The sequence below is a fragment of the Leptospira brenneri genome (assembly GCF_002812125.1).
Classification (GTDB): Bacteria; Spirochaetota; Leptospiria; order Leptospirales; family Leptospiraceae; genus Leptospira_A; species Leptospira_A brenneri.
Genome location: NZ_NPDQ01000007.1, coordinates 173014 through 230684, shown reverse-complemented (window position 1 = coordinate 230684; position 57671 = coordinate 173014). Strand labels below are relative to the sequence as shown.

Sequence of the window (57671 nt, the reverse complement as noted above, 5' to 3'; positions counted from 1 at the left end):
AAATTCGGAATTTAAAAATCAGATTTCTACTCTCTGCTTTTTTTTCCTTACCTTTGTTTTATGGGATGGTCACTCATTTTAGTTTTTTAAGTTTTATGCCCATGCCACACTTTTTAATGGATCGATGGGTGCAGATGGCAATTGCCTTCCCGGTTCAATTCATCATCGGGTTTCCATTTTATCAGTCTGCTTATCGTGCTCTACGGAATGGATCTGCAAATATGGATGTTCTTGTTGTGATAGGAACCAGTGCAGCATTTGGATACAGTGTGTTTGGTCGGGATCTTTATTTCGAAACTTCTGCGGTTCTCATTACTTTTATTTTAGGAGGGAAGTGGATAGAACATTTTGCAAAAGGTAAAAGTAGCGATGGAATTAATGCTTTACTCAAACTTCGTCCTGAAACTGCAACAGTTAGATCTGATGGAGTTTGGACGGAAGTGCCAAATGAATATCTCAAACTAGGAGATCTTGTTTTGGTGAAGGCAGGAGAGAGATTCCCGATGGATGGAATTGTTTCTGAAGGAGAAAGTTTTGCCGATGAATCGATGTTAACTGGTGAGAGTATGCCTGTAGAGAAAAAAACAGGTGATCAGATTTTAGGTGGGACTGTGAATGGGAGTGGATCTTTGGTTGTCAAAGCAAACAAAGTTGGAAATGATACAACGTTATCGCATATCATACGTTCTGTAGAAGAATCCCTTGGAACCAAAGCTCCGATCCAAAGGATTGCTGATCAAATTTCTGCTTATTTTGTTCCAGTTGTGGTTTCGATTAGTATCATTGATTTTTTGGTATGGTATTTTGTTATTTCTCCAGGAGTTGTTAGTTCTGCGATTGAAACAAGTATTGCCATTTTAGTCATTGCCTGTCCTTGTGCTCTCGGTCTTGCCACTCCCATCTCTTTACTTGTAGGTACTGGTCGTGCAGCCAAACGTGGAGTATTGTTTAGAAGTGCGGAATCTTTGGAATCAGTATCTAAAATCAATTGGATTGCTTTTGACAAAACAGGTACACTTACCGAAGGAAAACCAAAAGTCACTGCGGTTTCTCATTCAGGTTTTGATTCTAGTGAATTGAATCGAATACTTGAGGAAATAGTAAAGATGGAACAAACTTCTGACCATCCACTTGCCAAAGCCATTGTTTCTTATGGAAAAGAAAATCATCTGGTACAAGAAAGTGCTGACATACTTTCTACAAAAACATATCCGGGTGGAGGAATCCAATCGGAACAAAAAGGTGTAGTTTATTTTGCAGGCAAACAAACGTTTGTTGAAGAAAATGGATTTTCGATTTCTGATTCGATCCAAGAATCGATCACACCATGGACAGTTGATGGATCTAGTTTGGTTTTTGTCGGTGTTCGAGGGAATCTGAATGGAATGGTTGTTTTTCGTATCGAGGATAGTCTTCGAGCAGATGCAAAGTCGGCTATTTCCGAATTGAAATCAATTGGAGTCGAGCCAGTCCTTCTCACTGGCGACAATCATAGTTCTGCAGAAAAAGTAGCCCGACTTGTGGGAATCACTTTTGTTCATTCTGGACTTCTCCCTGAAGAAAAGGCAAAAATAATCACGAAGTTTAAAACAGATAAAATTCATTCGGCAATGGTCGGAGATGGAATCAATGACGCACCAGCATTGGCCTCTGCTGATGTAGGAATTGCGATGGGAACGGGATCTGATGTGGCCATAAGCACCGCTGATGTTGTGCTCGTAAATGGAGACATTCAAAGAATAGTAGATCTGATTCGGATTGGTAAAGACACTGTCCTTAATATCAGGCAAAACTTTGGCTGGGCTCTTGGATACAATTTGTTAGGAATTCCCATTGCTGCTTCTGGATTACTAGCTCCTTGGGTGAGTGGGGCTGCGATGGCGTTTAGTTCCTTGTCTGTTGTGTTCAATGCTTTGCGAATGAGTCGTTGGAAATAGAATTCAAGAGTATGAGATGGTAAAGATTTGGACATTTCTTTTTTAAAACCTCCTACAAATTTGGAATCTTTTGTAAAAGAATTCTGGATTTGGAAGGATGTAAATGCAAGAGAACTTCCTTGGATATTGCCATCTTACGAGTGTGAGGTTGTATTTCATTTAGGAGATCCTCCATTAGTAGAAACTGAAAATAGAGAATTGATTCGGTTGCCAAGGATCCATATTGTTGGTCCGCAGACAAGAAGGTGGAGGATTTTATCGGAGTCAGATCTTTCTTTGTTTTCGATTCGCTTTTATGTCGGTGGTATGTATTCTTTATTTTCCAAACGAGGAGACTCATTACAAAACCAATTTCCTGAAATTGAGAATAAACAAATGTTAGGTGTATTTTCTGTCCCCGAGTTCCCATCAGAGGAATGGGTTTCTGATTTTTTATCTTCTTTTTTGAAGAGTCTTCCTGGAAAACCTTCCGAGATTCCCGCTTATGTTCGGTTTGCTCTTTTGGAGCTCACTCGTCCGGCCACACCAATCGAAAATTTATGTAAAAAATTAGGAATTTCTAGAAAACAATTGGATCGGAAATTCAAAGAGATTGTGGGAATGAATCCTTCTGAATACAGAACAGTGCACAGGTTACTGGAAATGGTGCGAAACCCGGATCACTACCGAAAGAACAATCCTGATCTGCGTTTTACCGATTTAGCTCATGAATTTGATTATTCAGACCAATCACATTTCAATCGCGATTTTAAACGAATTTCTGGAAGTATTCCCAACGATTGGTTCGCGGAGTATAAAAAAATGTCCCATTTTTACAATCAGGATTCGTCTCATGAATGATAGGATAAGAACATGATCCAAAACATAATTGATTTCGTTGGTAAAACCAGATCCAATCTTAGGCTCCGCACATTCTGTTCTGCCATCACTAGAGAAGACAAAGAAACATTTGATCTATTATTGTCAGATCCCGATTTGAAAGAAGTATTGGTTTTGGAATCAGCTCTACTTCTCGGAATTGCTGTTACAGAAGTATCCGATATTTATTATTTAAAAAAATTATTAGCCCTTGGTTTGGATCCCAATCAACCAGATAACATGGGTTTGTATCCTATTCATAAGGCAACGGAAACGGGAAATGTAGAAGCTGTAGAAGTTTTGCTTCATTCTGCGGCCGATCCGAACGCTGCTGATCCGAGTGGGGTCACAGCTCTTCACATCGCTAATAGTTTTGATGGTCTGAGCGAAATCTCGGATTTACTCATTCGAATGGGTGCTAATATTTACCAAAGAGATAAACTCGGTAAACGATATCTTATGTAATTCAGAATCTTAATTCAGATAGGAAAAGGTTATATCTTTCTTGTCTGAATGGGCCTCTTCCCGATCTATGTGAATATGATCGGAACAGCTTTTACTCCCAATGCTACTAAACTTTTACTCCTCGGTTCAGGGGAACTTGGCAAAGAGGTTGCTATTGAAGCGAACCGCTTAGGTGTTCATGTCATTGCAGTGGATCGTTATCCAAATGCTCCGGCCATGTTAGTAGCCCAAGAATCTCGTGTCATCAATATGCTCGACCCAGTAGAGTTAGAATCCACCATACGAGAGTTAAAACCTGATTTTGTTGTTCCTGAAATTGAAGCCATCCATACAGAAACTTTAGTGCGACTAGAAAAGGAAGGATTTCGAATCATTCCCAGTGCAAAAGCTGTAAATCTTACCATGAACCGAGAAGGAATCCGGAACTTTGCATCAAAAGAACTCGGTTTAAAAACTTCCAAATACTTATTTGCAGATACCGAAGCAGATTTTCAAAAAGCAGTAAAGGAAATTGGTTTTCCTTGTGTTGTGAAACCCATTATGAGTTCTTCCGGGAAAGGCCAAAGTTTGGTTCGGACCGAAGCAGATGTATTAAAAGCATGGGAGTACGGCCAAACCGGTGGACGAACGGGAAAGGGTAAAATGATTATCGAAGAGTTTGTACCTTTTGATTTTGAAATCACTCTTCTTACCATTCGCCATATTGATGGAACTACATTTTTACCTCCCATTGGACATAGACAGGTAAACGGGGATTATGTGGAATCATGGATGCCACAACCGATGACTGAAACCGCACTCCAGGCTGCTAAACACATTGCAGAAACTGTAACCACAGGTCTTGGAGGGATGGGAATTTTTGGAGTCGAACTATTTGTTAAAGGGGACGAAGTGTACTTTAGTGAAGTTTCTCCAAGACCACATGATACAGGACTTGTGACTCTTATCTCACAAAATATTTCTGAATTTTCTCTTCATGCCAGAGCACTTCTGGGCCTTCCCATTCCAGATCTCATCTTTCATATTCCAGCGGCGAGTTCTGCAATCCTTTTGGAAGGAAAAACAAATTCACCAGTTTACGTAGGTGTAGAAGAGGCTTTAAAACTTCGTGGAGTCGATCTTCGTATTTTTGGGAAACCTGAGATTGATGGGAAGAGGCGAATGGGTGTTAGTTTGGCAATGGGGAATACAGTCGAGGAAGCAAAAGAAAAGGCAAATCGTGCACGCGATTGTATCCACTTAAAGAAATAATGAATAATGAACTAAATTTAAATAAAAGTAAGTAAATAACCCAATCAATGAATCGATCACTAGTTTGATTTGATTCTATGAGATTAATCTTTTTTGATTTCTGGCGACTTGTAATTTGTCATCATACTTTCATAGATACTTTCTTCGCCGTAAGGAAGAAAGGAATTATCATAATGCAAAGCGAGTAGTTTGTTGTTCCCTTTTCCGAATCCACGAATTACTTCAGACTCAATGGAATCAAAATCTGAAAACTCGATAGAATCCATAAATTTACCATCATGTAGTAAATTGAGAAAAATTACGAACTTCCCTGCATGTTTTAATATTTTTAAAGCAAATAACATCTCACGTAATTTTAAAAGGTAAAGTAGGGGACGAGTATTCCTTGCCATCACTAACTTTTGTTCGGCTTCACTTACATCTCTGAGTGCGAGTCTTAAAAATGCCCTTGTTTGTGTTTTTTCCTGATCGCGAGATTTTCCACCAAGTAATACCAATTCAGAACGAACCAGTTCTAAATTTTTACTTAGAATTTTATCATAGAGTTGGATGAGTTTGAATTGAGTGGATCGAACTGCTAAATAAGCATCACCATATCTCCCTTGGATGTGGAGGCTTTTGAATCTCAAATATTCATCTATAATTTCTTTGTACTCGGCTTTTTCTTCCGCATTACCTAAGTGAATGACACTAGAATCTAACGAACGAACCAAAAGATAATTTTCTTCCGCTCCAAAGGCTACTTGTAAGTTGCCGTTGGCATAGGTTCCACTTCCGATAGTTAGGAAGAGGAGATATGGGATACGAAAAAGAAAAGTTCGCACAGTACAGTTTCGGAATCTAGAGTCCCCAAAAAAAGTCCATAATCTAAGTCGTGGTGATTCCTACTCATTATGTCCTTCGGGGGGTCGTTTCTTTCGGAAAACGGGCAGATTTTCTTTTGATTCTACTCGTCGTATCCGGTTCTTTTTCGATTCTGGTTGAATACGGAAGGGGAAAAACCTTCAGAAATTATATGATCAAAATATCTGGTTTAAACAAACAATTCAACGGTAATGTTCTATTCGATGACTTACAATTCAGCGTCAATCGTGGGGAAAGAGTGGGTCTTGTGGGCCGCAATGGACATGGTAAGTCAACTCTTGTCCAAGTCATTTTAGGTAAAACGGAACCGGACTCTGGAAACATCACCATCCCCAAAGGATACCGCATTGGACACTTAGAGCAACACTTGGTGTTTACCAAACCCACTGTCTTAGAAGAATGTGCTCTTGGACTTCCCGAGGGAGATGAATACGAAACTTGGAAAGTAGAACGAATTCTTTTTGGTCTTGGATTTTCTGAAAAAGATATGGAACGAAGTCCAAATGAGTTTTCCGGTGGATACCAAATTCGAATGAACTTGGCTAAACTTCTTGTTTCGGCTCCAGACATGCTCATCTTAGATGAACCAAACAACTATTTGGATATTGTCACCATACGTTGGTTAGAGGAATTTCTAAGAGAATGGGAAGGTGAAATCATTCTCATCACCCACGATAGAAGTTTTATGGATAGCGTTGTGACTCATACCGTTGCGATCCACAGAACAAAGGCCATCAAAGTACAAGGTGATACTGAAAAGTTATACACACAGATCAACCAAGCTGAAGAGATCTATGAAAAAACGAGACTGAACGAAGCAAAAAAACGAAAACAAGAAGAAATCTTTATCGCGAAGTTCAAAGCAAAAGCAAGTTTTGCAAGTCGTACCCAATCTCGAGTTAAGAGGTTAGAGAAACAAGGAGAAATGAAAGCACTCGACGCGATTGAAGATATGGAACTTTATTTTAACAGTGCTCCATTTTCCGCAAATCAAATGTTAAGTGTAGAGGAAGTTTCTTTTTCGTATGATAACAAAACTCCCAATTTATTTGAAAACTTTTCAATTAGCGTAGGTCCCGAAGATCGAATTTGTATCATCGGGAAAAACGGAAAAGGAAAGTCCACACTACTGAAATTGATTGCGGGAGAATTAACTCCAGTTTCTGGTGGGGTCAAAAAACATCCTGTGCTCAAAGAAGGGTATTTTGGCCAAACCAACAAACTCAATATGAATGAAAGTAATACTGTGGTTCAAGAGATTATGAGTGCTGATCCGAACTGTTCAGAAGGGAAAGCCCGTAACATTGCGGGTGGACTGATGTTCTCAGAAGACTTGGCCTTAAAAAAGATTAAGGTTCTCTCTGGGGGTGAAAAGAGTCGTGTTCTGCTAGGTAAGATTCTCGTCACACCTTGTCATTTATTGTATTTGGATGAGCCGACAAACCACTTGGATATGCAGTCTTGTGACTCACTCATTGAGGCGATTGATAATTTTGATGGTTCTGTCATCATGGTTACTCACAACGAAATGCACTTGCGCGCTGTGGCCACAAAACTAATAGTATTCGATGATGACCGAGTTTTTGTTTATGACGGGGGTTATGATGACTTCCTCACAGACATTGGCTGGAAGGATGAAACTGTTTGAAATCGATCCTCACTCTAAAACAAGTTTCCAAGTCTTATGACAACGGATTCCAAGCATTAAAAGATGTAAATTGGGAAGTTAAAGAGGGTGAAATTCACGCCCTTCTTGGCCCGAATGGAGCAGGAAAAACAACCCTGATCAATTTGATTTGCGGGATTGTTTCACCAAGTGGTGGTGAGGTGAATGTTGATGGTTTTAATATCATTGATGATTTTAAAAAAACAAGATCTTTCATTGGTCTTGTGCCGCAAGAACTGAGTGTACATGCTTTTGAAACGGTTTGGGCCAGTGTATCCTTTACGAGAGGCCTTTATGGAAAACCAGCCAACCCGAAATACATTGAAGAAGTTTTGAAATCACTTTCTCTTTGGGATAAAAAAGACCAAAGGATTATGACTTTGTCTGGTGGAATGAAACGTCGAGTTTTAATCGCCAAAGCTTTGTCACACGAACCAAAAATTTTGTTTTTGGATGAACCGAGTGCTGGGGTGGATGTTGAGTTAAGAAAGGATATGTGGAAAATTGTGGAATCGCTCCGTAAAAATGGAGTTACCATCATACTGACAACCCATTATATTGAAGAAGCAGAATCCATTGCAGATCGGATTTCTGTGATCCGTAAAGGTGAAATTTTTCTTACAGAAAACAAAGATCGCCTGATGAAACAACTAGGGACAAAACAACTTCGTATTGAACTAAAAAAATCTCTTAAACAAATTCCTAAGTCGCTTTCAAAGTATGAATTAGAGCTTGTTGATAATAACTCCGCACTTGTATTTACCTACGATCGTTCGGATGATAGTAGTCTCATCACTAAACTTTTAGATGATTTGAAAAAACTCAAAATTCAATTTAGCGATTTGAGTACAAAACAAAGTTCGTTAGAAGAAATCTTTGTTCAGTTATTGCAGGAGGCTGTATGAATTTTTACGCAATCAAATCCATTTATCAATTTGAAATGGCAAGAACCTTTCGTACACTTTTGCAAAGTATCGCCTCTCCGGTGCTTTCCACTTCTTTATACTTTATTGTTTTTGGATCGGCCATTGGTTCGAAGATCCAGGAAATTGATGGAATCCACTATGGAAGTTTTATTGTTCCTGGTCTTGTCATGTTGTCACTTCTTACGGAAAGTATTTCAAATGCTTCTTTTGGAATTTATTTTCCGAAGTTCAATGGAACCATTTACGAAATCCTTTCTGCACCTGTCACAATGTGGGAAGTGGTGATTGGTTATGTGGGTGCAGCGGCAACAAAGTCATTGATGCTTGGTGTTCTGATGCTGATCACTGCATCTTTTTTTGTTCCGATCCGGATTGATCACCCGATACTAATGGTGTTTTTTCTTGTTTTAACTTGCATTAGTTTTAGTTTGTTTGGATTCGTGATAGGAATCTGGGCGGATAGTTTTGAAAAACTCCAGATGATTCCAATGCTTGTGATCACTCCACTGGTATTTCTGGGAGGAAGTTTTTATTCCATCCAAATGTTGCCACCCTTCTGGCAAAAGCTTAGTATGTTTAATCCCGTATTATATCTAGTAAGTGGGTTTCGTTATAGTTTTTTTGAAAGGGCAGATGTAGCGCTTTCAGTAAGTATCTCTATGATTTTAGTATTTTTGACCTTTTGTTTGACCGTGACTTGGTTGATTTTTAGAACAGGTTATAAAATCAAAAATTAAAACGCTTTAGTCAAATTCCTAGTTCTTAGTTTTCTTAGATCTTCCACTAACCTCTGTATATCGCCCGTGCCTTTGGCACGGTAGATGCCGCGTAAATATTGGTCTTTATCGAATAAAAAAATATTTTCTGTATGAACAAATTCATACTTCCCACGCTCTGTAGAAAATCCTTCCATTTCCGCCCCGCAGGTTTCTTTGGCAAATTTTGTAATGATAGATTCTTCTCCTGTGTAAAAACTCCAATTGGGATTTTGGATTTTGTAATTGAGTTTATATTTTTGTAAAACAGGAACTGTATCTTCCTTTGGGTTGATCGATATGGAAACTAGTTTAAGATCGGGAAATTCGGAGAGTGATGGTTCTATCTGCAAAAGATTTCTTGTGATCAAGGGACAAATCCCACGGCAAGTGGCATAAAAAAAGACCACCAACCTTTCTTTTGATTCCAATTCCTGAAAGTTAATCTGTTTGCCAGTATGTTCGGTTAGGATCAATGAATTTGGGATTTGTTTGAGTTTTGAATCTTCCTTGGGATGATTTGTCCATACGGGATCAAAATCATTTCCTGAAAAATAGGGTGGTTCTTTGGGACTCGGAGTTGGTTCTGAGGCTTTGCAATGTGTTACGATTAAAACAAAAGAAAGTAAAACAAGGATTGATTTAGAAGATAGGATTTGCATTTGATTCGGGAATGGTTTTGTTTTGAGATTGAGAAATTTCATTTGGGATTGATGTTGGCGTCAGGAATGGGGTCACAAAGTTTACTTCCTGGACGGCCAAAACTTTCACCCGATTCCATAAAAACTTGGTTTAAATAAATTTGCCCTCGACGATTCCATTTTTTTGCGACCTTGGGTTTCCCTGAATCGTAAAATGTTTGATAGGTGGCCATCTGTCCATTCTCAAAATAATCAATGTATTCCCCAATGGGTATGCCATTATCAAATTCTGATTTTTGTTTTAGAGTCCCGTTTGCAAAGTAACTAGTTTGTTTTCCATGTTTTTGTCCGTAACGAATGTTCCTTTCTTCTAAGACGGTTCCATCTTCTTTTTTTGCCGTATAACGACCGTGAGGAACACCCTTGTAGTATTCTGTTTCATAGACTTCGAGAAGGATGGGATTGGTTTGGACAAAAATTCCGTTCAAGGGTTTCCCTTGGTAGAGAAGAAAGTGGTTGGTATCTTCGCTAAGCTCCTTGTCTCCCGCTTCCACCCGAAGGGGAGAACAAGAGACTAGTAGTAAGAAAGAAACGAGGAGAAGAAACTCTCTCCTCGAGAATATTGAAGATTTAATTGGAAATTGTCCCCGGAGTTCCGTAGAAATAAGAACCAATGAGTGTTGGGATGGTTGCTGTAGGATCGGAAGTATAATGGTAGTGATAGGTCGCGGTAGCAAAATGGAGTGTTGTTGTTGTATGTCCATGGTTTGCATCTAGATCGCTACCAATGGTAGGTGTCGAGGTAACATTACTGGCATTAGTGCAGTCACGCCCATATACGGCAAATCCATCGAGTAGGATTCCAATCAAGTTGGAGTTATTGTTGGATATGTTGAGTGGTTGGGAATGGTGGTGATAAACACCTGAATTTTGTGGGTGGCCGTTGAATGTATCAAAGGTTTGCGCTTCCGTTGCGAGTGTGTCAGGTGCAGCGGCTGCATTGTTGAAGATTGCAAGTCCATTCACTGTGATTCCAACGGATGCATAACCACTTTGGGTTCCGACTAGAGCTCCAGACTTGGCAGCTGGGGAACTAGGGATAGAATATACCATACATTGCGATGCAATTTGGTTGTTTCCGGCAGATTTTTGTCCACCAGCGAGTGCCACATACATCGGAGAGCTTGATCCAAAATAAAAACTTTTATTATTTGGAATGTTTTGGGATCGGAATACATAATTGGAACCAGAAACAGAACCAACGGAACATTTAAAGTTGTTACGGATCCAAGCAGGTAAGTCTGCCGACATGGAAGAGGTCATTCCGGTGATACAATCTGTATTTGTATCTAAAGTAGCAGTGGAGTTTGAAACCGTAGTTCCCGTATAGGAGTTATTCACACAAATTTTGGAAGCAGCGGCAGCTAACAAAAGTAATGTTTCTTCGTCAGAATTGGATTTGGGTTTGCATTGAGTCAGCGAGAAGGCAAAAACTAGACCGAGGGCAATGGTTCGAATGATTGGATATTCCATAGTCAAAACAAATTAGAATCATTCTGAACTTTGTCAAGAAATTCGTGACTGGGAGTCTTACTTTCAAACTTACGTATAACTCCGAGTCTTTTCTTTTTAATAAATCTTTAAAAGTTCCACTTCAAAAATGAGGGTGGAGTCAGGGGGAATGTTTCCCACTCTTTTGCTTCCATAACCAAGTTCTGGTGGAATGATGAGTTTGCGTTTTCCACCCACTCGCATCCCTTTCACACCTTTGTCCCAACCTTTTACCACTTCCCCAGCGCCTAGGTTGAATTCAAAAGGACGGTTACGATCACGAGAACTATCAAACTTGGTACCATTTGTCAGTTTGCCTACATAATGAACGGTAACATAGGAACCAGAGAAAGCCTCCTCTCCTTTACCCACAACCAGATCAATGATTTGGAAGTCCTTTTCTGCGGACTGGATAGGAAATACAAAAACAAGAAGGGAAAATAAAACAACTTGGATGCAGATCTTCATAACTAGTGAAAGGATTCAAGATTTGGATTCCTTTGCCAATGAAAAAAACTGTCCGAATGGGCATCCCATTTTAGGGTAACCATATGTTTCATGAGTTTATTTTCTATTGCCGGGAGCTTGAATCTTTTCTCTACAGAAACCAGATCCAGGAATTCAAAGAGGGAGACCACGATAGTTATTTTGCAGAGGAAATGCTGCGTTACATCCAAACAGAATCTCTAAAAATTCCACAGTCCGAAAAACAAAAATACCCGGATTTACCTTGGGATAAAATTGATAACCTTTGGCAAAAAGATTTAGCGAGAGCTTACGACTACATCGATTTAAAGATGTTGTATTATATCTGTGCCTACGAAATTCCCAAAATTACAAAAACAATTAAGTTGAATTAAAAAGAAAACCTGCGAATTTTAAGCCGCAGTTTTTCCGTTGTTTTTGATGATTTCTATATTTTCTTCGAATCGAACTTTTTCTGCGTAGGTTCGTTTTCCTGAGAATTCAATTCCTACAAGTAAGTCCCCTGAAGATTCTTTATAAGCCCAGGCAATTTTTCCAAAAAAACGAAATGGAGTTTGTAATTTAAAAACTAGTTCTAACAAAATTCCCTTTTGTTTGGGTAATGTTTCCACCAAACTACTATTAGTAACTCTTAATTTTAAACCAGTCACCGATAAATCCAAAACAGGAAACTTTTCGATTGTGGTCATAAGATTGGCATCTTTGATCCTTTCGATCATCTCGGCGATTTGTGTTTGGTAAAAAACCAAATCTTCGTTTGTGATATTTTTCTCTTTTGTTTGTAAAGAGAAGTATCCAATCGGAATGATTTCATCTAATTCATTTTTATAAAGGATAGGAAGGATGAGTTCTGATTTAATTTTTTTGTCTCTAGCAACCATGGCTAATTTATCAACATGTTCATCGATTTCTTCTTCAAAGTTGATAAATCCTTCTTCATCAGACCGGTAATTATCAGGATTACTTGCATCTTTAATAAAAAGAATTTTTTGAGTCGATTTAACGACATCATACTTTCGTTCCATTCCGGATTTAAAAATATCCATAGTGCCTGCTTCACCAGACCGAGCCATCATTCGTTTGCGATAGTCTTCAAAGTTAACGCGAACTAGGGTAGGGATGTTAAACATATTGGCTTCAATGATCGTTTTGGAACTAACAATATTGGTTACATTGACAAGGCCATCTTCGGAGATCGTAAAACGAGGGTTTAGTCTCTCTTTTTTTGCGATCAGAACCTTATCCACATGCAGTTGGATTTTATGTGGTGCGATTTGTTTGACAAAAGTACAATGCAGTTCTAAATATCTAGCTAAAAGTTTGGAAAGGATAAAGGTTCCACCTGTTTGGATTGGCCAAACCTCGGCCCAATCAACAACTATCTCCTCTCCACCGGGTAATTCTTGTGTCACGGTCATGGATTGGATTTGTCCATTCCAATTCGCTTTCATTTCTTGATTCATGAGATAGTGTAAGATCACATGGTGTTTCTGTTCTTTTCCTGTGATTTGGTCCATTGGTCGCATAGCTAGATTCCGAGTTCTATTTTTATGAGACGGAAATAAATTTCCGTTCCAATGGAGAGTAAAGAGAATACTCGCCTCTTTGGCAAGAAAAACGAAATTTTAAAGTAGAAGCAGGTGTTTTTTTTCTGTTAATTCATAACAGAAACGAATCCATGAAAAATGATTTTGTAAGTGAGAATACTCGGGAAGGTACTGAGATAAAAACGCTTCACAACGTTTCTCTCGCTCTAAATATTTTTTTTCCATCACAAGAGTTAGATCGTTTAAAGTTTTTTCGTATGTGTCAGAATCCATATAACCTTCTTGTAGGGCTTTTTTTAGGAACATACATTTTTCATTCCACTCTAATGGGGAAAGTACTGAGATTCTATCTAACTCTAACCAAAATGCTTTTATTTCTCGTTCGAACTTAGGTACATCTTTTTTAATGTTTTCACATTTGTGAAACAATGTACGCAAGTGACTTGTTGCATAGTTATCAATTTCTGAAATATGTCCCTCCCAAAGAGCATGATAGATTTTGGGAAAAGAAAAGGTGAACATGGGACCAGCGTAGGGAGCAAGTAAATCCAATTGGTAAGCACCTTTTGCATTTAATTGTAAGGAGCCCTTTACTAAAGTTCCTTTTACATCAACCTCCAAAGTTTTGATCCCGAGCATACTATTATTCAATTGCAAATGTAGTGAAATTTATTGTATGATTCTAAAATTTTTTCCAAAAATCTGAGATCTGCCAGGAAAACTCAAATTCATTTGGTGATTCCCCTAAAGAGACAATTCCCAATCCTGAATTGAATAGTTTTTTGCAACCGGAGCCGGTCTAGAAGACTCTGACATTACGATGCAGTCTCATCCATCAGTTGAATCTTTAAATCATCCCAAACTTCCCAAGGCCAAAGGCAGTAAAAGAGCCCTACTTGTCGAAGGGGGAGGAATGAAGGGTGCATTTTCTGGTGGTGTTTTGTTTAGTTGGAACCGCTTTCTTCGACCGAATTACTTTGATTTGGTGGTAGGTGTCTCTTCTGGTGCTTGTTCGGCTGCCTATTATGTTTCTATGCCCAAAGAGGAACCAATTAAAAGTGAGAAAGCACTGGCTGTTTGGTATCGAGACTTGTCGGGAAGTAAACTGATTTCTTTTCTCCATCCTTTCCAGGGAAAAACATTACTCAACCAAGAGTATTTAATCGATTTTATCTTTCGAAAGAAAGTGAGGTTAGAATCTGAGATTTTAGACCGAAAGAATGTCCCTCATTTTGTTGTGGCTGTGAGTAATTTACATACACACTCTATTGAATACATCAAAGCTACTTCTTCCAATGTTTTTGATTTATTAAAAGCGGCAACTTCTTTGCCGATTGCCACTCGCGGTAAGCACTGGTTAGATGGTAAATTGTATTCGGATGCTGCGATTTTGAATCCACTTCCCATCCAAGACATTATCGAAGCTGGATATAAAGAAATTGTGGTGATTATGAACTCACCAATCCGCCATATCTCTGGCCCACTCACAAGGTTTACAAGTTTACTTGCTTTTCCGACAAGAAGAACCATTCGTAGGCTTATGCGTAAACTTCATCATTTTCACTTCAATGCGGCCAGAGAACTTGCTGTCAAACCACCAAAAGGTGTAAAGATCATCACCATTGCGCCTGACAAACCGCTCCCTGTTAAACTCACAACGACCATCCGTGCTAAACTTTATAAAACAGTTCTTCTTGGTACCAAAAAAGGGGAAGAAGCAATACAAAAAATTTTAAAACGGAAATTGAAAAAACAAAAATAGAAACCTAATTGGTTTTTTCAGTTAGGTCGCTCACATAAAAGCCACCGAATGGTTTATTGAATACTTTATTAAAGTCGCCACCTATATACCATTTCCCGTTTCGATAGAAACTTGAGTGTCCTATATTATTTGGATTGGGTTTCCAATCTAACACTTGATAAGTGTTTGCATTGAAGGCCGCCAAAAACTGGCTTGTAGTGTCACCATTGAGTCCTGAAAAAGATCCCCCTACCATTGCAATCCCTTCAGGTGAAACAGTAATGGAAGAAACAGTCGCATTTGCATAAATGGGATTCGGTGTTATATAACTTTGGATTGTAGTGTCGTAAGTGGCCATGTTACTAAAACTGCCTAAACTTCCAATTGTCGTAAAGATTCCGCCAATCAATATTTTTCCAGCAAAGTGACTTTGTGCTGCAACTTCACTATTAGGATAATTGCTGGATGCTGGCAAAGAAGTGACAAATCCGTTTATGGTATCTACTGCGCGATAATTATTCGATCCTGCTACTCCATTCATTGAGGTGAAAATTCCTCCGACATAAACTAAATCGTTCAAAACGAGTAAGCTACTTGCACTGTTACTTCCTAAATCTGGATTCCAATTAGTAAGAGTCAATGAATTAGAATCAATAGCAGCAAGAGCATTTCTTGTTTGTCCACTAACACTAGAGATCCCAAAGCCGCCAAAAAAGATTTGATTCTCATTACTTGTTATGGATCTGATTTCAGGTGATCCTGTTCCTGAGACATTTAAGTTTGTCTGGTTTAATTGGTAGGTAGGTAGATCTAAAATTGCAAATCCAACTCTTGGGATTCCGTTTATATTTTCAAAAGAACCACCTACAAACAGATGATTGTCTTTTATGTGAAATGATGTAATTTGAAAATCAAAGAAAGGTGTGCCTTCTATAGGATTTCCGGTTGCTTCTTCGAATACGACAAAATTATTTCTTTTCATCATATTGGCGGCAGTGAAGTTACTTGCAATTAATAAAGAAGAACCTGATGAGACGATTTCTCCTGATGGGAAATAGACTCCGGAGTTAAAATTAGGATCCCAGATATTCAAACTATTACTTGGTAAATCGAAACTTGCAGCATAATTTCGTTGAATGCCTTTTGCTTCAGTGAATTCGCCAAGAACGTACAACTTGTTCCCAATCACCGTGCCGTATTTTACATTGTTGTTGATACCAAACGAATTTTCTTTAATAGCACCTAACTGGTTATCGACTCCTACCAAATAATTAGCAGGTGTGGCTCCAATAGTAGTGAAATTTCCACATAAATAGATTGTATTTTCATATTGGGTCACTTTGGCGACTTCGCTATTTGGATTTGGTGCCCAAGAAGTTTGTGTTCCATTTAAAAAGAAAGAAATCGCACCTCCAGCGAATGGACCGACAACGTAGAGGACTGGAGTTCCATTCGAGTCTGTTCCGAGGTGAATGTCATTCACTTGTCCAGGTGCCTGGCCGATAAAGGACGTATCTAAAGATCCGGTTATCGGAGAAAGTTTCGCAATCCCTTGTTTGGCTGTTGCTCCAACCATCGAGAAATGGCCACCGATGTAGATAGCAGTGCCATCTGTTGTAATGTCAAAAACACTATTGTTAATGTCACCTGCATAGAATTCTGTATTGAGTTCTCCCGTATATCGGTTGATAGATGCTAAATTTTTTTGTGATCCAGATCCCCAACTAGTAAACATTCCACCAACATACAGTTGATTTCCTAGTATGGAAAGTGAAGTAACAACTCTTGAAGGATCTTCCACTGGATTAAAGTTTGGATCTAATTGGCAACCAGGAAGAATATGTGCGACTTGGTTTCGTTTGATCCCTTGGACATATTGAAAGTCACCGCCGATATAGAAACCGCCAGATCCGTCCGAGACCGTTGTCGAATAGGAAGCAATTACTTTTAAATGTGGACAAAATCGATTTGGGATTACTTTCCCAGTCATTGCATCAACAAGTGCAATGTTACCGGTTGGAATGCCTGTCATCTTGAAAGTTCCACCAGCGATGATATGGCCTTGGTGATAGGTAAGTGCCGCTATTTTAGGGACTGCAGAACTATCATATACTCCCCAAGGTTCAAAAAAGCTAAATGCAGGCAGACAAGAACTAGAACGATCACCTGTCGCATAGCGAATCACAGTTGCTAGTAAATATGATTTGGAACGAACATCACAGGTATTTTCAAGGTCTGCCGGTCTACAGTTAGAAAATGTAGTTAACGAGACTACACAGATCCAGATAATCGAAAAATTTCGGAACATGAGCCAAGGGTTTAGAAATTAATTTCCTTGTCCAGTTTTTTGAATGCAAGAAATTCAGCCAATAAATTCAAAGATTGAAAATTGATTTCAAATTTTCGCGTTGATATTCTGAATCATAAAAACAGAGTACCATGAAACCTTTGTTTATCGGTCATTCATTCAAACTAGTTCGCACAAGCCCACCGTTACTCTTTTTCAGAGCTACAGAAAATTCTCCTCCAAGATAATACTTTCCATTCTTATACATAGAAGCATAAACATTGGAATTGATATAAGGATTCCATGGAGATACCGTATTTGTGTATGCGTTAAAGACTCCAAAATAAGGCCGATCTGTGGCACCATTCAGTCCATCGAACGATCCACCAATAAGAACATTGCCATCTGTATAACCGCCTGTATGGTTGACCATTGTTCCCGCATAAAGCATAGTAGATGGTTCGTAGGATTGTGTCATCGTATTGTAGATAGCGATGGTATTATAACTTGCGGCACCAATGGTGCTGAACTGCCCTCCAAGAAAGATTCTAGATCCTACGATGGATTGCGAATAAACACCTGAGTTTGGATGGTTCGTGGCAGAAGGAACATTGCGTTTTGCTCCGGTATTTTTGTCTACAGCTTGGTAATTCGTAATCGTATTGTCTCCATTCAATGCTGTAAATAAACCACCTATAAAAACAAGATCATTCACGGCTAAAAAACTATCTCCACTGCCAGTTAAATTCGGATTCCAGTTACTCACCGATAGATCACCCAAGTTCAATGCAAAGGCTCCATTCCTGGGAAACGCATTCACGTTTACTAAACTAGTTCCTCCCACATAGACTTGGGATTCGTCACTTGTAATCGTTCGAATTTCTGGAGAACCGGTAAGGATGATATTGGTTGAGCTTGGCTGGTAATTTGGTAAATCCAAAATAGCAAAGGCAATTCGTGATTGCCCCCCCACATTGGTAAACGATCCTCCTGCAAATAACCGATTTCCATTGACATGAAGGGTTTTGATTGGATAATCAAAGTTAGGTGTTCCTTCGATGGGAGCTCCGGTCACTTCATCCAAAACGGCAAAGTTACTCCTTGGAACTACGTTGACTGTAGAACGACTGGAAGTGAAAAGTACAACTCCATTTCCTGCCGACACAATTCCGGAACCTGGGTTACTAATATTAGAATCATAAGCTGGATCAAATGCAGTGACCGATTCGTCGGGTAAAGAAAGTGCTGCTGCGTAGTTTCTGGGAACCGATTTAATTGATGAAAAATCTCCCGTTACATACAAAGTATTTTCTATAATTTGCAGGGTTGCGACGCTATTGCCGGTGGCACTAGCGATGACATTATAATTTGTAGTGATGGCAGTACCGTTGCTATTATTGACAGAGACTAAATTGGAAGCGGATGTTCCACCATTGATGGTGGTAAAATCTCCCCCTAAATAAATGGTATTATTATACTGTTGGATGGAGTTGACTTTGTCATTCGGAGCGGGATTCCAAGTGATCGGAGTTCCGTCCGGATAGAAAGCCATGGCACGAGTGTATGTGGAAACAAAATCGCCAACAGCGTAGAGAATGGAACTTCCATTCGCATAGGTTCCGTAATGTAAGTCGAGACATGTGCCGCTGGAAATCACCGGATTGTTGAAAGAAGAAATATTTGAACCATTAGAGGGAGATATTTTAGCCAATGCTCGTTTTGTTACACCTCCTATATTGGCAAATTCCCCACAAACATAAAGAGAGTCTCCATCCGTTTCTAAATCTGACACTAGGTTGTCTGCACCTGAAGTAAATGAAGTATCCAAGGCACCTGTGTATCGATTGAGACGAACCAGAAATTTTTGCGATGTATCACCACCCCAGTCAGAGAAGATTCCTCCCACATAAAGGGAATCTCCCATAAGTAATAAGGTGTAAATATTTCTGGTGTTGTCTTTTAGAACATTAAAGTTACGATCCAATTGGCAACCCGGAAGGATATGGGCTACGCTAAACCTTTCTACGCCTTGTACGGCATAGAATTCACCACCGATATAAAACCCTCCACTGCCATCAGAAATAGCGATTCCAGTAGTCCCGACAACTTTTAAGTAAGGGCAATAACGATTGGGTACTACTTTTCCGTTTTTTGTTTCTAAATACACAACGTTCCCCGTAGAAGGACCTACGAATTGGAAACTGCCTCCGATGATGATTTGGTCATTGTAACTGGTGATGGCATTGACAGTTGTGGCGACCGACGGTGGAGTCGGCATATACACTCCCCATAAGTCTTGGAAGTCAAACGAAGGGAGGCAAGAAGGGGATCTGTCACCTGTAATGAATCGGATGATGGACGCTTGGAAGTATTCTTTTGTTTTTGCATCACAGGTGTTTGAAAGTTCAGCCGGTTTACAGCCGAAAGCCATACCGAGTGACAATGAATAGACGATTAGTATTTTTCGCATAGGTTTCATAACCCGATATTGTACTAAAGTTTTTGATTTTGTCTACTCGTTTGAAATAAATTTCCTACTGTTCCATAGAAAGTCTAAGGGGTGATGTTTTGGGTTTCCCTAATATTTTTTGGAATTGGTTTTTTCCTCTACTGGATTTGGATGGAGAGTGGAAAAAAAGGACCTGTTCAAGATATACGCAAAAGACAGAAAATCGGTTTGGAAGAAAATACAGTGGTTATGGAATCTCGACCGAAGGAATTTCCAATTCTCTTCTCCGCCGGTTCCTCCAATTTAGAAGAACAATGTGTAGATTTGTTGCGAGAACATTTTAATTCCGCTATTTTATCCCAAATAGGATATATTCAATTGTTTGGTTCTGCAGATGTCTCAGGGAATCTATCAAAAAATCGAAGGTTGGTAAAAGAAAGAGTCCAAATTGTTGAAAGATACTTGGTATCTTTGGGAATCGGAAAAGACAAAATACAAAAAATATTTTTAGAACCAGGTTATGGAAGTAACCCCGAGATGCGGAAGCGATTACGATCCGTTCAAATCCAATACAAATAGGAAACATAGAGATGACGAATGCGAGGGTATTTGGTCTGATGTAGAAAGACGTATGATTAGAACTGAAATTCAAATTCGATTCAATGATATGGACCCTATGCGGAGAGTCAATAACTCTAGTTATTCGACCTATTTAGAATTAGCCAGGTTAGACTTTTGTAATCGGTATCTATCTGTTGTCGAACTCGAGGACATTCCCTTTGTCCTTGCCCGCGTGGAGATGGATCTAAAGGCTTCCGTTTTACCTGGAGCTTCCATATATGTATCCACTTGGGTATCTGCCATTGGTACAACCTCTTGGGAGTTCTCTTATGAAATCCGTGACGGAAAAACAGAGACTCTTTATGTGTCCGCAAAAACGGTTCAGGTTTATTTTGACTACCGAGCGAAAACCAAAAAACCCATCCCTCCCGAATTTTTAAAATCTTTGGAAAAAGAAAGTCTATAATTTAAGACAAAAAAATTGTTTTTTTAAAACAACTCTCTCGAATCAAAATGTTTCCATTCCCAATGGTAAGCTGATTTGTCTCCGTATTGGATGCATTCTTCGAGCCAATTGGATTCGGTCTCTGGATGTAAAATGGAATAGGTTTCGGAAACAGAACGAATGAGTTCACCGTATTCCGGAAGAATTTCGGGAAGGAGTGGATCCGTGTTTCTATCGAGAAGTCTTACCACTGATTGTAAAAGAGCAAAATAAATTCCCTTTCGTAAAAGATCTGGAATTCCTTTGGGGACTGCGACGAGAGCCTCGATTTGTGGAAAAAGCGAGATGAGTTTTGGGACATGGACATACAAATGGCTTGGCAACTTACCTTGTATTTCCGTAAGATAAACTTCATTTCCCATTTCACCCATGATAAATCCAATCTATCAGATTCGTTCCCAAATTAAAACCATTTGTGAAGTGGAAGGATTTTCTTTAGTGGGATTTACGGAAGCAAAGATCCCCAATTCCGATTTAGAACATTTGGAGGAATGGATTCAAGGGAATCAGTTTGGTTCCATGTCTTGGTTTGCCAAAGACCATGCTGTCGGAATTAGAAATCGTTTTGAAAATTTAGGCCTCATTCCCAAGTCAGTGATCTGCCTTGGATTTATTTATCGATCTAGTCAAGGAGAAGAACTTCTTTCCGGGATGAAATCCAAAGTTTCTCGTTATGCGTTAGGTTCCGATTATCATATCATTTTAAAAGAAAAAGGAAATCGGATTCTTAAAACACTGAGAACTGAGTTCCCAAATTATAAATTTCGTCAGTCCGTGGACAGTTTGCCTGTGGCAGAAAAAATTCTCACAAGGGAATCTGGAATTGTTTGGCAGGGGAAAAATACAAACCTGATTCATCCTAAACTGGGATCTTATTTTTTTCTTTCTACCATCCTGACGGATTTAGAGTTAGGGGGACCTGAGCCAGAGGAAATCGTCACAGACCATTGTGGAAGTTGCCGTAGATGTATCGATATTTGTCCTACAGGTGCTCTCGAAGAATACAAAATGGACGCAAGGAAATGTATCTCTTACTTAACCATTGAAGACCAAGAAGAAACAGAAGCGACGGAATCTTTTTTGGAATGGGATCGTAAGGGTTGGGTGTATGGATGTGACCTTTGCCAAGAAGTCTGCCCTTGGAATGCCAATGTGGCCAAACGAAATGAAGTTGAAACCACGGAACCAAATTTTTTACCAAGAGATTTTTGGACGGATCCAAATTTTATTTCTAAAAAATCTCTCACCAAACAAGAGTTTGCAATGTATTTTAAAGATTCTCCAATTGAAAGAATAGGATTTGAAATTTGGAATCGAAATTTAAAAGAAAAGGATGATGAAGAATAGAATTTATTTTTCTGATTTTACTAACGAATCTAGCTCGCATTTCTCAATTGTAGCCGTGTTCTTGGTTTCAATTGATACTAAAGAAATTTAGTCGATAGAATTTCAGTGGTTAGTTTAGGATCTTTTGCGGAACAAATGGCACTCACAACCGCAAGGGAATCGGCACCTGCTTCGATTACTTCTTTTGCATTGGATTCTTTAATTCCCCCAATGGCAACAATGGGGAGAGTGGTTTTTTCTCTTAACCATTGAACGCCGGTTAGCCCCCAGGCAGGTTTGGTATTTGTTTTCGTTTCTGTATCAAACACAGGTGATACAGCAAGATAATCTAAAGGAGGATTTGGATCGATTTTCATAAGAGAATGAAAGTCTTCTTTAGTTTCTAAAGATAGTCCAATGATGGCATCATTGCCTAAAATCCGGCGAGCCTCCCTCCAAGGAAGATCTGATTGTCCTAGATGGACTCCGTCTGCACCGGCCGCCAAACATATATCTAGGCGGTCATTGATGAGTAGAGGAATCTGAAAGGGTGTTAAAACTTCTTTTAATTGTTTTGCTAGTTCAAAAAATTCGCGGCTGTCTGTTTCTTTTTCTCTCAGTTGGACAAGGGAAACACCACCGAGCGCAGCTTGGCGCACTACCTCTGCCAAACTATGCCAGTGGCAAAGGGGTCTATCTGTTACTAAATAAACCCCGCGAATTTTATTCCCCATTTAGCTTTTGTTTGATGATGTCTGGGCCGATTTCGTAAAGGGCATCAATAAAGGCCACTTGGAAACTTCCCGGAGAGTTTGTTTTTGCTTTGGCCATCTCTCCTGTTATTCCCATGATTGCCATGGCCGAAGTGGCAGCCCGGAACTGGTTCGACTGTACAGCGGCAAAGGCACCACAAATGGCTGACGCGGTACATCCAAGCCCAGTGACCTTTGTCATGAGTGGGTCTCCGTTACGCACTTGGGCTTTTTCTGTTCCACTTACAATATAATCTGTGGCACCAGAAATCACAACCACTCCACCAGTGACTTTGGAAAGAGACTTTCCTGAATCCACAGCCGACTCAGATGAATCTGTCGAATCCACTCCTTTCGTTTTTCCTGAAGAGTTAAGAGTCGAAAGAATTTCAGATGCATTCCCTCTGATAATGCTGGGACTGCCAGCACCTAAGATACGACGAATTGCCATATTACGCAAGTTACTTGCTCCTGCACCAACGGGATCGAGTACCAAAGGTTTACCAATGGAAACAGCTCTTGCCGCTGCTTTCTCCATACTTTGGATCCAAGGTTCTGATAAAGTGCCAATGTTGATGACGGTTGCCGAACAGATTGTAACCATCTCTTCGACTTCTTCGATGGCATGAGCCATAATGGGAGAAGCACCAATCGCAAGGAGAGCGTTGGCAGTGTTGTTCATGACTACATAGTTTGTGATATTATGAATGAGAGGGGATTTAGAACGTAAAACTTCTAAATCTTCGATTGTATTTTGAATGATTGATTGCGACATACGGAGGTTTCCTAGTGAAACCTAGGCAATCTTCGTGATGGCGTCTTCTACTTTTTTGATTAAATCCGATTCGGACCAAGGTTTGTTCAAAAAACTATGTAAGTCCACTTCTCCTTTCAATTGATTGAGTGAAAGCTCATCAATATGCCCGGAAATAATTATTTTTTTAATTTGTGGATACGTTTTGTGGACATCACGAAGGAACTCATCACCTCTTTGATTGGGCATAAGCCAATCAGAAATGATGATGAGAATATCGATTCCTTCTTCTGCCAATTCTTCAATGATAGACCATGCCTCTTCTGTATTTTGAGCCGTTTCGTAACGATATTCGTTCCCAAAATGTTTTTTCAGCTGAGACTTTAGGCTCATCAGAATGATTTGTTCGTCATCAACGAAGAGAATGGCTTTGTTCATGGGAACTATTTTCCGTCGTGTGGGCACTCTAGCAGTTTGTCATGACCAGGGCAGGATCTTTTTTCTTTCCCAGGACAAACGGCAAAACTTGCTGATGTGATGACCAAAAGACTGAATAGAGTGATTGCAGTTTTCATAAAAGCCTCTTCTTTCATTAGACGATGATTTGATGCGAAATCAAGAACGATTTCTTCAAACTTTTGTTAGAATTTCATACCCTTTGTCTGTGACAAGAACAGTATGTTCAAATTGGGCAGAGAGTTTTCCATCTTTAGTCCGAACGGTCCATTTATCGGATTTGTCGAAATTGACTTCCCAGGTTCCTAAATTCACCATCGGTTCGACGGTAAAAATCATTCCTGCTTCGATTTTGGCTAGTTTTCGTGGAGATCGAAAATGAGGAACCTGTGGTTCTTCGTGGAAATTGCGACCCACGCCGTGACCCATTAGGTCACGAACAATTCCATATCCCAGTGGGGTGAGGAAATCATCGATAGCATTTCCGATGTCGTCGATCCGGTTTCCTGGTTTCACTTGTTCGATTCCGACCCACATCGCTTTTTCTGTGTCAGCCACAAGTTTTTCGGCTTCGGGAGTTGATTTTCCCCCAACGATAAAGGTTTTGGAAGTGTCCCCGATATATCCGTCCACAATGGGAGATACGTCCAGGTTGATGATGTCTCCGTTAGCCAGGACATCTTCTTTTTTGGGAATTCCATGGCAAACCACGTGGTTGATGGAAGAACAAATGGACTTGGGAAATCCTTTGTATCCAAGGGGAGCAGATCTATGTCCGTTTTTTTTGGTATAGGCTTCGGCTAGATCGTTCAGTTCAAGGGTGGTGATCCCAGCTTTGACAAAGGGCTCTAGATACACGAGGAGTTCGGCGGCAAATTTTCCCGCCTTCCTCATCGTTTCAATTTCTGATTTGTTTTTAATGTAAATCACGGATTAGAAATCAGTGGATCGAACCGTCGTTCTTTTATTGGCAGAGGTTCTTTCTAAAGCTTTGTCGATGAGACGGTAGATTTCTTCGTTGATTCCATCAATGGCATCGCCAGAAGTCATAAATCCCTTACTTTTGATGTATGCTTTCACTTTAGAAGTGACAATTAGGGATTCCTTCGACGTTGTTTCTGTTTGTTCTTCAGACATGGATACCTCGGTTATTTCTTTCTAACTCCGAGGATGCTATCTACGAGGGATTTTTCAATATTTAATTTTTCACTAATTGCCTCAGAAGACCACTGGTAATTGTCGTGGAGGCTCTGGATTGTGGCTCTTTTTCTCTCGACAAGGGGATTTCCCGAAACTTTTCGGTCGGATTTTCCCGCTGGGACTGGATTTTGCATCGCCCCTTGGACAATGTCCAGGAATTCGGAGAGTTTTTCGAAGGTTTCGTCCGCCTCGCCGAGCAGGGACTCCAAATCGTCCTTGGTTTCCCGTGAGGATTCTTTGAGGTCTTCCAATCTTTTTTGGAGGGTGAGGATTTGGCGGTGACGATCAGAAAGGTCGCCTAGCAACTCTTCAATTTTGTCAAATTTTCGTTCCACAGAATCAATTTGGGCTTCTCTTTCCACAAGGAAGGAAGTGCGGTTTTCTGCTTGGCGGATGGTTTCCGTGAGTTCTTTTTCACGGGCTTCCACCACTTCGATTTCGCGATCGAGGATGTCTAGGCGAGCTTGAAGTTCGCGAGCATTGTGTTTTTGGCCTTCTAAGTTTTCTACCAAATGGAAAACGGAATCTTGTGATTCTTGCAAAGAGGAAAGAAACGATTCTATTTTTGACTGTTCTGCTGTGAGTTTAGCCACTCGGGTTTCGATAGAGGTAACTTCTATTAGGCTTTGTTCAAAACCTTCCATCGTTTCCGAAACATGGACTAGGTTGGATGCAAGGATTTGCACTTGTTTGTCCACATCTTCCGTTTGGAACTGCGCTTCTTTCAAAGTTTCTAGTTCGTTTGCGATTTCTTTTCTGAGTTCGGCAAATTCCGAAATGGCAGATTGGTAAAGATCAAGATCAGGGCGACCTTTCTCGAGAGCCCGGAGTGCTTCTGAGATTTCTTCTACGGCACGGTTTGATTCATCTGCAATCTGTTTTGCGGATATAAATAAATCAGAGTGTTCTTTTACAGTTTCTAGTTCGCTAGAAAGTGTTAAGATATCTTCTTTTAAAGTTTCCATTTCCGATTGGAAACTGGAAAGTGTTTCTTCTTTGGTATCGTTTAGATCCTCTAAACCATTTTTAATTTCATGTTTTAGGTCTTGAAAACGGTTCAAACTATCTTTTAAGAAGTCTTGGCTTTCTTTTGCAATTTCTTTGAAAGACTTCTCGTAATCTTTTTGGTAAGTTTCGATTTGTTTTTTAGACTCGTCTTTGGAACGTTTGATACTTTCTTCTAAGTTTCGACGAACTGTATTTAGGTGGTTGGATATTTTATCTTCCATTTGACCTAGTTGGACATTGCCTTTATCAAGAAGTTTTGTTAATTGGTGAGAGATTTTAGAATCAATGGTTTCATTGAGTCTGTCCATTTTCTCTTCTTGTAAGTTAAAGAAAGATTCACCTGATTCTTCTAAGTGTTTGAGAATTCGTTCGACTTCACTGCGAGCGAGTTTCGCTTCTTCTTCTAATCGAGAAATACTTTCTTTTGTTTTGGATTCTGCAGCCATTTCCAAACTAGATTTTGCTTTTTGGAATTGGTTTTGGAATTCACCAAGTAGGTCAGCACCTTCTACATGGATTTCTTTGAGTCGATCTTGAAGCCTTTCGATGCTTCCGGTTTGGTCGTCTCGCATTTTCGCGAGTTCATCTTCCCATTTGCTGACAAACTGTTCGAGATTCGCATTGGCGATTCGTATTTTTTCCGTTACAATTTCTTCGGATTCTTTGGCTTTGTCTTCTGCTGTTTCTAAGATTTCATGAGCCGATTCCCGTAGAGCAGACTTTAATTCTTCTACATAATCATCCACATCTTTGGTTTGTGCTGTGATGGATTCGCTTAAGTCTTTGATTTGGGACTGAACTGTTTCTAAGTCCGATTCCATTTCATTTTTTTGAAGTTTGAAATCAGAGTTCATTCTTTCTTCGAGTTCTTTTCTTAACTCAAATAGAGAGGTTTTGATCACAGATTCTTGGTTGGAACGAACCGTATCCAACTCACGATCGAAATCTTTTAATTCTTGGAGAGCACTCTTTTTAAGAGATGTAGCTTCTTCTTTTAACTCCTCTGAAATACGGTGGAATTCTTCAGAGAAGGCTTCGATTTCGCGAATGAGTTCTTGTTTGCGAATGTCTGCTTGGCGAAGGAGTTTATTTTCCGCTTCCAAATATTTTTCTTGGAACTGGATGATGGTTTGGTTGATTCCATCTGCTTGCCTTCTGGTTTCGTTGATGATGTCGTCACGTTTGGAAAGGGTTTCCAGAGATAAATCTTCGATCTCTCTTTTAATGGAGTCTGTTTCTTGACTAAGACCCTTCATAAAAGAATCTTTTGTATGAGTGACTTGGTCAAAGATAGAATCAAAACGTTCTTGGATTTTTTTCTCGAGAAGATTTACTTTCTCTTCTAACTTGCCAGAGGCCCGTTGGTATTTTTCTTCTAACCTTTCATCAAACTTATCAACTTTGTCGGAGAGTAGGGAGGAAGTATCTTCAAATTTTGTTAGGCGAACATCCAAATCCCCTTGTGCATTTTTCATAGAGTCAAGCAGGAGATCCATCTCTTTACGAGCATGGTCCAAACGACCCGCAGTTTCTCCCACCATCACATCAGCATGAGACAAAAGTTTTTCACGAGCGGTCTCTGCAATTTTAGAAAGTGAGTTATCTAAAAATTCCGACTTAGTTTCCAGCAGACTTTCGAGTTCTACCATCTTGTGTGCAACTGATTGTAAAATCTCGTCACTTCTATGATTTAATTTATTTTGAAACGTATCCAACATAGAGATGGATTCGTTATGAAGGGATTCCATATCTTCCGAAACTTCACGTAACTCTCGTTTGTGGGTATTGATTTGAGAGAGTCCTTCTTCCATATATTGTTTTTCACGACGGACTTGGTTACTCAAATCTTGGATTTGTTCCATTTCCCCGGAAAGAGAAGAGAGGTAGTCTTTGCTGGCACGGATTTTTTCGAATAGATCGCGGGATTCGGAACTTAAAGATTGGATGTCTTCCGCTACTTTACGGGATTGTTTGACAAGGATGTCGAGGTCAATGCCAGCATCTTTCACCAATTGGATCTTTTGGAGAGCGACACCATGGATTTCGTCGGTCAATTTAGACGCATAACGTTTGAGTTGGGAGAGTTTGGTGTTGGATTTGTCCAGACGACGTAACCCGATGGTCACCGCCACACTGGCCAAAAAAGGCAATAAAAAGACTTCTAATCCCATTTTCTCAAAGATCCAATAATAGTATTATGTCGCATGAAGATGGTTGAAGGAAATCAGGCTCGGATTTTTTCCGCAAGCCTTTTTTAATTCAGGGAGAATTCACGGATTTGGAGCCAAAATCGGGTGAAAATCTTCGATTCTTCTGCCTCTAAATTCGCCAATCGATCCTTTGCCTCTGGGTCCAGGCGGAACATTTCCGAACTCATATCAGAAAGGTGACCTTCTTCTTCTAAAATCAGGTTGGTTAGGCGGATGGGAGAACCCGTTTTTTCCAAAATCTCGTCATACGCTGCATAGACGACCATGGCCCGTTTTTCGATGACGGTGGTGGTGTACAAATAAGCAAGGTAGGTGAATTGTTTTTTGTCTGGGAAAACTTTGCGGAGGCTTCGGCGTACCAATGTATCCAGTTTTGCGAAATAAATTTTTGCCGCTATCCCTCGGACAAGGGCTGAATTTTGGTATCCCGATTGGAAGCTGGGTTTGATGGTGCGGGCTGCCTTTTTGAAGAAGAGGGCGTGTCTTGCTTCTTCGGTTGCATGTTTTAAAATCATCTCCGAAGTTTCTTCGCTCGATTGGGTGAGGAGAATCTTTCTGGAACCAAGATGTTCTAAAAGAGAGAGAGTATTCAGCCAGAGAGCATGGTTAGTTTCATTGGCAACGATGTCGGAGAGAACTTTAGGAATGGAATCATTCGAAAGGACAGTAGCAGAACCCATAAATCCAAAATGTGAGAGTCTGTTCTTTGGGCTAGCCTTTCTTTAAGGGAATGGTGAGTTGTGCGATGGTTTCTCCGTCCTCATGATAGATTCTAAATTGGTCTGTGGGAAGGCCTTCTCCCTTGAGAAGGATGACACAAAGTGCAATCCCAATCCCTTCCCCTTCGGAATTGTCTCCGCGTTCGATATAGTATTCCATGATGTCGTTGTAGTTTTGTGCGTGAAGGAGAGAGTTCCTAATTTTTTGCATCTCTCCTCTAACGAGAGTGGTGTTGTTTCTGACATCAAACTTGATTTGGGTTTCGTTATGTTCTATTTTCAGGTGAACATATAAATTTTTTTCTTTTGCCATAGATTCGAATGTATTCCCGCGTCCCGAAAGGATTAGGCTTTTATACATCCTGACACCTAACTCATAGTCGGCGGGAGAGTTGATGTCTAGTTGGTTTTCTTGAAAAAAAAGTCTTTTGAAATTGGCTTTAAAACCGTTGAGGATTAAGTCTTTTACAATCGTAAAAAGAATGGCAGATAAGTCAGGGATTCCGTATTTTTCTGTCAGGGCATCTAAAACTTTCACTAAGTTTTCATCGAGGATCTTAGAAGCTCCATAGGCTGACATTTCTATGGGTGTTTGCCCATCTATCAGGTTTTTTACTTGTGTCGGACTGAATTGTTCCATCAAAAAATATATTGGCTCGGAAACAGAGGATTTGATTTGGATTTTTCTTCCACAAGCATGGTTTCTAACTCTTTTCTTAGACGTTCTGTTACGATATCTAGCGTTTTCTTTTTTTCTTCTTTATAGGAACTAAAGTATTCGTTGATCGTAAATGGTGTTCCGAACCTAACAACTGCTTTGTGTGGCCTGGGTTTGAATTCACCAAAAAGTTCGTTTTCATATCGGTATAAAAATTCGTACAATCTTTCGGCACTTGGTAGTTCTTTGATGTAGGCAGTTTGAATGGTGATAAAATCGTATGCCTTAGTGGCTGCCGTTTTTGCCCAGGTGGCCATTTCTAAACTTGGTAGTTCACCGTTCGGGTCGGGCATTCCCACAGAAACCATTTCAAGAACACTTAAGATCCTTCTTAGTTTTTCGATGGCATTCGTATCGGCATCCCACTTCGGAATGTTTGCTTTCCTTGCAATATTGTCGAGCATGGCATGGCGCATCCTACCCAATCGATAATCGAAGTCATCGGCTCTATTTTCTTCGACAGGGACCCCGTATTCCTTTTCCTCTCTTTCAATCATTCGTTTTCCAACAGAGAGAAATCTATGAACGATATCTTTTCCTGTTTTAGAGATCCCTAACTTTTGTTCCATTTTGGTGATAGTTTGGTCGATATCTTTTTGCATAGAGTCAATGGAACCGGTCATTCTGTACTTAACAAAGGTAGGTAAAATCCAAACCTTGGCTTCTGGATCTTTTTTTAATGCATCTTCTAAGCCCCAGAATCCGAGTTGGGCCACACCTGATTGGAAAGGAAGTAGGGTATCATTCATTCCACTTGTTGGTTCACCTTCAGGAAATAAGGCTAGTTTGCCGTGAGGGGATGCGATGATTTCTCTAGAAGCTCTCAGGGACTCGCGGTCAGGTGCACCAGCTAATACAGAGTAGGCGCCTATGGATTGAATGAAGTCCCCAACAAATCCAAACCCCCATTCGAAAACCTCTCTTGCGGCCATATAATGAAACCTAGAACCCATGAGATTTGCGGCATGGTAGGCGACACCCGGTTCTTGGGTGGTCGGATGATTGGAAATATAAAGAAGTCGTTCTTTTTGAAATGATTTTAAAGTTTTTTGGTCAGGTACTGAAATCTCGATGGATTCGAGATTATGGGCCATTTTGTTGAGAACGGGAAGAGTCAGATCCGTAAACCATAGAGCAGGGAGATTGAGCTTTGCAGGGATAAAGGATTTGATTGACATAGGACGAATGCTAACAACTTAATCAAAGGAAGCAAGTACGAATTCACATGGCACTTATAGAAGAACTCAACCAACAAGGCAATTTTCTTTTCCGATGGCGCTCCTACATTCCAGGAGTCATTTTGTTTCTTTCCTTACTCTATCTACCCTTTGTCCCTTACTTCCAAGGTAATTACCAGTCCAATCTGTATTGGCTTTCTGGTGCATTTCTTGTCAGTTTTGCGGGATTGTTTGTTAGATGTTTTACGATTGGATACACTCCTAAAAATACTTCTGGTAGAAACACAAAACAACAAGTTGCCGATGTGGTGAACCAATCTGGTATTTACTCATTAGTTAGGCACCCTCTTTATGTAGGGAATTTTCTGATGTATCTTGGGCCAGTATTTATCCTTCGTGATTTTGCTTTTGCTTTAGTATACATTATGTTTTTTTATTTGTATTACGAACGCATTATATTTGCAGAAGAATACTTCCTTCGTGGTAAATTTGCAGAAGGGTATCTGAAATGGGCGGACAAAACTCCTGCTTTTATCCCTAGACTTTCTGGATATAAAAAACCTAATTTAAGTTTTTCCTTTCGTAATATTTGGAAACGAGAATACCCAAGTTTATTTGGGATCATTGTTGTTTTTACTGTTTTTGATTTGATCCAAGTTTATTACCAAGAACCTGCACTACGAGCTCTGGACATTACTGGAATTTGGAAACCTTTCCATACTTGGTTTTTTGGATTTGGACTCATCTTTTATGTTGTGACACGAATCATAGTAAAGACCACCAAACTTCTAGAAGTCGAAGGTAGGTAATTTTTTCATGAGTCGGTTGTCCAATGGCTGGAAAGTTCCAGAGTCTCTTTTAGATAAAAAAGAACTTATGGAATCTTACCAAAAAACGGTAGAGAGTATGGAGGCAGAAAATCCCCTAACGATCTTCCGCGAACATATGGACAACGGACTTTTGTTTAAAGCTGGTTTACAAGATGCGATGAACCAACTGACAACATTTGCCAATTTATATATGAGCATCATTGAACTAAAAAACGAAATCGAAAAACAATCCAAGGACAATGTTACTTGAGTCCTTGTTTGTCGGAGAAACTTTCTCTGGTAAATTTCCAAACGAATCCTATCCTTTTTTAAATACTATCAAACAATACATAAACGAAGAGTTCTCCGAAGGAGATCCTGTAATCATTAGTTCCCAAATTCCTTATTTGGCTTTGGCAGAACGGATGAAACGAATTCGAACACGAATTTATCAAAACTTATCTTTAAAAAACTATCTTTTCCCTTTGTTTGAATCTTGGGGAATGGCACCAACCGATGTTTATGTGGATTTATTTCGTTTGCGTTGTGTCCCTGATGGATTTCATAAAAATGAAGGTTCTCTATCCGTTCTTTACATTCATCGAGATTCCTGGTATGCCAATCCAGAAAACCAAATTAATATTTGGATTCCTATCACTACAGTCAGGCCAGGCGCGGGATTTATTTTGTATCCTTCCTATTTTGACCTTCCCATATCGAATGATTCGCACTTGTTTGATTATTCTCATTGGATGGAAACAGGTGGGTTTCAAGAGACAACACACTCTCGTTTGGCAGAAAAAATATTCCCCAAACCTGACTTTTCACCAAACGATCCAAAGCGGTTTTCTGTTTCCGGTGGATTTGGCGATTATTTTTTGTTTTCTTCCCATCATTTGCACGGAACAGAAGAAAATAACCAAGGGTTCTCTCGGTTTAGTTTAGAAATTCGTTTTGTTTTAGGGGAAACAATTCGAAACCATAGAGGTCCGAAAAATACTGACAACGGTTCTACGGGGACTACTTTGTATGATATGCCACAGATCATTACTGGAGAAAAACTTCCAGATGAGGTCATTCAAAGTTACGTAATCTCCTCAGCTCTTTCGTAAAAGACTCTGGGTTCATAGGAAGGTTCTGAATTTGTTTTACAATCTTTATGGCTTGTTTTTCCCTTTCCCTATAATCACCCCGAATCCAATAAAAGTCACGATTCGCTTCTTTCATTGCTTGTAAAAAACGTGTTCGCATCGATTCTCTTTCTTCCCCTAAATCCCTAAGTTGGTCTTGTATCCATGGGATATCAATGTCTAAAAAAAGAGAACTTTCATATTTTAAACCTAATGCACGTTCTGTGAGCCAAGGAATCTCGGACTCGTAATATCTTTCTAAATAAACTTTGGTGGTGAGAAGGTCAGTATCTAAGAATAAAATTCCATTGGAGGTTTTGGCAGCTTCCACTTCTGATAAAAGATGGCCTCTTGCAATTGGTAAAAAATCAGATTCATCCATGGGATTTTCTTTTGATTCCAAATATTCACGAGCAAACTCTGGAATCCAATTGGTTTGAAAATGTTTGGCAAGGATCTGGGTCAAACTGGTTTTCCCTACGGACTCACTTCCAGTCAGAACAATCCGTTTTACGAAATAGGGCCTGATGAGTTCAGGGATCCATTGCCAATGTTTTAAGGGTGTTTCTCTGATTTGGCTGGCAGAGATAGGGATGGAATTTCTTTCCAAGTCAATGAGTGTATGTGTACACCCAAGTACTTTCGAAAGTGGGTCGCCATATTCTTCGGACGTAAAAAGATAATCCACTTTCCTTTTCGTGTGACTTTCAATCGTTCGTCGCCAAACCTTCCAAAAATCAGGATCTTCTTCTGGGTATTGGGGGTTCTCGTCTTGGACCCAGATGAGGTGGATTTTGGGATCGGGAAAAAGATTTTGCATCCACTCAAATCGTAATTCTCCAGGGATCTTTTCTCTTTGTAAGGAACAAACAAGGACTGTGAGTTCATCACATTTTTTTTTTGCTTCTGTGATGAGATGGATATGGCCTTTATGCGGTGGATAAAATTTTCCTAGAACTAAACCATGAGTCATTGTGATTTTTCCTTTGATTCCGCATAAGAGTTGATGAAGGCTGGTTGTTTTTTCCCATCTAACGGAAAGTTGGTGTCAATTTGAACCTGGGATCCGAACCCAAGTAGTGATTCTAGTTCCAATTGTAATTGAATTTGTAATGTATTCCCTTGTGCAGTTGATTCTGTTCCTTCTTCTTGTTTTGTAAGTTTAGAGAATTCATGGGAAGCAGAAACTCGACAAATAAAATCCTTATTGGTAAATTGTTCCATTTGGAATTGGTAGATATGAGGATTCCTTCTGAGAATTCTTGCAACATCAACGGGATTTACCGTTTCTCCATAAGGTTTTGTGAAATATACAGGTTTTCTACCAGATAACAATCGCAGGCGAGGAAAGTTGTCACCACAATGACAAGGACCATAACGAAGTTCTCCTCTATCTCCCGTTTTGTAACGAAGTAAAGGTAGGTAAGGATTTCGTCCTCCTGTTATTACAATTTCTCCCACATTGCCACTAGGTTCTACTTCTCCCGTTTTGTCAGAAATGATTTCTACATATAAATCATGGGGAAGGATGTGCATCCAATCGGGATTTTTGGGACATGCATAAGCAATGGGACCTGTTTCATTTAAAGAATAGGAATTGATGACTGGGCACTCGAAATGTTGTTCTAGTTTCTTTCGTAAACTATCTGTTAGTTCAAGTGCTGTGGAATGAATGGCTTCGGGTTTGTAATTTAGTCCCATTTTCATGGCAGCTTCTAAAGCGTAAGGATCTCCTGTTAGGATTTGTGGGGAAGATTCCTTAATAAAATTTTCTAAATCAGAACTATCTTTCCATGAGTTTTGGTGAAGATTGATTTTTGCAAATTTAGCACCTCCCGCCAAACTATGAGTTGTTGCATATACGATTGTATTTTCTTGGTAACAAAGCTGAATGGCAAAGGTGGACTCAGGTTTGTGTTTGGGTATGACACCATATCTTCCTACAGTCCATTCAATGAGGGGTACATAACAACCAATTGCTTTGGGATGGTTGGGAGCGAGTATGGGTTGGCCTGTAGTTCCCGATGTGGGATTGATGACCATTCGATTCAGATCTACCATAACGGGAATGATTTCTGTCATCTTGGTTTGGAGGTCTTCTCTGGTGGTAAAGGGAATGGATTCAAAATCATCTTCTGGTGATAATCCATTCAATTGGTTTTTAAAAAATAGAGAAAGGTATTGGTTTTTTCTGATAAATCGAATAGCGGCCTTACGATCAAACTCCATTTGATTTGTTTTGGCCTGACAAAAAGCCAGGTGAAATTCTTTTACAAAATCAAAATCTTCTTTTTCGATTCTATCTCCGATGCTAACATTCCAAATTGGAGCAAATCGTGATTTTACCAAACGATCTAACTCCAGCTTCCAACTCTCTAACATTAAAGGAGAGTTTTTTGTTTGTTTGGGATCATTCACGGTTGTATTTAGAGGCGGCTTCTTCCTCTTCTTTTTGTTTCATTTGTCTGAGAATTTCTTTTGCTCGTTCTTGTGCTTTTTTTGTTTGTTCTAAAATTCGAAGTCGCTCTCTAGAATCAATGGAGCGATATCTGTCTTCAAAATAAACCTTGGTTTCGTTTGCTGGTACTAGGTCGATTGACTGGAATAAACTTCGGATTAGTTCTTCGGCTCTTTCTGCATCTTTCGTCCATTCTGTATATGGATTTACTAATCCGCATAATTCAGGGACAACTTCAAATAGATATTTTTCTAACTTTTTAAAATCATATTCTGGAATTTTTGAATCTAGATCAAACAGTACGTAGGCGAGAATGGCATGAGTGCCTTTGACATTTATGTCTGTGATTTTATTTAAGGATTGATGAAAGACCGGAGAAAGGATTCCTTTATTTTTTGTCAGTAAGGCATCAAACCACAGGGCATCCAAAGAAACTGTAGCCAGATCCACAGATAAAATGGGGAAATTAAGAATTTGTTTGATGTAGTATCTGATTTCTAACATAATTTTTTTGAACAAATTTTTTACTGAACTGAATCAGGTCTTCCCAGTTTTGGATCGGATAAATTTCCCAACCTGATTCCCCCATCTCTGTGACGATTTTATTTCCCTTAGGATTATAAAGTTGCAAAACCATAGAACCACCACCTTCCGCAGTTTCTAAGGCATTTTTTACAATGGACCTTGGATCTTTTGGATATCTTTGAGTAAACATAGTATCAATTCCATCATCCGAAATCATCAAGATATGCCTTTTTCGTTTCGGTTTTTCTTTGTAACCATCTTCTAACAAATCCAAAGGGAAACAGGTTCCTCCTCCAAAGTATCCAGTGAGAACTTTTAAAATTTCTTTTTCATCCCTAATAAACCCACTTGTGGTTTTATATTCTTTTTTTCCAGACCACAATGTGACTCGGACGTGGCTACCAGTTCGCAATGCCGATAAAGAAATGATGGCACCAGCAAGTGTTAAATAAGACAAACTCGTTTGTGGGTTAGGCATCGATCCTGAACAGTCAACAAACAAGTCTAAGTCGATTGGGTTAATTTCAACTTCTTGTGATTCTGTTTCTCCATAAACATCTTCTACGGTTGTGTATCCTGGCACTACAATTGGACTGCGAATTGCTGATTCCATCCAATTGATTTTTTCTAAAGGGGATCCTGGATCCCATAAATCATTTCCTTCTAAAATTTTTTCTTTAGCTCCTGGGGTTCGTAATTCAGGAAAAGGAACTAGATAAGGTAATGCTTTGTCTTTATAGTATCTGTACACTATGTCCGAAATATCTGCTTCTATCCCCATTGCGTTACAAATAGAAGAAAAGTCTGTCGGACTTAGTTCCCTTTTTTTTATAGATCCAAGTTCAGAAGAAAATATCTCAGATTCGACTTCGATATCTGTGATTCCAGATGGGGGTGCCATCCCTTTACCAGCGTCTAACGTGTCTAAAATGGAAGAAATTTTCCCAAGAATTTGAATTGTCTCTCCATCCGATTTAAAAAAATAAGGAAAACATATACTTGCAAAATCGAACATACCTTTTTCCCAGTCATTGGGAAAGTTTCGTATCATTCGACAGACAAGGCTAGCATCGGATTGAATTAAATCTTCTACCTTTCCATCCGTTAAAGTTTCAGAAGGAAGTGCCCATAGTAGTTCGTAAGTTCTCATGTAGAAGTTCCAGAACCTGTCCTCATTTTTGCCAATTCTTTGGTATACTTCTTCCATTCGTAAATGATTATAACGTTTTAGATGATCGTTGATATAAAGATCTTCATAAATATTAACAATTGTAGATGTCAAATGGCCAAGTTTTGGAAGTGCTAAACCGGCAAGGTAAATGAGTTTGGCTTGGTCGTTTAAGTCTCCTGGGCAATATACATGGTGTCCAATTTCGTGGCCTAAAATTTCCAGAGGATAGTTTTCTAGTTTGTATTTTTGAATTTGTTCTACAGAGAGAAGAACCCTATGGTCTAACAAACGAATGGCAGCAAAAGATCCCGATAGGCCTTCTGTTTTTTCTTCTGATTTCGAAAACAAAAATTTAGCTGGCGTTAGTTTTACATAATCGCTCCAAAGTTTGAGTGCATCCTCCCACTTAAGTTCCCAGTCTTTTACGAAGTCCATGGTTATGATCCCAAATAAAACAAATAAATGTGATACGAATTTTGAAGGGTAAGTAAAATAAAAGTTTCAGATTCCACTACGGAAAGAATTCCTTTCAGCTCTAGTTTTTTACTGACAATGAGTTTCCAAAATGAGGAATGAATGGAAGTGTTTGGTTTTTCCGAAAGAGTAGATTCTCTTCTGGAAATTAAGTTGGTTCCAAACTGATCTAAATATAAAGAGAAAGTAGAAAGTCCTGAGGATACAATTACCGAATTAAAGTTTGTTTCTTTTCCCAAATGTAATATGGGAAGGTTTTGAAATAGTCCACCAAACAAAGTGTATCCGGGAATCACCCGAAAATGCACTGGATCTGTTTCTTTCGGAGGATTTATTCGTTTTGGGAATGCGTATGCTAATGTATCTTCTGTAATTCCTATCAAAGTTTGGATTTCGTTTTTTACCTTTTGAGGAAGAGATCGAAATTGTTTTTCAGCCTCAATTCTATACTCTGGTTTGCCACTAGCCCAGAAAAAGATAGTTAACAGAGCTTTCCATTCTTCTGTCGAGGAGATGGATTTTGACAAGGATTGGATTCTTTTTATAAAAAGTTCTTTCTTTGTTTCTTCAATTTTAACAAGAACATTGGACAAATAAGATAAATTCTCATTTAGATTTTCTCCCGTAATGATACTAAGCCCACTGATTGTTTCCAAAAATAGTTGGGGAACCGGTGGACTTTGTTTGAAAAAATTTTTAGAGATGAGGGTGAGTAGAATTTGGAAGAGAGAAAGAATTTGTTCCTCGGGACTGACTCCTTCTTTCTGAGAGAGCAAGGCATTAAAAAAAGGAACTAGGTTTTCAGATAATGATTCTTCAGAAAAATTCGAATTTGTTTTTTTTTCTGTGAGTACAAGATGATTACAAAGATCTCGATTTTTTAAAAGGATATCTTTCCAAGTATTTTGACTCATACATTTGATTCCGCCCATTTTAGGTAATTAGTATACCTTTGGTGCAGATATTTGAGTTTTAATAGATCATCAAACATATGGCCGTATAACTTTCGTTGTTTTGCCATAGATTCAATTTCTTTTTCAATCTCAACTAGTCTTTGTTTGGTTTCTTTTACAGAAAGTCCTTCTAAACCTTCTTCGAATTTAATGGAAAGATTGGCAATTGTATCATTTTTATCCAATCCAAGTCTTTCGTATTCGCTTAAGGATAAACTAAATAGTTTTCGAATCCAACTCACTCGGTCACTGCGATAAACCTTGTGATCTGCATCTTCAAAAAAAGGAGAATCCGAATTTTGAACTAATTTATCATGTAGAACAAACGGTAATACATGACTTAAATCATCGAGGGTGACTTCATTTAGCCCTCGAAAATAGGCGAGTGCCTTTGCATAATTGATACATGTAAAAATGGCCCGGACACTCAGCCCGTTTTTTGTTTGTGAACCTAAGTCTTTGGTTTTGTCTTTCCCCGTTTCAGAGGAACTTAAAACTCCGAAATCAACTGTACTCAGTTTGGCGGTATCTTTGGTTTTGTATTCTAATTGTTCCCCTGCGTATTCCATAAATTCAAATTGAGAAGTAAAAAATTCCATCCTACGACGAAGTTTGGGTGGAAAACTAATACTTCGAATTTCTGTGCTAATGGTATCAATTTCTTCTTTAGAAAAAATAATTTCTTTGGGGACGAGTGTTTCTGGTTTATATCCTTCTTCTACTCTTTGGATCAAATCTTTGATAAAACGTGTGTTAAAGTGAGGTGCTTTGACAACGATATCAATTCGGTCACGAAGAGCTTCAATCACTTGATAGGTTCCACCACCGGCGTCATCGTTGGCAGTGAGATACCATGCCGCCTCAGGACATTCGTAGATTTGGTCATAAATTTCCGCATAATTATCACCCATAATGGTGAGAAGGGCAGATTGAGTCCTTGTCGGAATCCGATTGTATTCGTCGATGATTTTGACTTGCATCCCGAGCCATTTTCGCCAAGCGATTTTGATTTCATCCATTGACTTGGCTTGCATCATATCGCTAGGAAGTGGATTTCCTAATAAATCGGTAATTGTCATTTGTGGTTGGCCATGTTGGATGGCTCGTTTAATTTCTTTGATAGGGTATCCGGCAATCACTCCCATAAGGATGGCGGATGCTGTTTTTCCACGCCCTGGTCCACCAACTAACAAACATTTACCTCTTGCAATGAGAGAAAGAAGAGGGAGTAAAACAAAACTAGAATAACTTTGTGCTGTGGGCAGAGTGATTACAGATTTTGAATCTCCAATTGTGAATTTTAAAGGAGGGGTCTCGTTGTATTCGATATCATAAAATGGGTTGATGATGGCAAAATTAGTGATCCAAAAATATGCCTTCCGTAATTTTTCATCGAGTCCCATCGATTGGTTTTTGCCTTCGCTTATTGGAAGAGGGCCTTCTTCTAAAAGAGACCTGATATCGAACTTACGATCTGTTTTAGCTTGGTTTGGTATGGTTGGGGATTCGGAGATTTTTCCTGGAGGGTTTGTCATGGGACTTCCTCAAGTTCCACTTCGGAAATACATCCTTCCGTTTTTATTAATTTGAATTCTGGTGTGAGGATATGGATATTTTTTGGATAGTTCGTTTCTTTTTGGAATTTAGGAAGTTTGGAAAGAGGAATCGAAACTTTAGTTTTGTTTTTTTCTTCAAACCGATAAACAAGCGCTAACTCATCTTTGGGCATTCTTAGTTCTTTATCTACGTTAATACTTTCACGTAATAAAAATCGCATTTCAAAGGCAGGTAAGGATTCACCAGGGCAGGCAAAAACATTTAAGTTTTTGAATTCTCTTGGGAAAAAAAGATTTCCATTCCAAAAATGTGACAATTTCATCTCTAAGAAAAAATCAAAATCTTCTTTTCCGTTTTGTTTCTTTCTCCAAACCGTTTTTGTATCTTTGTCTAAAAGAAGGTGGATGCCACCAGAACTGGTGCTGTCTTCAATGCGGAATGGTGGGTTTTCTTTGTATTGATGAATACTTTTTTTTGTTCCTGAAAATAGGTAATAATTCCCGATGAGAACAAGGAAAACGGCAGTAGCGATGGGAAGGAGAATAGCAGATCTCATATGAAAGAAAAAAATACGCACTGTAAAAAAATGGGCTACTTCTTTTTTTACGATCTCTTACGAAAGGAGATCCAATGAAAATCGGAATTTTAGGTGGCACTGGCCTTATCGGTAAATCATTCATTGCGCTTGCGACCCAGAAAGGGCATCGTTTCCGGGTTTTTTCTAGAAAAACTTCCCTACCCCCAGAACTATCTTCCTACCCAGAGTTGGAATTTGTCTCTTGTATTCTTCCGCAAGCTGCTGATTTGGAAGGTTTAGATGCAATCATCAACTTGGTTGGTGAGCCAATAGCTGGCGTTAGGTGGACAGAAGAACGAAAAACTCTGATCGAAACTTCCCGTATCGATTTTACGAGAGGTCTTGTGGCTCGTGTTGTGGATTTAAAATCTCCGCCGAAAGTTTTTGTCAATGCGAGTGCTGTTGGTTATTATGGAATGTCGGAAGAACCTCATCCTCCTTATTCCGAGAAAAAAGAACCAGGTGATGACTTCCTTGCCAAACTTTGTGTGGAATGGGAGAACCAAACTCTTCCTTTAAAAACAAAAGGAATCCGTTCTTTAGTATTTAGAACTGGAATCATTCTATCTTCAAAAGGAGGAGCTTTGGAAAAAATGCTTCCTCCTTTTTTATTCGGAGTGGGTGGTTCGATTGCCACAGGCAAACAAGGGATGAGTTGGATACATATATTGGATTTTATTTCTGCAATGTTACACTTAATGCAGTTAGAATCGGAGGCAGGAGCTTATAATTTAGTATCTCCGCATCCAGTCAGTAACGAAGAGTTTTCACGTATTTTAGCAAAAACACTCCATCGCCCCAACTTTTTTAAGGTTCCTTCCTTCGCCATACAGGCGCTCTATGGTGAAGGATCGGTTGTCATCACAAAAGGACAGTATGTAATTCCCGAAAGATTACTCTCTAGCGGTTATGAGTTTCAGTTTCAAAATTTAGAAAAGGCACTCTTAAATCTTTTAGAAAAGTAGTGATTTCTTCTTTTCAAAAGACAAGAAGGGTGAGAGACTGGAGTCATCCTTATCTTGGAGTAAAAAATGAACTCAAAAAAAGTTTTAGTATCTCTCTTCGCACTCTCCTTCGCTGTTGTGATGGTTGCTTGTGGCGATTCCAAACCAAAAGAAGAAACACCTGCTGCTGTTGAATCTAGTGCTGCTGCGGATCCAGATCTTGCTAAAGGAGAAGAACTCTACCTACAAAACTGTTCTTCTTGCCACGGTGAAAAAGGTGCTGGTGACGGTGCTGCTGCTGCTGCTCTCAACCCAAAACCTAGAAACTACAAATCTCCTGCTTCCGAATGGAAAAACGGAAATACTGCTGCTGGTGTGACTAAAACATTGAAAGAAGGGATCAAAGGATCTCCAATGGTTGCTTACGGACACTTAGGTGACGATAACATCCGCATCCTTGCAAAATACGTAGAACATCTTTCTAAAAATTAATCATCTTCTTTTTCGGTTCCACCTACGGGTCGGAACCGAACACTTGCCTTATGAGCCAAATCATTAAAAAAGCTGATCGCCCCACCTGTGATTGTGGGACCACTCGTGACGATGAAAATGCACGCAAAGTAGTTAAGTATTCAACCTGGGGAATGATCGCCATGGGACTTGTCGGAATATCAGCTACACCGACTGATGTGTACTTTGTTTGTCGAAAGTGCAAACAGCCCTTTGGTCGATTGACAAAGGAAGAAAGAAAAACGAAATCCTAATTTTGGTTGACCCGCGTTCTCTGTGGATTTCCCTGGAAGCTAATGATGGAAGAGTTTAAGATTCGGTTGGGATTTGAGAATGGGGGAAACCTCCCTGTGATTCACATTTCTGGCGAGATCACGTCCGAAGCCGAGGAAGAGATTGTTGAATCTTACGAATCCATCCCTTCTGACAAACGAACTCGTGTCATTTTAAACTTTTCAGAAACTTCCTATATCAATTCTGCAGGAATTGCTACTCTCATCAGTCTCATTACAAAATCTTCTGAGAACCAAGGGAAAATTGAGTTCGCTGGACTCAATACCCACTTTCGTAAAGTGATGGATATTGTCGGTCTCACTGACTTTGTTCTCATTCACGATTCTCTTAATTCTGCACTCACCCAAGTCTAAATTATTCTAGATTCCTAACTTCCCTTCCGTAAGATAGGAGGGAGAGAGGTCTTTTCATGAGTGAAGTGGAATTCCACATCAAGGGCAAAACATATAAATTACCGGTCATTGTTGGTACCGATGGAAAAGAAGGAATCGACCTAACCGATTTTTACAGAAAAACAGGTCTCGTCACCGTAGATCCTGGTTTATTCAACACGGCTCTTGGTTTATCGAAAGTTTCTAGACGTGATCCCGAAAAAGGTGAGTTAACTTATCGTGGTTATGATCTGAAAGAACTTGCTTACCAATCCACTTTTGTAGAAACTTCATTTTTATTAATTTATGGCAATCTTCCCACCAAGCAAGAGTTAACTGACTTCTCTGGTCGACTCTCAAAACACTCCATGATTCATGAAGATATGTTAAACCTATTTGATGGTTTTCCTGGTGTGGCAAATCCACTTGCTGTTTTATCAGTGATGGTAACCTCTCTTTCTAGTTATTATTTAGAAGAGTATGAAGAAAAACTAGACATGGGTGTGGATTTAATTGCAAGATTACTCGCAAAAATTCGCACCATTGCAGCTTTCACATACAAACACGCTGTAGGTCATCCGTTTGTTTATCCATTAGATAAAAATCCGTATTGCACTAACTTCCTTTATATGATGCATAAAATGCCTGCGAACGATTATACTGTTCCCGATGAATTTGATCGCATTTTGAACCAGATGTGGATACTCCATGCAGATCACGAACAAAACGTATCTAACACTGCGGTGCAAGTCGTCGGATCCACCCAAGCCAATTTATTTGCCTCTATCTCTGCAGGGATTATGGCACAATGGGGAGCTCGTGAAGGGGGAAGACCCACAGCAGCCATTGGACTCATTGAAGACATCATCAAAACAAAAACACCTGTTAAAGATTACTTTGAAAGGTTCAAACGTGGTGGTCTAACGATCCGTAATAATGGTTTCGGACAAAAGGCTTACGATGTGGTAAGCCCACGAGCACAAGTCGCTCGGGAAATCATTCATGAATTTTACAAAGGCAGAAAATTAACAGCTGTGGAAGATGTTGCCCTCCAAATTGATGAAGTGGTTTGGAACGACTCCTATTTTATGGAAAATCTCCTTTACCCCAATTTAGAATACTACTCAGGACTAGTATTTCACACATTGGGAATCCCTAAGAATATGTTCTCTGTCATGCAAGTGATTGGTCGACTTCCTGGTTGGCTGGCTCACTGGAGAGAACAAAGAATGAAGGGAGATTTCTCAAAAGTTCGTCCAAAACAAATATATGTGGGCGAAAACCAAAGAAAATACATCCCTGTTCAGAACCGCCTATAGGACTGTTAAACTCTCTTTTCTAATGAATTTCCGTTGGGTCGGGATGGTGGTTTGGTGTTTGGTGTTTGTTTCGTGTATGGCGAAAGAAACACCTCCAAAGGTGGAAAAGGGGTTTCTGCAGGCCGAGTCGTATTTAAAAGACCAGACAAAAACCATCGAACTTGTGGGAGATTGGGAATACTATCCCGGTCTTTTGATTTCTCCAACAGAAATGGAGTCTTTAGAAAAGACGAGAGAGCCGCATTTTTTTAAAGTTCCAGGGATCTGGACAGATTCCTTTTGGGATCGAGGGTTTTTGGCTGGGGATGGGTATGCTACCTTCAGTCTCAAAATCCAACATGGCCAGAAGGGAATTCCACTTTCGTTAAAGATTCCTGAAATGGAAACCGCCTACAACTTGTTTGTTGATGGAGTTAAGGTATCTTCAAACGGATCTGTGACCACCTCTTATCAAACAGGAAAACCAGAATATCGTCCAAGAATCATTGATTTCTTTCCCAAAGAAGACCAAACATCCATTGTACTACAGATCTCTAATTATCATCATAGAAAGGGCGGACCTGCCCAAATAGTAATATTTGGAAAAACTTCAGAGATTCATCACCAATATGAATCTGCTATTCTGCGGGATATGTTACTTGTTGGTAGCATTTTGTTTATGGGGATTTATCATCTGTTTTTATATTGGAATAGAAAAAAAGATCCGTTTACTTTTTGGTTTGCCTTAACTTGTCTTCTGATTGCCTTAAGGGTATTCATCACTGGTAATAAATATCTGATTCAATTGTTCCCAGATTTACCGTGGGAAATTCATTTAAAACTTAGTTATCTTAGTTTCTTTTTAATCACTCCAATCTTTTCTAAATATATTTATCTTCTTTTTAAACCATATTTTTCTCGTAGAGTTTATGAGTTTGTTAAATATTTAGGATTTGCCTTTTGTTTTATCGTTTTAGTAACGAGATCATCGTTTTACACCTATTTGATGATCCCTTTTCAGGCTTTTACACTTGCAGGTGCAATTTATACATTTCTTGTGATCATTAGAGCCATTCGGGATTCTTTACCGGGTTCTATTTTGTTTTTCATTAGTTTTACAATTTTCATCGCTAGTTTTATTAACGATATACTAGTCAATAATTTGATAATTTATGGCCCACTCACCATTCATTTTGGAATATTTACTATGTTTTTTGTGCAATCTGTTTATATTGCTAGAAACTTTTCCAAAGGTTTTGTTGAGGCCGAAAACTTTGCTGTTGCCCTCTCTGACAAAAATCAAGTTTTACAAAAAGTTCAAAATCAGCTAACAGATTTAAACGAACGGTTGGAAACTAGGGTCAAAGATAAAACAGAAGAACTCCAAGGGAAATTGGATCAAATTGGAAAGGATATGAGGCTTGCAAAGTCTATCATCCAAAGTGTGACTAAAATTCCAGATTTAGAACCCTATCTTAAGGTAGATATTTTATACAAACCGATTGCAGAAGTCGGTGGAGATATATTTTTCATAAAACGAATTCAGGATTTTTATTACCGATTCTTTTTAGGTGATGCGACAGGACATGGCCTTCAAGCAGCCCTTTACTCCATGATGATCCAATCAGAGTTTGAACGTGTTTCTGCTGTTGCCATGCGTCCAAACGATTTGTTGTTTTATATGAACCAACATTTTTACGATAAAAATGCAGATCTTCAAATTTATTTTCCTGCAATGGTAATGGACTTTGATTTTCACCAAAAAATTCTTCGTTATGCGGGAGGTGGTGTTCAAAATCAAATTCATATAAAAAAAGATGGGTCAACTTCCTTGTTTGAAAATACAGGCCCCATCATTGGGATTTTAGAACACTACCGGTATGGAGTTTTTGAATCAAAAGTAGAATCTGGAGATCGAATCTTTTTGTTTACCGATGGAATATTTGAAGAATTAAACGAATCTGATGGGGTACAAGCTTGGGGAGCTTTACTCGAAGTCATTCAGAATACGACAAATTTGCCGTTTGCAGAGGTCGTTCCTTCCATCAAAACTATGTTATTCGAAAGAATGAACAAGTCTCAATGGAAAGATGACTCAACTTTGATTTTTATTGAAATTACCTAGTAGGTGTAATCAAATTTTTTTATCTGTGGTTTAGAGAAGAATATATCACAAAGTTTTGGTTTTGATATATCCTCCCTTAAAAATGTCTTTTTACCAATCTCCTGATGAGCCACCACCACCAGAATCTCCACCGCCTCCCGACCAACTGTCGCTGGAGCTGGATGACCATGAATCGCTTCCGCTAGACCAACCTCCATCATAATAACCGCCACTTCCGCCACCACCTTTTCCTAGGCCAAAAAACTTTTTCAAAAATATGACCAAAAAGAAAAGGGCAATTGCAATGATGAGACCAAAAGTCCCTCCAAAGATAAAGGCTAACAGAATATAGAGGAAAAGGATTCCAATGATTGTAACTACTAAACCACCAAAACCAGGTACAAATAGAGAAAGAAATGTTGTGATTCCACCAATAAGCCCTGATACCATTTCATCCGATTCGGAATTTGTTGTATCAACATCATCTTCAGAAGGTGTATATTCCCCTCGAATGGCAGCCATAATGGCATTCACTCCTGCGGTGACACCTCCATCCATATCACCTGATTTAAAACTAGGTCTTAATTGCTCACGAATGATATGTTTGGCTTGAATGTCCGTTAAGGCACCTTCGAGACCTCGACCCACTTCAATTCGCATCTTTCTCTCGTTAGGTGCTATAATTAAAAGAATTCCGTTATTTTTGGATTTTTGTCCCAACTTCCATTCATCAAAAATTTGGATGGCAACATCTTCTATGGTTTCATCGTGTAAACTTGGTGTTGTATAAACTGCAATTTGATTGGAAGTTTCTGTTTCGAATTGTTTGAGATTAGATTCTAATTGGTTTACGGTTGCTTCTGATAAAATTCCAGCGTGGTCCATCACTCTTCTTTCCAATTTGGGAACAGGAAACGAATGGATTGTAACGAAAGTTGGAAATAAAACAAATAACCAAACAGTTTTTAGGTTAAAAATTGATTTTAAATTGATAGTTTTTCTTTGATTCATTACATCAATTTCCCACCGTCACGGATTTCGTTGGAGATTTCATTTTTGTCATCTTTTTCTCTTTGGATATTGTATTTCTTTAGTAAATCTCCACAGAATAGAATACTAGAAACAATCCCTTCTTTTTTTTTGCCCGATTTCATTCCTTCGATGATCAAACGGACTGCTTCACTCCATTCTGATTTAGGTACTACCCTTGCAATTTCTTTGTCAGGTAAAACTCTAACAAAATGTTCATAGAACGAGATATAAATCAAAATTCCAGTTCTACTTTTAGTTCTAAAAACTTCTTCATCTAAAAAAGCTTCCTTGGCTCTTAAGTCGACAAAGTATTGTTTGGCGTTTCTTGATACCAAGCTGATTCTGATTTTTGGAAAAACCGTAGCAATGGTTAATCCAATCACGGCACCTATCCAAACAGATAAAATAGCGAAGAAGGACTCTCCTCCCCAAACGATTCCGTACAAAGTCTGAATGGTGTAAAAGGCGGATCCAAAAACTCCACCTAAAAGAAAGGCAGCAAACCAAACCCATTCTTTGTAATGGTGAGAAGATTCTGCAAAATAGGGAACAATTTCGGCAGAGGTTTTTGATTCTGCTTCCCCAACCGCTGTTTTGATTTCATCCAAATCGGATTTAGAGAAATAACGTGCAAGTATGCTCATGGGCAGAAGGAAAACAGAAATTTTAATTCAAATCAATCAAAAAACCTAGATTTTAGAATCAATGACGATGGCTACACTTACTAAAAATAAGTGAAAGATGCTAAAAAAGAAAAATCGTTTCGCAAGTATTTTGTCCTGAGAACGTTTTAGAAGATAAGCAAAAATCAAAATCAAAATGGTGAGAAAAACAGCAGAACTTAAAAATATAAATCCCATTCTATCATCCACAAAGTAAAATCCAATCACAGAAAGGGAATAAGCCGTGGCATAAAGAAAAATTTGATTCACTGTCTTTTGGATTCCAGATACCACTGGCATCATAGGAATTCCGGCAAACTCATAATCATCTTTTAAAAAGATCGCAAGGGCCCAGAAGTGAGCTGGAGTCCAAAGAAAAATCATAAGAAACATAACCCATGCTTGGACGGGAAGTGCATTGGCCATTGCTGCATATCCGATGAGTGGTCCTATACATCCTGAGATCCCACCAATCACAATGTTTTGTTCTGTTCTTGGTTTCAGCCAAATTGTATATAAAAACACATACAAAAGTAAGGCCGATAATGCACAAAGAGCAGTGAGAAGATTAATAAAATAAGTTAAAATTCCAAATGCTAAAATCGAAACTACCACTCCCAAACAAAGCGCAAAGTTCGGTGAAATTTCACCCGAAGGGATTGGTCTTTGTTTTGTCCGATACATCACAGCATCTCTTTCTCTTTCGATATATTGGTTGAGAATGAAAGAGGCGGAACTCATTAGGTAAGTTCCAAAAAGTGTAATTAGGATTTCAGCGAGAGTAGGGTAGCCTGTAGTTCCTAAATACATTCCTGGGAGAACAGTGGCAAGAACAAGTACAGTGACCCTAGGTTTTGTGAGTTGGTTCCATAACCGGAACATTATAAAACCTCTTTTTCCTCAGACCGGAACTGATAAAAAGCCGCAATAAAACAAAACATAAACACGAGTACGCCGTTTAGCGTATGTAAGCCGGTTATTAGTTTTGGTAGTTGGTATAAAACATTCATTGCACCAAGTAAAATTTGGAATGAGATGAGATAAGCAGCAACTTTTAGAGATTTTTTAACATGATTGTTTTTTAAATAGAGGATTCCGTAGGCAGATAAAGAAAGTACGGAGAAGGCAGCCAAGTATCCAAACAATCTATGTTCCATTTGGAAACGAATGGTTCCTTTCATTTCGGGAAACCACTCTCCGTAACAAGTTGGGAAGTCGGGACAAGCAAGGCCTGCATAATGAGAACTCACCTTTCCTCCGAGAAATAGTTGGTACAAAACGACAACGAGAACAAAAACGAAAAAATATTTTCCTGGTTTGTTCCACTGAAATTGGGAAGAAGGATTTTCAGAGATAAGCAACCGAACCGTAAGACAGGCAGATAATAACAAAACTGCATTAAGTAAGTGCAGATTAACGGTTGTTGGGTGAAGGAGTTTTGTGACCGTAAGTCCACCAAGAATCACTTGTGAAATCAGGAAAATCAACGATAGAGTTGCAGGAATTCCTAATCGAGAACGAGTCTCTTTGTTTTGTAAAATCCAAACAAAACCAATTCCCACTAAGATGCCCAAAACACCGGAGTAATATCTATGTCCCACTTCCATAAAAATTTGGAACGTAAATTCCGGTACAAATTTTCCATGACATAGGGGCCAGTCTGGGCATGCGAGTCCAGAGTCTGTTGCTCTTACGAGTGGTCCGTAGAGGAGATTGATGAGAATCATTGCGGAGAGAATGGTGTAAAAACGTTTGAGTGTCATACGTCTATCTATTTTCCTCCAGGTTTTGTGATCTGAGTTTGGGGAAAATAAAATTAATCTTGCATCTTTTAAAAATTGTTGGATAAAAAGAGCAGTTTTTCGTATAGACTATATCAGGTAAAATTATGCAAAACACAGACCTTTACAATAAGGGTGGTTATTGGACTTTCCTTATCACACTCGCACTCAACATTCTTTTCTTCGCTTACATTTCCTTTGTTCACCCGGGTACTCCGGAAAACCCAGGAATGGAATCTAAGAGCGTTCAGTCCAAATAGGGTAACAACCAAACCTTCGTGAAAACCAGATTTTTTCTTTTGTTTTGTTTGCTTTTGGGAATTCAGGTCTATGCGTATGATCCCCATTCCAATCTCACTCGGGAGAATAAACTCCCCAAAGAACTAGAAAATATCGGATTTTCCGATGTCACAGGGAAAGCTCTGAACCTTGATATCCCCTTTCGAGATGAATTAGGAAAGACAGTTCGTTTTTCTGATTTTCTTTCCAAAGGAAAGCCCATCCTCCTTTCTCCCGTATACTTCAAATGCCCAACGCTTTGTAACTTCCACTTAAATGGTGTGTTCCAGGGACTGAAGGCACTCGATTGGAATTTAGGCAAGGAATACCAATACATTGCGGTATCCATTGACCCAAAGGAAGACGAGTCCATTGCCTTTCCCAAAAAAGGTGCTTATTTGAAAGATTATGGCCGGGAAGGTGCGGAATCGGGCCTCCATCTCCTCACCGGTACACAGGAATCCATTGATGCTTTGACAAAACAATTGGACTTTCGGTACGCATGGGACAAGGAAGCGAAACAATACATCCACGCCAGTGGGGTTTATGTTTTGACTCCGGAAGGGAAGGTCTCAAGGATTTTTCAAGGGATCCAATTGGAACCAAGAGATTTGAAATTTGCCTTTCTTGAGGCATCTTCAGGTAAGATTGGGAGTTTTGTAGACAAGTTTGCTTTATTTTGCTTTCAATTTGATCCGAGAAAAAATAAATATACGATATACGCATACAGGATGATGCAATTCGGGGGGGCGGTCACCTTACTCCTTCTCGGTGCGTTTTTATACATAAACTGGCGAAAAATAACAAATAACAACCGTCAAGGAGTTACATAGATGTCTTGGAGCAGTCTCATTCCAGCGACCTCGTTCATGCCTATCCAGGCAACTGAAATCGCAAAAGAAGTCGATCTTCTCTATGCGTTTCTGATCATAGCAAGCCTTGTTTCGTTTGTCATCTTGATTGGTGGAATGACATGGTTCCTCATTAAGTTCAAACGTACAAGTTTAGACCAGAAATCCGCATACATTACTCACAATAATTTTGCAGAATTTCTTTGGTCGTTCATCCCTCTCATCATCATGATGGGAATTTTCTATTGGGGTATGGTCATTTTTGAAAAACTTAGAACCCCACCAGAAGACATTGCGGCGGAAATCCACGTCACTGCTGAGCAGTGGGCTTGGACTTATCGTTACGCAAACGGAAAAGAGTTTTATAGTTCTGCAAATGATCCTTTGATTGTTCCTGCAGGAAAAGCAACAAAACTCATCCTCACTTCTAAAGATGTCATTCATAGTTTCTATGTGCCGGCTTTCCGAACCAAACAAGATGCGGTTCCAGGAAAACTCACTCAGCTTTGGTTTGAACCAAAACAAGCAGGGGAATACATCGTTTTCTGTACGGAATATTGTGGAACCAAACACTCTGGTATGATGATTAAAATCAAAGCCATTCCTTCTGAGGAATATGCAGCTTGGTATCATGCTGAGAAAAAAGGTGCCGACAGTCCTGCCGATCTTGGGAAAACTCTTTTTGCTCAAAAAGCTTGTGCTTCTTGTCACTCCATCGACGGATCTAGAATTGTTGGTCCTACGATGAAAGGGCTTTTTGGTTCCGGAAGAAAGTTCGCAGATGGAAGCCAAGCTAAGGCAGATGAAAACTACCTTCGTGAGTCTATCCTAGTTTCTTCGGCAAAGATCGTAGAAGGATATCCGCCAGCAATGCCGGTTTTCCAAGGTTCTTTGTCTGACGAAGAAGTTGCCAACCTAATTGAATATATCAAATCCATTAAATAAGGAAGAGAGATGAGTTCAGCACATACAAAAACCGAACATGGTCACACCGACCATAATTATCTGAACCACGGATCTGGAATCTGGTCTTGGATGACCACTCTAGACCACAAACGCATTGGTCTTATGTACTTTGCAACAGTTGCTACCCTTTTCTTAATTGGTGGTTTCTTTGCCTTAGGAATTCGTTTGCACTTAGCTAAATTTGGTGCCGAGCCACTTTTAGATCCAGACACTTATAACAAGTTTATGACCTTCCATGGTGCCATTATGGTATTTATGGTGATCATTCCTGGGATTCCTGCTTTCCTTGGAAACTTTGTCCTTCCCATCCAATTGGGAGCAAAAGACGTTGCTTTCCCAAGGCTAAACCTTGCATCTTACTATGTTTTCATTGCAGGAGCACTGATTGCTGCTTCTTCGATGGTTTTCAACCAAGTAGATACAGGTTGGACATTCTACACTCCATACTCAACTTCAAAGACTTCTAACGGAGTGATTCTTTTGGTTTTGGGTGCGTTTACTATGGGTTTTTCTTCCATCCTTACTGGATTAAACTTCATCGTTACCACTCATAAACTCAGAGCTCCTGGAATGACAATGGACAGGATCCCACTAATGATTTGGGCTCTTTATTCCACTTCCATCATTCAGATCCTTGCAACACCGATCCTTGCGATCACTCTTCTCCTCATTGGTGCAGAGAAAACTCTTGGTGTGGGAATCTTCGATCCAGACTTAGGTGGGGATCCAGTTCTTTTCCAACACTTCTTCTGGTTCTACTCTCACCCTGCGGTTTACATCATGATCTTACCTGCGATGGGTGTGATTTCTGAACTCATCACTGCGTTTTCCAAAAAAACAATTTTTGGTTACCGTGCGATTGCATACTCTTCGGTTGCGATTGCTGCAGTATCCTTCCTTGTTTGGGGACACCATATGTTTGTTTCCGGTCAGTCAACACTTGCTGGAATTCTTTTCTCCCTCATCACTATGTTTGTTGGGGTTCCGACTGCGATTAAACTCTTCAACTGGATTTCCACAATGTATCGTGGAACGGTTACCTTCGATGCGCCAATGCTCTTCGCTCTTGGTTTCATGTTCCTCTTTACAATCGGTGGTTTGACTGGGGTATTTCTTGCCTCCACTGGTATGGACGTTCACTTCCATGACACTTACTTCGTAGTGGCTCACTTCCACTATGTGATGGTGGGTGGAACATTGATGGCGCTTATGGGTGGTATTTTCTACTGGTTCCCTAAAATGTTTGGAAAAATGACTTCCGACCTTGGTGGAAGAATTTCTTGGGTTTTGATCTTTACAGGATTTAACGTAACTTTCTTCCCACAATTCGTACTAGGTGCGATGGGAATGCCAAGACGTTATTTTGATTACCTTCCTGAATACACAAACCTCAACCAAATCTCTACCATTGGGTCTTGGCTCATTGGACTTGGATTCTTAGTAGGTCTTATCACAATCATTCATGGAATTTTAAAAGGGGAAAAAGCTTCTGACAATCCTTGGGGTGCAAAAACACTCGAATGGCAAACGTCTTCTCCTCCTCCACACGAAAACTTTACAACTACTCCAACAGTAACTGCAGGGCCATATGACTTCCGTTAGTTCTTCAGGTGAATTTCACCACCAACATCATTTTAAGAGTGCAGAACATCAGTATGCCTCATCCAAACAAGGAATTTGGTTATTCCTTTGCACAGAGATCCTTATGTTCGGTGGCCTATTCGTAGGTTACCTCATTTACCATTCTCTATACCCAACTGTTTTTAAAAATGGTTCGGAAACTCTTGATTGGAAAATGGGAGCGGTTAACACTATTGTCCTTCTTGTCAGTTCTTTCACCATGGCGGCTGCCATCAATTATGTGCAACGTGGTTTGCATAAGATTGCTGCCATTATGCTTGTGATCACAATTGCTTGTGCTGGTGCCTTCATGGTCATCAAATACTTTGAATACAGCCACAAGTTTCATGTAGGAACAGTTCCAGGTAAGTTTTCTCTTGTGGATCCTTCTTGTGGTGCTGGTGGAAAAAGAGCGGATTGTGAATCTAAGATTTCTGCTCTCTTAAAAAACCCGGCCGAACTTGAGAAAAACCATGTAAGTGCAGAAGAAGTATCCCGCCTTAAAGCAGTGATCTCTCAACCAAAATGGGAAATGTTCTACGGCTTTTATTTTGTTATGACTGGTCTTCACGGAGTTCACGTGGTTGCTGGTGCTTTACTTATCTTCTGGGTTTTCATCAAAACTCTCAATAGAAAAGTTGGTCCTGAATACTACACTCCTGTAGAAGGTGTGGGTCTTTTCTGGCACGTAGTGGACTTGGTATGGATTTACCTCTTCCCACTTCTTTATTTGGTAGGATAAAAGGTATTATAGAATGGAATACGTAATCAATTACGGACTTTACTTCATCGCTCTGGTTGCAGTTTTCACTCCAATTCTTGGGTTTGGAATCTTTGCTCCAGGGATTGCTAAAGCAACTATTTTAGGATTTATCGTAAACTGGTTTGGTCAGTTTTTCCAAACAGACCGTTATGCAAAATTTACAGAAGAAAACAAAGACAACAAATTGTTGAAGTTTGTTTTGGGTGACGAAGATCACAAAGAAGACCATGCTTCTGCTTCTATGTGGGTAGAAGATGGAGAAGAGGAAGAAGAACATCACGAACACCATGTGATCGCTATCAAAACTTATGTTTATGTTCTTTTAGCACTTTTCTTTGGAACTTTTGTGACTGTTTGGGTAGCGCAATATGACCTTGGAAAGTGGAACATGATTGTAGCCATGGCGGTTGCAACTTGTAAAGCCTTCTTCGTGTTAGCTTACTTTATGCATTTAAAGTATGACAATATGCTAAACCGAGTGATTTTTCTATCGGCTTTCGCATTTCTCGCGTTACTTTTTGCTTTTTCTTTCGGAGATATCATTTCACGAATTGCTCCGACAACTGGATTTTAAGCAAAAACTTTCGTAAAAAATTTTCAAAACCATTTTAAAGAAGCCCGCCCTTGTGCGGGCTTTTTCGTCTAATGAAGAATCGTGTATCAGTATTTCAGAACGATTCTTGCAAAATTCCTAGATCTCACTCCTGAAAGGAAAATCTACAACCAGGATTATGTTAACGAACTAGATAGGCACACTCGTATCATTCAGATACCTGGTAGTTTCATTGGCGTATTTGGTATGTTAGGTTTTGCATTTGGTACTGATGCTGAATTGCATCCAGAATTTCCTGAGTTATTTTATTTCCGGATTGGTTTTAGCCTCCTTTGTTTTTTTTACATAGTTTTTATTATTTATAATCATTTTAAGAACAAACTGTCCTCTTGGGAAGGGCTTACTTGGGCTTACATTACATACGCATATCTTTTGTTTACGGCAGCCTTATATACAGGCCGGATCGCCGACGATTCACCTTATGTGTCGGGCTACCAGATGCTTGTGATGATCCTTCCTTTTTTGCCTTTGCCGAGAAAAACTTTATTTATCTATTATCCCGTCTCGATTTTGATTTTTGCGATTTCGGTCATCGTTTATAAACCCGATCTATCGACTGCTGCCGCTGCCTATTCTATGCAAAACTTGGCAATTAGTTATGTAATTGGAATTTTTAGCGGCCTCATTATGGAGAGATATCGTTTTCATTCCTTTTTGAATCATAAAAAAATAACCAAAACGGTTGATGAAATTCAGGCATTAAAATCGCAACAAGATGGTGATTATTTTTTAACAACATTGTTATTCGACCCTCTGATTGGGAAAGAAACAGACGGGAACGCTATAACAATCAAGACATTGTTAAGTCAATATAAGAAATTCCATTTTAGGAATAAGGAATACCAGTTAGGTGGAGATTATCTTTCAGTATATAACTTAATTTTACAAGGTAAAAGGTATAAGGCATTCATAAATGGTGATGCCATGGGAAAGTCCATTCAAGGTGCAGGTGGTGCCATTGTACTTGGAGCAGTATATAATTCGATTGTTATACGATCTAAAATGGATCCAGCATCATCCAATAGGTCTCCAGAAAGATGGTTACATGATTGTTATTTAGACTTGCAGAAAATTTTCGAAACTTTTGACGGAGCAATGCTTGTTTCTGCAGTGTTAGGACTATTGGAAGAATCTACTGGCACCTTATATTTTATTAATTTAGAACACCCTTGGATCATTTTATACCGCGATGGTAAGGCCCGATTTATCGAAGATGAAATTCATTATTATAAACTTGGAGTCATGGAGGTTCCAACAAATCGATTTATATCCGTTTTCCAGATGAAAAAAGGAGACAAAATTATTTGTGGATCGGATGGAAAAGATGATATTGTCATTAGCGAAACAGGCAGATTTCGAGAAATTAACGAGAATCATAATTTAATCCTGGAGTGTCTCGAAGAATCTAGTGGCAATATTGAAACTTTGATGAGCAATTTAAGATCGAAAGGTAAATTTTCTGATGATTTAAGTCTGATCTCATTAGAATATAATTTAGCACTGCTTTCCAAACCAGGCATTCACTGGATAGAAGCGAAAGAGCTTATTAAGGAAAAAGAACATAGTAAAGCATTGGATGTGTTGCTTTCATATAACTCTGCATTAGATATTTCAATAAAGGAACTAAAGTATATTACAAGACTATATGAAAAAGAAGGTGTATTACTGAAAGCAGTGGAATATGCTAGTTTGGCATTAGAAAATTTTCCATCTGATACGGGATGGATGTTCCACACGTCAGTACTATATAAACGTCTTTATTCAATTTATAAATCTCAATCTTTTTTGTCGGAATCGCAAGAATTGAGCGAAAGGGTGCGACTAAGGCAGCCTTCTAATATTCGTAACATGATACATTTAGCGGATGTGTGCCGTCTGAATGGTGATAGAGATAGATTCACTTTTTTGTTGAAACAAATACAATTGAGAGATCCAAATCATGAAAAACTTAAAGAGCTTTTGGTTAAGGCTTAAATTATCGAAATGATTTCATTTCTTTTCTGAATTCAATAGGTGTAAGGCCTGTGGTTTTTTTGAATTCTGAATTGAAACTTGATTTTGAGCCAAACCCGGTTGCGAACGCAACTGATATGATGGAAAGTTCAGGATTGGTTTTTAATATTTGTTTTGCTTCCGCAATTCTGTAAGAGTTGACGTAAGAACGGAAACTGAGTTCGAGTTTGGCGTTAATTAGTTCGGATGTTTGTTGGATGTTTAATCCAATCGCTAAAGCCGTTTTTTCTAAATCTAACTTTTCATCTAGGTAAGGTTTTTCCTCTTTCATCCATAATTCTAGTTTGTGTAAAAAATGATTGTAATCGATTTTTTCTAACTTCGATTTGGTATACTTGTTTTTTTGGCCTGCCTCAAGAGCAAACATCCTTTCTAAAATATTATTTCTATTCAGTATTAAGTCTTGGTACTTTTGGAATAAATTGAACAATAAAAAAAATAAATCTAATTGGAAAGCAAAAGCTGGGCCATAAACAGCTAGTAAGGAATAATTAGTAATTCCTAGATGATAAAAAATAGTAATATATCCGAAGAAAAAATACAATCCCCAACTTGCTAAGAAAAAAATAATCCTTTTTTCACCCATTAGAAAAACTTTAATTCCTGTTAGAAGTATCAAAGGAATTGAAACAATATAAGTTAAGTTGATAACCTTAGAAAAAAAAGAATACTCTTCGGTTGTTAAAATTCCAAAGGCCGAAATCAGTCCAGTGGCCGCTAACGTTGCTAATATTTTATCTACGAATGGAGTTTTTGTTTTTGTTTCTAAAAATAATCTCGTGAATTGAAACGACGCAGCAATGCCCACTGATAAAAAGAATAAAATCGCCTTGCCTTGCCACCATATTGCATTAGGCCAAAAGCTGTGGAATGAATTTCCAAATTGGGTATTGCACCAGAGGGTATTCGTAATGACATAAATTGAATAGTAAAAAAATTCATGTAATCGAAATGCAAAAGCACAAAATATACTAATGATTAACATTACCCCAGAGAAACAGAGAATGGACCAATTTGCAGATGATTCGATAAGGATTTTATTTAGAAATTCGTTTTCGTTCAGTAATAGAATGGGAAAGGAAATGAGAGAACTGGATTGCAATCG

The 57671-nt window shown here is 39.2% G+C and carries 60 protein-coding genes (2 of these 60 only partly in view); 28 read left to right on the top strand and 32 right to left on the bottom strand.

The window, feature by feature from the left end; translation table 11 throughout:
- The 4 genes from CH361_RS15610 to purT form a co-directional block, all read left to right on the top strand.
- A protein-coding gene (locus CH361_RS15610) for a heavy metal translocating P-type ATPase (protein ID WP_100791810.1) crosses the window boundary here: on the top strand, window positions 1-1937 show its 3' portion. Its footprint begins 268 nt before the window's first position; 1937 of the gene's 2205 nt are visible here — the last part of the coding sequence; the start codon falls outside the window, past its left edge; it ends in the stop codon at window positions 1935-1937.
- 27 nt (window positions 1938-1964) lie between these two features.
- Window positions 1965-2777: an AraC family transcriptional regulator gene (locus CH361_RS15605; RefSeq protein WP_100791732.1), complete on the top strand. Its 813-nt coding sequence runs from the start codon at window positions 1965-1967 to the stop codon at window positions 2775-2777.
- Between the two features lie 12 nt (window positions 2778-2789).
- Complete coding sequence (locus tag CH361_RS15600) at window positions 2790-3260, top strand: ankyrin repeat domain-containing protein (RefSeq protein ID WP_100791731.1); 471 nt, start codon at window positions 2790-2792, stop codon at window positions 3258-3260.
- Between the two features lie 75 nt (window positions 3261-3335).
- Window positions 3336-4511, top strand: coding sequence for a formate-dependent phosphoribosylglycinamide formyltransferase (gene purT / locus CH361_RS15595; protein WP_100791809.1), 1176 nt, complete (start codon window positions 3336-3338; stop codon window positions 4509-4511).
- An 83-nt stretch (window positions 4512-4594) separates the two neighbouring features.
- Here purT and CH361_RS15590 read toward each other — a convergent pair whose 3' ends face one another.
- Entirely contained in the window at window positions 4595-5335 is a 741-nt protein-coding gene (locus CH361_RS15590) for an adhesin OmpL37 family surface protein (RefSeq protein ID WP_100791730.1), read from the bottom strand.
- A 191-nt stretch (window positions 5336-5526) separates the two neighbouring features.
- Between CH361_RS15590 and CH361_RS15585 the strand changes: the two genes are divergently transcribed.
- Genes CH361_RS15585 through CH361_RS15575 form a run of 3 tightly spaced genes read left to right on the top strand, consistent with a single transcriptional unit; the run spans window position 5527 to window position 8704 of the window.
- Window positions 5527-7023, top strand: coding sequence for an ABC-F family ATP-binding cassette domain-containing protein (locus CH361_RS15585; RefSeq protein WP_100791808.1), 1497 nt, complete (start codon window positions 5527-5529; stop codon window positions 7021-7023).
- Window positions 7020-7946 carry an ABC transporter ATP-binding protein gene (locus CH361_RS15580; RefSeq protein ID WP_100791729.1) on the top strand — a complete coding sequence of 309 codons (927 nt, stop codon included), beginning with the start codon at window positions 7020-7022 and terminating at the stop codon, window positions 7944-7946. Before CH361_RS15585 ends, CH361_RS15580 begins: the two co-directional genes overlap by 4 nt.
- Window positions 7943-8704 (top strand): ABC transporter permease, encoded by a 762-nt coding sequence (locus CH361_RS15575; protein ID WP_100791728.1) that lies wholly within the window; start codon window positions 7943-7945, stop codon window positions 8702-8704. Before CH361_RS15580 ends, CH361_RS15575 begins: the two co-directional genes overlap by 4 nt.
- On the opposite strand, the gene CH361_RS15570 is transcribed toward CH361_RS15575, so the two are convergent.
- The 4 genes from CH361_RS15570 to CH361_RS15555 all read right to left on the bottom strand — a co-directional run bounded on the left by CH361_RS15570 (window position 8701) and on the right by CH361_RS15555 (window position 11382).
- Window positions 8701-9426 (bottom strand): SCO family protein, encoded by a 726-nt coding sequence (locus tag CH361_RS15570; protein ID WP_100791727.1) that lies wholly within the window; start codon window positions 9424-9426, stop codon window positions 8701-8703. The two genes, CH361_RS15575 and CH361_RS15570, sit on opposite strands and share 4 nt — an antisense overlap.
- Complete coding sequence (locus CH361_RS15565) at window positions 9423-9851, bottom strand: toxin-antitoxin system YwqK family antitoxin (RefSeq protein WP_244279916.1); 429 nt, start codon at window positions 9849-9851, stop codon at window positions 9423-9425. The genes CH361_RS15570 and CH361_RS15565 overlap by 4 nt, the downstream gene beginning before the upstream one ends.
- 142 nt (window positions 9852-9993) lie before the next feature.
- On the bottom strand, window positions 9994-10896 hold the full coding sequence (locus tag CH361_RS15560) for a YHYH protein (protein ID WP_100791726.1): 903 nt from the start codon (window positions 10894-10896) through the stop codon (window positions 9994-9996).
- A 96-nt stretch (window positions 10897-10992) separates the two neighbouring features.
- Entirely contained in the window at window positions 10993-11382 is a 390-nt protein-coding gene (locus CH361_RS15555; protein WP_100791725.1) for an FKBP-type peptidyl-prolyl cis-trans isomerase, read from the bottom strand.
- Between the two features lie 83 nt (window positions 11383-11465).
- On the opposite strand from CH361_RS15555, the gene CH361_RS15550 reads away from it, so the two are divergent.
- Entirely contained in the window at window positions 11466-11774 is a 309-nt protein-coding gene (locus tag CH361_RS15550) for a ribonuclease HepT family protein (RefSeq protein ID WP_100791724.1), read from the top strand.
- An 18-nt stretch (window positions 11775-11792) separates the two neighbouring features.
- Here the strand turns inward: CH361_RS15550 and CH361_RS15545 are convergent, their stop codons facing one another.
- Window positions 11793-12917 (bottom strand): DUF1577 domain-containing protein, encoded by a 1125-nt coding sequence (locus tag CH361_RS15545; protein ID WP_244279915.1) that lies wholly within the window; start codon window positions 12915-12917, stop codon window positions 11793-11795.
- A 108-nt stretch (window positions 12918-13025) separates the two neighbouring features.
- Entirely contained in the window at window positions 13026-13586 is a 561-nt protein-coding gene (locus CH361_RS15540) for a hypothetical protein (RefSeq protein WP_100791722.1), read from the bottom strand.
- Window positions 13587-13767: 181 nt separating this feature from the next.
- On the opposite strand from CH361_RS15540, the gene CH361_RS15535 reads away from it, so the two are divergent.
- Window positions 13768-14709 carry a patatin-like phospholipase family protein gene (locus tag CH361_RS15535; protein WP_100791721.1) on the top strand — a complete coding sequence of 314 codons (942 nt, stop codon included), beginning with the start codon at window positions 13768-13770 and terminating at the stop codon, window positions 14707-14709.
- 4 nt (window positions 14710-14713) lie between these two features.
- Here the strand turns inward: CH361_RS15535 and CH361_RS15530 are convergent, their stop codons facing one another.
- Both CH361_RS15530 and CH361_RS15525 read right to left on the bottom strand, forming a co-directional pair.
- Window positions 14714-16996 (bottom strand): hypothetical protein, encoded by a 2283-nt coding sequence (locus tag CH361_RS15530; RefSeq protein ID WP_100791720.1) that lies wholly within the window; start codon window positions 16994-16996, stop codon window positions 14714-14716.
- Window positions 16997-17147: 151 nt separating this feature from the next.
- A complete protein-coding gene (locus CH361_RS15525) occupies window positions 17148-19445 on the bottom strand; it encodes an autotransporter outer membrane beta-barrel domain-containing protein (RefSeq protein ID WP_425268690.1) in 2298 nt (765 codons plus the stop codon).
- Window positions 19446-19673: 228 nt separating this feature from the next.
- Between CH361_RS15525 and CH361_RS15520 the strand changes: the two genes are divergently transcribed.
- Entirely contained in the window at window positions 19674-20003 is a 330-nt protein-coding gene (locus CH361_RS15520; RefSeq protein ID WP_244279914.1) for an OmpA family protein, read from the top strand.
- A 52-nt stretch (window positions 20004-20055) separates the two neighbouring features.
- Entirely contained in the window at window positions 20056-20451 is a 396-nt protein-coding gene (locus CH361_RS15515) for an acyl-CoA thioesterase (protein WP_100791717.1), read from the top strand.
- Between the two features lie 23 nt (window positions 20452-20474).
- Here the strand turns inward: CH361_RS15515 and CH361_RS15510 are convergent, their stop codons facing one another.
- Window positions 20475-20861 (bottom strand): LIC_11502 family protein, encoded by a 387-nt coding sequence (locus tag CH361_RS15510; protein WP_100791716.1) that lies wholly within the window; start codon window positions 20859-20861, stop codon window positions 20475-20477.
- Between CH361_RS15510 and queG the strand changes: the two genes are divergently transcribed.
- Window positions 20860-21837, top strand: coding sequence for a tRNA epoxyqueuosine(34) reductase QueG (gene queG / locus CH361_RS15505; protein WP_100791715.1), 978 nt, complete (start codon window positions 20860-20862; stop codon window positions 21835-21837). The two genes, CH361_RS15510 and queG, sit on opposite strands and share 2 nt — an antisense overlap.
- Window positions 21838-21914: 77 nt before the next feature.
- Here queG and thiE read toward each other — a convergent pair whose 3' ends face one another.
- The 10 genes from thiE to CH361_RS15460 form a co-directional block, all read right to left on the bottom strand.
- A complete protein-coding gene (gene thiE, locus CH361_RS15500; protein WP_100791714.1) occupies window positions 21915-22550 on the bottom strand; it encodes a thiamine phosphate synthase in 636 nt (211 codons plus the stop codon).
- Window positions 22540-23343: a hydroxyethylthiazole kinase gene (thiM, locus tag CH361_RS15495; protein WP_100791713.1), complete on the bottom strand. Its 804-nt coding sequence runs from the start codon at window positions 23341-23343 to the stop codon at window positions 22540-22542. Before thiM ends, thiE begins: the two co-directional genes overlap by 11 nt.
- A gap of 21 nt (window positions 23344-23364) precedes the next feature.
- On the bottom strand, window positions 23365-23760 hold the full coding sequence (locus CH361_RS15490) for a response regulator (RefSeq protein WP_100791712.1): 396 nt from the start codon (window positions 23758-23760) through the stop codon (window positions 23365-23367).
- Window positions 23761-23765: 5 nt separating this feature from the next.
- On the bottom strand, window positions 23766-23897 hold the full coding sequence (locus CH361_RS19860; RefSeq protein WP_279627939.1) for a hypothetical protein: 132 nt from the start codon (window positions 23895-23897) through the stop codon (window positions 23766-23768).
- A 55-nt stretch (window positions 23898-23952) separates the two neighbouring features.
- Window positions 23953-24708: a type I methionyl aminopeptidase gene (gene map, locus CH361_RS15485; protein WP_100791711.1), complete on the bottom strand. Its 756-nt coding sequence runs from the start codon at window positions 24706-24708 to the stop codon at window positions 23953-23955.
- 3 nt (window positions 24709-24711) lie between these two features.
- Entirely contained in the window at window positions 24712-24915 is a 204-nt protein-coding gene (locus CH361_RS15480; protein ID WP_002978419.1) for a hypothetical protein, read from the bottom strand.
- Between the two features lie 11 nt (window positions 24916-24926).
- The gene (locus tag CH361_RS15475) at window positions 24927-28157 is read right to left on the bottom strand and encodes a SpiroCoCo family coiled-coil protein (RefSeq protein ID WP_100791710.1); all 3231 of its coding nucleotides are present in this window, start codon (window positions 28155-28157) and stop codon (window positions 24927-24929) included.
- Window positions 28158-28240: 83 nt separating this feature from the next.
- Complete coding sequence (locus tag CH361_RS15470) at window positions 28241-28876, bottom strand: rubrerythrin (protein WP_100791709.1); 636 nt, start codon at window positions 28874-28876, stop codon at window positions 28241-28243.
- Between the two features lie 31 nt (window positions 28877-28907).
- The gene (locus tag CH361_RS15465; RefSeq protein ID WP_100791708.1) at window positions 28908-29555 is read right to left on the bottom strand and encodes a hypothetical protein; all 648 of its coding nucleotides are present in this window, start codon (window positions 29553-29555) and stop codon (window positions 28908-28910) included.
- Window positions 29555-30727 (bottom strand): lysophospholipid acyltransferase family protein, encoded by a 1173-nt coding sequence (locus CH361_RS15460; RefSeq protein WP_244279913.1) that lies wholly within the window; start codon window positions 30725-30727, stop codon window positions 29555-29557. Before CH361_RS15460 ends, CH361_RS15465 begins: the two co-directional genes overlap by 1 nt.
- A 131-nt stretch (window positions 30728-30858) precedes the next feature.
- On the opposite strand from CH361_RS15460, the gene lmtA reads away from it, so the two are divergent.
- The 3 genes from lmtA to CH361_RS15445 are packed head-to-tail and all read left to right on the top strand — an operon-like array spanning window position 30859 to window position 32732.
- On the top strand, window positions 30859-31620 hold the full coding sequence (lmtA, locus tag CH361_RS15455; protein ID WP_100791706.1) for a lipid A Kdo2 1-phosphate O-methyltransferase: 762 nt from the start codon (window positions 30859-30861) through the stop codon (window positions 31618-31620).
- Between the two features lie 7 nt (window positions 31621-31627).
- Window positions 31628-31891: a hypothetical protein gene (locus CH361_RS15450; protein WP_100791705.1), complete on the top strand. Its 264-nt coding sequence runs from the start codon at window positions 31628-31630 to the stop codon at window positions 31889-31891.
- Complete coding sequence (locus CH361_RS15445) at window positions 31881-32732, top strand: hypothetical protein (protein ID WP_100791704.1); 852 nt, start codon at window positions 31881-31883, stop codon at window positions 32730-32732. The genes CH361_RS15450 and CH361_RS15445 overlap by 11 nt, the downstream gene beginning before the upstream one ends.
- On the opposite strand, the gene CH361_RS15440 is transcribed toward CH361_RS15445, so the two are convergent.
- The 7 genes from CH361_RS15440 to CH361_RS15410 are packed head-to-tail and all read right to left on the bottom strand — an operon-like array spanning window position 32695 to window position 40444.
- Window positions 32695-33723, bottom strand: a complete 1029-nt coding sequence (locus tag CH361_RS15440) for an AAA family ATPase (protein WP_100791703.1) — start codon at window positions 33721-33723, stop codon at window positions 32695-32697. The genes CH361_RS15445 and CH361_RS15440 overlap by 38 nt on opposite strands.
- Window positions 33720-35132 (bottom strand): phenylacetate--CoA ligase family protein, encoded by a 1413-nt coding sequence (locus CH361_RS15435; RefSeq protein WP_100791806.1) that lies wholly within the window; start codon window positions 35130-35132, stop codon window positions 33720-33722. The genes CH361_RS15440 and CH361_RS15435 overlap by 4 nt, the downstream gene beginning before the upstream one ends.
- Before the next feature lie 28 nt (window positions 35133-35160).
- Window positions 35161-35712: a hypothetical protein gene (locus CH361_RS15430; protein ID WP_100791805.1), complete on the bottom strand. Its 552-nt coding sequence runs from the start codon at window positions 35710-35712 to the stop codon at window positions 35161-35163.
- Window positions 35675-37339 carry a vWA domain-containing protein gene (locus CH361_RS15425; protein ID WP_100791702.1) on the bottom strand — a complete coding sequence of 555 codons (1665 nt, stop codon included), beginning with the start codon at window positions 37337-37339 and terminating at the stop codon, window positions 35675-35677. Before CH361_RS15425 ends, CH361_RS15430 begins: the two co-directional genes overlap by 38 nt.
- A gap of 2 nt (window positions 37340-37341) precedes the next feature.
- Window positions 37342-38292: a hypothetical protein gene (locus CH361_RS15420; RefSeq protein WP_100791701.1), complete on the bottom strand. Its 951-nt coding sequence runs from the start codon at window positions 38290-38292 to the stop codon at window positions 37342-37344.
- The gene (locus CH361_RS15415; protein ID WP_100791700.1) at window positions 38289-39866 is read right to left on the bottom strand and encodes an AAA family ATPase; all 1578 of its coding nucleotides are present in this window, start codon (window positions 39864-39866) and stop codon (window positions 38289-38291) included. The genes CH361_RS15420 and CH361_RS15415 overlap by 4 nt, the downstream gene beginning before the upstream one ends.
- The gene (locus CH361_RS15410; protein ID WP_100791804.1) at window positions 39863-40444 is read right to left on the bottom strand and encodes a hypothetical protein; all 582 of its coding nucleotides are present in this window, start codon (window positions 40442-40444) and stop codon (window positions 39863-39865) included. Before CH361_RS15410 ends, CH361_RS15415 begins: the two co-directional genes overlap by 4 nt.
- A gap of 74 nt (window positions 40445-40518) precedes the next feature.
- On the opposite strand from CH361_RS15410, the gene CH361_RS15405 reads away from it, so the two are divergent.
- The 6 genes from CH361_RS15405 (at window position 40519) to CH361_RS15380 (ending at window position 46007) form a co-directional block, all read left to right on the top strand.
- Window positions 40519-41430 (top strand): TIGR01777 family oxidoreductase, encoded by a 912-nt coding sequence (locus tag CH361_RS15405; protein ID WP_100791699.1) that lies wholly within the window; start codon window positions 40519-40521, stop codon window positions 41428-41430.
- Between the two features lie 66 nt (window positions 41431-41496).
- On the top strand, window positions 41497-41901 hold the full coding sequence (locus CH361_RS15400) for a c-type cytochrome (protein WP_100791698.1): 405 nt from the start codon (window positions 41497-41499) through the stop codon (window positions 41899-41901).
- Between the two features lie 50 nt (window positions 41902-41951).
- Entirely contained in the window at window positions 41952-42173 is a 222-nt protein-coding gene (locus CH361_RS15395) for a hypothetical protein (RefSeq protein WP_100791697.1), read from the top strand.
- Window positions 42174-42215: 42 nt separating this feature from the next.
- Window positions 42216-42566 carry an STAS domain-containing protein gene (locus CH361_RS15390; protein ID WP_039938032.1) on the top strand — a complete coding sequence of 117 codons (351 nt, stop codon included), beginning with the start codon at window positions 42216-42218 and terminating at the stop codon, window positions 42564-42566.
- A 56-nt stretch (window positions 42567-42622) separates the two neighbouring features.
- The gene (locus CH361_RS15385) at window positions 42623-43903 is read left to right on the top strand and encodes a citrate/2-methylcitrate synthase (protein ID WP_100791696.1); all 1281 of its coding nucleotides are present in this window, start codon (window positions 42623-42625) and stop codon (window positions 43901-43903) included.
- Between the two features lie 76 nt (window positions 43904-43979).
- The gene (locus CH361_RS15380) at window positions 43980-46007 is read left to right on the top strand and encodes a SpoIIE family protein phosphatase (RefSeq protein ID WP_100791695.1); all 2028 of its coding nucleotides are present in this window, start codon (window positions 43980-43982) and stop codon (window positions 46005-46007) included.
- Between the two features lie 90 nt (window positions 46008-46097).
- Here the strand turns inward: CH361_RS15380 and CH361_RS15375 are convergent, their stop codons facing one another.
- The 4 genes from CH361_RS15375 to CH361_RS15360 are packed head-to-tail and all read right to left on the bottom strand — an operon-like array spanning window position 46098 to window position 49443.
- The gene (locus tag CH361_RS15375; RefSeq protein WP_100791694.1) at window positions 46098-46997 is read right to left on the bottom strand and encodes a TPM domain-containing protein; all 900 of its coding nucleotides are present in this window, start codon (window positions 46995-46997) and stop codon (window positions 46098-46100) included.
- Window positions 46997-47662 carry a TPM domain-containing protein gene (locus tag CH361_RS15370; protein ID WP_100791693.1) on the bottom strand — a complete coding sequence of 222 codons (666 nt, stop codon included), beginning with the start codon at window positions 47660-47662 and terminating at the stop codon, window positions 46997-46999. The genes CH361_RS15375 and CH361_RS15370 overlap by 1 nt, the downstream gene beginning before the upstream one ends.
- A gap of 45 nt (window positions 47663-47707) precedes the next feature.
- The gene (locus CH361_RS15365; RefSeq protein ID WP_100791692.1) at window positions 47708-48562 is read right to left on the bottom strand and encodes a heme o synthase; all 855 of its coding nucleotides are present in this window, start codon (window positions 48560-48562) and stop codon (window positions 47708-47710) included.
- Complete coding sequence (locus tag CH361_RS15360) at window positions 48562-49443, bottom strand: COX15/CtaA family protein (protein WP_100791691.1); 882 nt, start codon at window positions 49441-49443, stop codon at window positions 48562-48564. Before CH361_RS15360 ends, CH361_RS15365 begins: the two co-directional genes overlap by 1 nt.
- A 125-nt stretch (window positions 49444-49568) precedes the next feature.
- Here CH361_RS15360 and CH361_RS19725 point away from each other — a divergent pair, with 125 nt between their 5' ends.
- The 7 genes from CH361_RS19725 (at window position 49569) to CH361_RS15330 (ending at window position 56527) form a co-directional block, all read left to right on the top strand.
- A complete protein-coding gene (locus tag CH361_RS19725) occupies window positions 49569-49721 on the top strand; it encodes a hypothetical protein (RefSeq protein WP_165782275.1) in 153 nt (50 codons plus the stop codon).
- Window positions 49722-49739: 18 nt separating this feature from the next.
- A complete protein-coding gene (locus CH361_RS15355; RefSeq protein ID WP_100791690.1) occupies window positions 49740-50573 on the top strand; it encodes an SCO family protein in 834 nt (277 codons plus the stop codon).
- Window positions 50574-51536 carry a cytochrome c oxidase subunit II gene (coxB, locus tag CH361_RS15350; RefSeq protein WP_100791689.1) on the top strand — a complete coding sequence of 321 codons (963 nt, stop codon included), beginning with the start codon at window positions 50574-50576 and terminating at the stop codon, window positions 51534-51536.
- 9 nt (window positions 51537-51545) lie between these two features.
- Window positions 51546-53159, top strand: a complete 1614-nt coding sequence (locus CH361_RS15345; protein WP_100791688.1) for a cytochrome c oxidase subunit I — start codon at window positions 51546-51548, stop codon at window positions 53157-53159.
- Window positions 53146-53919: a cytochrome c oxidase subunit 3 family protein gene (locus CH361_RS15340; protein WP_100791687.1), complete on the top strand. Its 774-nt coding sequence runs from the start codon at window positions 53146-53148 to the stop codon at window positions 53917-53919. Before CH361_RS15345 ends, CH361_RS15340 begins: the two co-directional genes overlap by 14 nt.
- Window positions 53920-53932: 13 nt before the next feature.
- A complete protein-coding gene (locus CH361_RS15335) occupies window positions 53933-54514 on the top strand; it encodes a cytochrome C oxidase subunit IV family protein (RefSeq protein WP_100791686.1) in 582 nt (193 codons plus the stop codon).
- A gap of 81 nt (window positions 54515-54595) precedes the next feature.
- A complete protein-coding gene (locus tag CH361_RS15330) occupies window positions 54596-56527 on the top strand; it encodes a SpoIIE family protein phosphatase (protein WP_100791685.1) in 1932 nt (643 codons plus the stop codon).
- Between the two features lies 1 nt (window position 56528).
- On the opposite strand, the gene CH361_RS15325 is transcribed toward CH361_RS15330, so the two are convergent.
- Window positions 56529-57671, bottom strand: the 3' portion of a protein-coding gene (locus tag CH361_RS15325) for a 7TM-DISM domain-containing protein (RefSeq protein ID WP_244279911.1). 435 nt of this gene lie beyond the right edge of the window; only the last 1143 of its 1578 coding nucleotides appear in the window; the start codon falls outside the window, past its right edge; its stop codon occupies window positions 56529-56531.

Coding starts and splice junctions, on each gene's coding strand:
- CH361_RS15600 (WP_100791731.1), top strand. CDS start 2,790: ATGATCCAAAACATAATTGATTTCGTTGGTAAAACCAGATCCAATCTT.
- purT (WP_100791809.1), top strand. CDS start 3,336: ATGATCGGAACAGCTTTTACTCCCAATGCTACTAAACTTTTACTCCTC.
- CH361_RS15585 (WP_100791808.1), top strand. CDS start 5,527: ATGATCAAAATATCTGGTTTAAACAAACAATTCAACGGTAATGTTCTA.
- CH361_RS15575 (WP_100791728.1), top strand. CDS start 7,943: ATGAATTTTTACGCAATCAAATCCATTTATCAATTTGAAATGGCAAGA.
- CH361_RS15570 (WP_100791727.1), bottom strand. CDS start 9,426: ATGAAATTTCTCAATCTCAAAACAAAACCATTCCCGAATCAAATGCAA.
- CH361_RS15560 (WP_100791726.1), bottom strand. CDS start 10,896: ATGGAATATCCAATCATTCGAACCATTGCCCTCGGTCTAGTTTTTGCC.
- CH361_RS15555 (WP_100791725.1), bottom strand. CDS start 11,382: ATGAAGATCTGCATCCAAGTTGTTTTATTTTCCCTTCTTGTTTTTGTA.
- CH361_RS15550 (WP_100791724.1), top strand. CDS start 11,466: ATGTTTCATGAGTTTATTTTCTATTGCCGGGAGCTTGAATCTTTTCTC.
- CH361_RS15545 (WP_244279915.1), bottom strand. CDS start 12,917: ATGGACCAAATCACAGGAAAAGAACAGAAACACCATGTGATCTTACAC.
- CH361_RS15540 (WP_100791722.1), bottom strand. CDS start 13,586: ATGCTCGGGATCAAAACTTTGGAGGTTGATGTAAAAGGAACTTTAGTA.
- CH361_RS15535 (WP_100791721.1), top strand. CDS start 13,768: ATGCAGTCTCATCCATCAGTTGAATCTTTAAATCATCCCAAACTTCCC.
- CH361_RS15530 (WP_100791720.1), bottom strand. CDS start 16,996: ATGTTCCGAAATTTTTCGATTATCTGGATCTGTGTAGTCTCGTTAACT.
- CH361_RS15525 (WP_425268690.1), bottom strand. CDS start 19,445: ATGCGAAAAATACTAATCGTCTATTCATTGTCACTCGGTATGGCTTTC.
- CH361_RS15520 (WP_244279914.1), top strand. CDS start 19,674: ATGGAATCTCGACCGAAGGAATTTCCAATTCTCTTCTCCGCCGGTTCC.
- CH361_RS15515 (WP_100791717.1), top strand. CDS start 20,056: ATGATTAGAACTGAAATTCAAATTCGATTCAATGATATGGACCCTATG.
- queG (WP_100791715.1), top strand. CDS start 20,860: ATGATAAATCCAATCTATCAGATTCGTTCCCAAATTAAAACCATTTGT.
- CH361_RS15510 (WP_100791716.1), bottom strand. CDS start 20,861: ATGGGTGAAATGGGAAATGAAGTTTATCTTACGGAAATACAAGGTAAG.
- thiE (WP_100791714.1), bottom strand. CDS start 22,550: ATGGGGAATAAAATTCGCGGGGTTTATTTAGTAACAGATAGACCCCTT.
- thiM (WP_100791713.1), bottom strand. CDS start 23,343: ATGTCGCAATCAATCATTCAAAATACAATCGAAGATTTAGAAGTTTTA.
- CH361_RS15490 (WP_100791712.1), bottom strand. CDS start 23,760: ATGAACAAAGCCATTCTCTTCGTTGATGACGAACAAATCATTCTGATG.
- CH361_RS19860 (WP_279627939.1), bottom strand. CDS start 23,897: ATGAAAACTGCAATCACTCTATTCAGTCTTTTGGTCATCACATCAGCA.
- CH361_RS15480 (WP_002978419.1), bottom strand. CDS start 24,915: ATGTCTGAAGAACAAACAGAAACAACGTCGAAGGAATCCCTAATTGTC.
- CH361_RS15475 (WP_100791710.1), bottom strand. CDS start 28,157: ATGGGATTAGAAGTCTTTTTATTGCCTTTTTTGGCCAGTGTGGCGGTG.
- CH361_RS15470 (WP_100791709.1), bottom strand. CDS start 28,876: ATGGGTTCTGCTACTGTCCTTTCGAATGATTCCATTCCTAAAGTTCTC.
- CH361_RS15465 (WP_100791708.1), bottom strand. CDS start 29,555: ATGGAACAATTCAGTCCGACACAAGTAAAAAACCTGATAGATGGGCAA.
- CH361_RS15460 (WP_244279913.1), bottom strand. CDS start 30,727: ATGGCCCATAATCTCGAATCCATCGAGATTTCAGTACCTGACCAAAAA.
- lmtA (WP_100791706.1), top strand. CDS start 30,859: ATGGCACTTATAGAAGAACTCAACCAACAAGGCAATTTTCTTTTCCGA.
- CH361_RS15450 (WP_100791705.1), top strand. CDS start 31,628: ATGAGTCGGTTGTCCAATGGCTGGAAAGTTCCAGAGTCTCTTTTAGAT.
- CH361_RS15445 (WP_100791704.1), top strand. CDS start 31,881: ATGTTACTTGAGTCCTTGTTTGTCGGAGAAACTTTCTCTGGTAAATTT.
- CH361_RS15440 (WP_100791703.1), bottom strand. CDS start 33,723: ATGACTCATGGTTTAGTTCTAGGAAAATTTTATCCACCGCATAAAGGC.
- CH361_RS15435 (WP_100791806.1), bottom strand. CDS start 35,132: ATGTTAGAGAGTTGGAAGCTGGAGTTAGATCGTTTGGTAAAATCACGA.
- CH361_RS15430 (WP_100791805.1), bottom strand. CDS start 35,712: ATGTTAGAAATCAGATACTACATCAAACAAATTCTTAATTTCCCCATT.
- CH361_RS15425 (WP_100791702.1), bottom strand. CDS start 37,339: ATGGACTTCGTAAAAGACTGGGAACTTAAGTGGGAGGATGCACTCAAA.
- CH361_RS15420 (WP_100791701.1), bottom strand. CDS start 38,292: ATGAGTCAAAATACTTGGAAAGATATCCTTTTAAAAAATCGAGATCTT.
- CH361_RS15415 (WP_100791700.1), bottom strand. CDS start 39,866: ATGACAAACCCTCCAGGAAAAATCTCCGAATCCCCAACCATACCAAAC.
- CH361_RS15410 (WP_100791804.1), bottom strand. CDS start 40,444: ATGAGATCTGCTATTCTCCTTCCCATCGCTACTGCCGTTTTCCTTGTT.
- CH361_RS15405 (WP_100791699.1), top strand. CDS start 40,519: ATGAAAATCGGAATTTTAGGTGGCACTGGCCTTATCGGTAAATCATTC.
- CH361_RS15400 (WP_100791698.1), top strand. CDS start 41,497: ATGAACTCAAAAAAAGTTTTAGTATCTCTCTTCGCACTCTCCTTCGCT.
- CH361_RS15395 (WP_100791697.1), top strand. CDS start 41,952: ATGAGCCAAATCATTAAAAAAGCTGATCGCCCCACCTGTGATTGTGGG.
- CH361_RS15390 (WP_039938032.1), top strand. CDS start 42,216: ATGATGGAAGAGTTTAAGATTCGGTTGGGATTTGAGAATGGGGGAAAC.
- CH361_RS15385 (WP_100791696.1), top strand. CDS start 42,623: ATGAGTGAAGTGGAATTCCACATCAAGGGCAAAACATATAAATTACCG.
- CH361_RS15380 (WP_100791695.1), top strand. CDS start 43,980: ATGGCGAAAGAAACACCTCCAAAGGTGGAAAAGGGGTTTCTGCAGGCC.
- CH361_RS15375 (WP_100791694.1), bottom strand. CDS start 46,997: ATGAATCAAAGAAAAACTATCAATTTAAAATCAATTTTTAACCTAAAA.
- CH361_RS15370 (WP_100791693.1), bottom strand. CDS start 47,662: ATGAGCATACTTGCACGTTATTTCTCTAAATCCGATTTGGATGAAATC.
- CH361_RS15365 (WP_100791692.1), bottom strand. CDS start 48,562: ATGTTCCGGTTATGGAACCAACTCACAAAACCTAGGGTCACTGTACTT.
- CH361_RS15360 (WP_100791691.1), bottom strand. CDS start 49,443: ATGACACTCAAACGTTTTTACACCATTCTCTCCGCAATGATTCTCATC.
- CH361_RS19725 (WP_165782275.1), top strand. CDS start 49,569: ATGCAAAACACAGACCTTTACAATAAGGGTGGTTATTGGACTTTCCTT.
- coxB (WP_100791689.1), top strand. CDS start 50,574: ATGTCTTGGAGCAGTCTCATTCCAGCGACCTCGTTCATGCCTATCCAG.
- CH361_RS15345 (WP_100791688.1), top strand. CDS start 51,546: ATGAGTTCAGCACATACAAAAACCGAACATGGTCACACCGACCATAAT.
- CH361_RS15340 (WP_100791687.1), top strand. CDS start 53,146: ATGACTTCCGTTAGTTCTTCAGGTGAATTTCACCACCAACATCATTTT.
- CH361_RS15335 (WP_100791686.1), top strand. CDS start 53,933: ATGGAATACGTAATCAATTACGGACTTTACTTCATCGCTCTGGTTGCA.